General features: G+C 43.1%; 39 protein-coding genes, 3 tRNA genes and 1 pseudogene. 16 read left to right on the top strand and 27 right to left on the bottom strand.

Translation table 11 applies throughout. The features are described 5' to 3' along the window. Nucleotides 1-146: 146 nt before the first annotated feature. The 10 genes from I3257_RS08925 to I3257_RS08880 form a co-directional block, all read right to left on the bottom strand. A complete protein-coding gene (locus I3257_RS08925; protein WP_025650617.1) occupies nucleotides 147-458 on the bottom strand; it encodes a transposase in 312 nt (103 codons plus the stop codon). 52 nt (nucleotides 459-510) lie between these two features. Continuing rightward, a complete protein-coding gene (locus I3257_RS08920; protein ID WP_238049486.1) occupies nucleotides 511-1,857 on the bottom strand; it encodes a hypothetical protein in 1,347 nt (448 codons plus the stop codon). 122 nt (nucleotides 1,858-1,979) lie between these two features. Beyond that, nucleotides 1,980-2,798, bottom strand: a complete 819-nt coding sequence (locus tag I3257_RS08915) for a pilus assembly PilX N-terminal domain-containing protein (protein ID WP_238049484.1) — start codon at nucleotides 2,796-2,798, stop codon at nucleotides 1,980-1,982. Between the two features lie 77 nt (nucleotides 2,799-2,875). Next, nucleotides 2,876-3,916, bottom strand: coding sequence for a PilW family protein (locus tag I3257_RS08910; RefSeq protein WP_238049483.1), 1,041 nt, complete (start codon nucleotides 3,914-3,916; stop codon nucleotides 2,876-2,878). Next, nucleotides 3,916-4,422, bottom strand: coding sequence for a type IV pilus modification protein PilV (pilV, locus tag I3257_RS08905; protein WP_238049481.1), 507 nt, complete (start codon nucleotides 4,420-4,422; stop codon nucleotides 3,916-3,918). Before pilV ends, I3257_RS08910 begins: the two co-directional genes overlap by 1 nt. After that, nucleotides 4,422-4,904: a GspH/FimT family pseudopilin gene (locus I3257_RS08900; protein WP_238049479.1), complete on the bottom strand. Its 483-nt coding sequence runs from the start codon at nucleotides 4,902-4,904 to the stop codon at nucleotides 4,422-4,424. Before I3257_RS08900 ends, pilV begins: the two co-directional genes overlap by 1 nt. Nucleotides 4,905-5,272: 368 nt before the next feature. Next, the gene (locus I3257_RS08895) at nucleotides 5,273-6,124 is read right to left on the bottom strand and encodes a ComF family protein (RefSeq protein ID WP_238049478.1); all 852 of its coding nucleotides are present in this window, start codon (nucleotides 6,122-6,124) and stop codon (nucleotides 5,273-5,275) included. 33 nt (nucleotides 6,125-6,157) lie between these two features. Next, complete coding sequence (locus I3257_RS08890; protein WP_238049477.1) at nucleotides 6,158-7,585, bottom strand: phospholipase A; 1,428 nt, start codon at nucleotides 7,583-7,585, stop codon at nucleotides 6,158-6,160. Between the two features lie 359 nt (nucleotides 7,586-7,944). Next, complete coding sequence (locus I3257_RS08885; RefSeq protein ID WP_238049476.1) at nucleotides 7,945-10,077, bottom strand: protein-disulfide reductase DsbD domain-containing protein; 2,133 nt, start codon at nucleotides 10,075-10,077, stop codon at nucleotides 7,945-7,947. 67 nt (nucleotides 10,078-10,144) lie between these two features. After that, nucleotides 10,145-10,708: a protein-disulfide reductase DsbD domain-containing protein gene (locus I3257_RS08880; protein ID WP_238049475.1), complete on the bottom strand. Its 564-nt coding sequence runs from the start codon at nucleotides 10,706-10,708 to the stop codon at nucleotides 10,145-10,147. Between I3257_RS08880 and I3257_RS08875 the strand changes: the two genes are divergently transcribed. Beyond that, complete coding sequence (locus I3257_RS08875) at nucleotides 10,707-10,883, top strand: hypothetical protein (protein ID WP_238049474.1); 177 nt, start codon at nucleotides 10,707-10,709, stop codon at nucleotides 10,881-10,883. The genes I3257_RS08880 and I3257_RS08875 overlap by 2 nt on opposite strands. Before the next feature lie 88 nt (nucleotides 10,884-10,971). Here the strand turns inward: I3257_RS08875 and gspG are convergent, their stop codons facing one another. From gspG to I3257_RS08830, 9 genes are all read right to left on the bottom strand, one after another. After that, the gene (gene gspG / locus I3257_RS08870; RefSeq protein WP_045443801.1) at nucleotides 10,972-11,391 is read right to left on the bottom strand and encodes a type II secretion system major pseudopilin GspG; all 420 of its coding nucleotides are present in this window, start codon (nucleotides 11,389-11,391) and stop codon (nucleotides 10,972-10,974) included. Between the two features lie 683 nt (nucleotides 11,392-12,074). Then, on the bottom strand, nucleotides 12,075-13,277 hold the full coding sequence (gene gspF, locus I3257_RS08865) for a type II secretion system inner membrane protein GspF (protein ID WP_238049473.1): 1,203 nt from the start codon (nucleotides 13,275-13,277) through the stop codon (nucleotides 12,075-12,077). An 81-nt stretch (nucleotides 13,278-13,358) separates the two neighbouring features. After that, on the bottom strand, nucleotides 13,359-14,426 hold the full coding sequence (locus tag I3257_RS08860) for a hypothetical protein (RefSeq protein WP_238049472.1): 1,068 nt from the start codon (nucleotides 14,424-14,426) through the stop codon (nucleotides 13,359-13,361). A 291-nt stretch (nucleotides 14,427-14,717) separates the two neighbouring features. After that, nucleotides 14,718-15,653 (bottom strand): AraC family transcriptional regulator, encoded by a 936-nt coding sequence (locus tag I3257_RS08855; protein WP_045452534.1) that lies wholly within the window; start codon nucleotides 15,651-15,653, stop codon nucleotides 14,718-14,720. Between the two features lie 532 nt (nucleotides 15,654-16,185). Then, nucleotides 16,186-16,261: transfer RNA gene (locus tag I3257_RS08850), tRNA-His, on the bottom strand. A 39-nt stretch (nucleotides 16,262-16,300) separates the two neighbouring features. After that, nucleotides 16,301-16,377, bottom strand: a tRNA-Arg gene (locus tag I3257_RS08845). Nucleotides 16,378-16,473: 96 nt separating this feature from the next. Beyond that, nucleotides 16,474-16,550, bottom strand: a tRNA-Pro gene (locus I3257_RS08840). 243 nt (nucleotides 16,551-16,793) lie between these two features. Then, nucleotides 16,794-18,389: an McrC family protein gene (locus tag I3257_RS08835; RefSeq protein ID WP_238049471.1), complete on the bottom strand. Its 1,596-nt coding sequence runs from the start codon at nucleotides 18,387-18,389 to the stop codon at nucleotides 16,794-16,796. Between the two features lie 12 nt (nucleotides 18,390-18,401). Beyond that, nucleotides 18,402-19,862, bottom strand: coding sequence for an AAA family ATPase (locus tag I3257_RS08830; RefSeq protein WP_087814576.1), 1,461 nt, complete (start codon nucleotides 19,860-19,862; stop codon nucleotides 18,402-18,404). Nucleotides 19,863-20,209: 347 nt separating this feature from the next. Here I3257_RS08830 and I3257_RS08825 point away from each other — a divergent pair, with 347 nt between their 5' ends. Then, a complete protein-coding gene (locus I3257_RS08825) occupies nucleotides 20,210-20,911 on the top strand; it encodes a DUF4442 domain-containing protein (RefSeq protein WP_238049470.1) in 702 nt (233 codons plus the stop codon). A 118-nt stretch (nucleotides 20,912-21,029) separates the two neighbouring features. Then, complete coding sequence (locus I3257_RS08820) at nucleotides 21,030-21,518, top strand: RidA family protein (protein ID WP_060490333.1); 489 nt, start codon at nucleotides 21,030-21,032, stop codon at nucleotides 21,516-21,518. Nucleotides 21,519-21,694: 176 nt separating this feature from the next. Here I3257_RS08820 and gspE read toward each other — a convergent pair whose 3' ends face one another. After that, entirely contained in the window at nucleotides 21,695-23,248 is a 1,554-nt protein-coding gene (gene gspE / locus I3257_RS08815; RefSeq protein ID WP_238049468.1) for a type II secretion system ATPase GspE, read from the bottom strand. Nucleotides 23,249-23,409: 161 nt separating this feature from the next. Between gspE and I3257_RS08810 the strand changes: the two genes are divergently transcribed. Both I3257_RS08810 and I3257_RS08805 read left to right on the top strand, forming a co-directional pair. Beyond that, nucleotides 23,410-24,234, top strand: coding sequence for a thiazole synthase (locus I3257_RS08810; protein ID WP_087814573.1), 825 nt, complete (start codon nucleotides 23,410-23,412; stop codon nucleotides 24,232-24,234). A 113-nt stretch (nucleotides 24,235-24,347) separates the two neighbouring features. Further along, a complete protein-coding gene (locus tag I3257_RS08805) occupies nucleotides 24,348-25,787 on the top strand; it encodes a wax ester/triacylglycerol synthase family O-acyltransferase (protein ID WP_045452543.1) in 1,440 nt (479 codons plus the stop codon). 53 nt (nucleotides 25,788-25,840) lie between these two features. On the opposite strand, the gene I3257_RS08800 is transcribed toward I3257_RS08805, so the two are convergent. Together I3257_RS08800 and dxs are read right to left on the bottom strand one after the other, a co-directional pair. After that, nucleotides 25,841-26,668 carry an inositol monophosphatase family protein gene (locus I3257_RS08800; protein ID WP_045452546.1) on the bottom strand — a complete coding sequence of 276 codons (828 nt, stop codon included), beginning with the start codon at nucleotides 26,666-26,668 and terminating at the stop codon, nucleotides 25,841-25,843. A gap of 346 nt (nucleotides 26,669-27,014) precedes the next feature. Then, a complete protein-coding gene (dxs, locus tag I3257_RS08795; RefSeq protein ID WP_087814571.1) occupies nucleotides 27,015-29,072 on the bottom strand; it encodes a 1-deoxy-D-xylulose-5-phosphate synthase in 2,058 nt (685 codons plus the stop codon). Between the two features lie 560 nt (nucleotides 29,073-29,632). Between dxs and ribA the strand changes: the two genes are divergently transcribed. The 3 genes from ribA (at nucleotide 29,633) to I3257_RS08780 (ending at nucleotide 32,242) form a co-directional block, all read left to right on the top strand. Further along, nucleotides 29,633-30,304: a GTP cyclohydrolase II gene (ribA, locus tag I3257_RS08790; RefSeq protein ID WP_238049467.1), complete on the top strand. Its 672-nt coding sequence runs from the start codon at nucleotides 29,633-29,635 to the stop codon at nucleotides 30,302-30,304. Nucleotides 30,305-30,334: 30 nt separating this feature from the next. After that, nucleotides 30,335-31,342 carry an oxygen-dependent coproporphyrinogen oxidase gene (hemF, locus tag I3257_RS08785; protein ID WP_238049466.1) on the top strand — a complete coding sequence of 336 codons (1,008 nt, stop codon included), beginning with the start codon at nucleotides 30,335-30,337 and terminating at the stop codon, nucleotides 31,340-31,342. Between the two features lie 429 nt (nucleotides 31,343-31,771). Further along, nucleotides 31,772-32,242, top strand: coding sequence for a cytochrome c (locus I3257_RS08780; RefSeq protein ID WP_045443409.1), 471 nt, complete (start codon nucleotides 31,772-31,774; stop codon nucleotides 32,240-32,242). A 112-nt stretch (nucleotides 32,243-32,354) separates the two neighbouring features. Here I3257_RS08780 and I3257_RS08775 read toward each other — a convergent pair whose 3' ends face one another. The 3 genes from I3257_RS08775 to I3257_RS08765 all read right to left on the bottom strand — a co-directional run bounded on the left by I3257_RS08775 (nucleotide 32,355) and on the right by I3257_RS08765 (nucleotide 34,829). Continuing rightward, nucleotides 32,355-33,341, bottom strand: a complete 987-nt coding sequence (locus I3257_RS08775; RefSeq protein ID WP_238049465.1) for a mechanosensitive ion channel domain-containing protein — start codon at nucleotides 33,339-33,341, stop codon at nucleotides 32,355-32,357. Between the two features lie 115 nt (nucleotides 33,342-33,456). Further along, entirely contained in the window at nucleotides 33,457-34,038 is a 582-nt protein-coding gene (gene gloA, locus I3257_RS08770; protein WP_087814567.1) for a lactoylglutathione lyase, read from the bottom strand. A 152-nt stretch (nucleotides 34,039-34,190) separates the two neighbouring features. Beyond that, nucleotides 34,191-34,829, bottom strand: coding sequence for a carbonic anhydrase (locus I3257_RS08765; RefSeq protein ID WP_045443399.1), 639 nt, complete (start codon nucleotides 34,827-34,829; stop codon nucleotides 34,191-34,193). A 704-nt stretch (nucleotides 34,830-35,533) separates the two neighbouring features. Between I3257_RS08765 and potA the strand changes: the two genes are divergently transcribed. The 8 genes and pseudogenes from potA to I3257_RS08725 form a co-directional block, all read left to right on the top strand. Further along, a complete protein-coding gene (gene potA / locus I3257_RS08760) occupies nucleotides 35,534-36,796 on the top strand; it encodes a spermidine/putrescine ABC transporter ATP-binding protein PotA (protein WP_346014812.1) in 1,263 nt (420 codons plus the stop codon). Beyond that, nucleotides 36,796-37,674, top strand: a complete 879-nt coding sequence (potB, locus tag I3257_RS08755) for a spermidine/putrescine ABC transporter permease PotB (protein WP_238049464.1) — start codon at nucleotides 36,796-36,798, stop codon at nucleotides 37,672-37,674. The genes potA and potB overlap by 1 nt, the downstream gene beginning before the upstream one ends. Continuing rightward, nucleotides 37,674-38,504: a spermidine/putrescine ABC transporter permease PotC gene (gene potC, locus I3257_RS08750; RefSeq protein WP_238049463.1), complete on the top strand. Its 831-nt coding sequence runs from the start codon at nucleotides 37,674-37,676 to the stop codon at nucleotides 38,502-38,504. Before potB ends, potC begins: the two co-directional genes overlap by 1 nt. 107 nt (nucleotides 38,505-38,611) lie before the next feature. Then, complete coding sequence (locus I3257_RS08745; RefSeq protein ID WP_238049462.1) at nucleotides 38,612-39,502, top strand: LysR family transcriptional regulator; 891 nt, start codon at nucleotides 38,612-38,614, stop codon at nucleotides 39,500-39,502. Between the two features lie 102 nt (nucleotides 39,503-39,604). Then, nucleotides 39,605-40,165 carry a hypothetical protein gene (locus I3257_RS08740; protein WP_238049461.1) on the top strand — a complete coding sequence of 187 codons (561 nt, stop codon included), beginning with the start codon at nucleotides 39,605-39,607 and terminating at the stop codon, nucleotides 40,163-40,165. A 1-nt stretch (nucleotide 40,166) separates the two neighbouring features. Next, complete coding sequence (locus I3257_RS08735; RefSeq protein WP_238049460.1) at nucleotides 40,167-40,784, top strand: hypothetical protein; 618 nt, start codon at nucleotides 40,167-40,169, stop codon at nucleotides 40,782-40,784. Between the two features lie 166 nt (nucleotides 40,785-40,950). Further along, nucleotides 40,951-41,307 (top strand): tetratricopeptide repeat protein, encoded by a 357-nt coding sequence (locus tag I3257_RS14210; protein WP_275950088.1) that lies wholly within the window; start codon nucleotides 40,951-40,953, stop codon nucleotides 41,305-41,307. 102 nt (nucleotides 41,308-41,409) lie between these two features. Beyond that, a pseudogene (locus tag I3257_RS08725) lies at nucleotides 41,410-41,526 on the top strand (lytic transglycosylase domain-containing protein); the annotation flags it as partial. 393 nt (nucleotides 41,527-41,919) lie between these two features. On the opposite strand, the gene I3257_RS08720 reads toward I3257_RS08725, so the two are convergent. Then, nucleotides 41,920-42,291 carry a CrcB family protein gene (locus I3257_RS08720; RefSeq protein ID WP_201577751.1) on the bottom strand — a complete coding sequence of 124 codons (372 nt, stop codon included), beginning with the start codon at nucleotides 42,289-42,291 and terminating at the stop codon, nucleotides 41,920-41,922. Between the two features lie 60 nt (nucleotides 42,292-42,351). Continuing rightward, nucleotides 42,352-43,410, bottom strand: a complete 1,059-nt coding sequence (gene tsaD, locus I3257_RS08715) for a tRNA (adenosine(37)-N6)-threonylcarbamoyltransferase complex transferase subunit TsaD (protein ID WP_238049458.1) — start codon at nucleotides 43,408-43,410, stop codon at nucleotides 42,352-42,354. Between the last annotated feature and the right edge of the window lie 187 nt (nucleotides 43,411-43,597).

Raw genomic sequence — 43,597 nt, 5'->3', positions numbered from 1 at the left:
TTGACGTATCAAGGCTTTGAGTTTGACACGTTCAATATCGATAGGCTTAGTCTGTGTGCCATAGTAGTAGCTGCTTTTAATGATGCCAAATAAGTCACATAGTCGGCGTTTACTGACGCTTTTGTCTTGCTCTGCAAGCTTGCTTATCAGCGATAGCCGTTCAGGCTGTCCAAGGCCAGCAGAGCAGAAGCCTTTTTTAATATGTCGCGCTCCATAGTGAGTCGCTTAACCTGCTTACGCAATTCTTGTAGCTCGCGTTGTTCATCCGTTAAAGCGTTGCCGACTTTAGGTGCTTGGCCATTCGTTTCTTGTCGATACTGACTCAGCCATTTCTGCAGGGTGGATTTGCCAATGCCAAGTGAGCTTGCTACATCAGGTATTTTACGCTTATGCTCAGTCACTAAGCTGATGGCTTCAAGCTTGAATTCTCGGGTATATTGATTGCGATTGTTGGTCATACTAGTTTCCTTCTTTGGGTTATTATAACCTCTTAGAAGCTGTCCAATTTTATTATGCCACTACAATGTCTAAGGGTTCTTGAGAGACCTTCATCCAGCCACCATAGCGCCAACCAACCGGTAACTTACTATACGTTTCCCATAAGTTATTCATGGTTACATTAGAGCCTGTAAGTGTCTTTAACTGCGCCTTAAACTCGGTTTGATTGGGTATCTTTATCCAACCTCCTGTAACAGCATCAGGACGAAAAACACCATTATTACTATTATTGTTATTGAAATTTCCCGCCGCAGTAGTTTTTTGCCCACTATCATAACCCGGCCAATTATTAGCACATTGTTTGACTGTAGCACCGATAGCGACGGCGTCCTGTGTGGTACCTAATTCCACACAAACGAAATATACTTGTTCATCATTGTTGACTGATTTTTGCTTAACCATGTAGCCATCGTAAACAATTTTTATATTCGATATACCGCTTAGGCTGCTATCGACCCCAGTACCTGTACCCAACATATAAGCACCGGCTTCTGCATAGGCATGAGCAGTAGGGGTACCACTCGATACTTTAGTAATATCTGTAGGATAGGTACTACTTGAGAGCTTTAGATCAGGGTTTGAAGTACCATCTTCATTGGTTATGGTATCAAGTGATTTAAACTGAATTAAGGCACGAGCAATTTTTTTGCGTTGCTCAATAGTGAGCGGCGCAGCCGGTACTAGGATACGACCAGAGTGGCCATCAACTAGCTTATTAGTTGCCGTGCCAATATTAAGATCAGTTTTAGATGAGAAGTGTCCAAGCCCCATATATACCGTATTGCTGATCTGATCACTTGCCAATAGTGGCAATAATGCATCTTTTAAGCGAGATAATCGGTCAAGTTGTTGAACTTCACCTTTTTTACAACCGCGTACGTAATAAGGGAAAGGCTCACCGCCGATAGTAACGCTTTTAAGAATTGAGGTTTTACCACCAGTCGAGGCATCAGTAAGGTTGTAAGCCCATTCATAGATCTTATTTTTAGTTCTTCTATCAGCCGCAAATTCATCTACGCCAACACGAGAGCACAAAGGGCTATCAACATCACCAGGACTACCGTAGGGATTCACTTTCGGTAATACTAAGGAGCTGATACCCATAGATCCTGAAGTATCAATCATCATCATGAGATTGGTACGAGCAGTCGCTGCTGGCTGATAAATGCTCAAATCACCAATACGACTGACCTCTCCCTGTTGATTGACTGCTGCTTGCGCTATGCTCATGCACATGACACCTAATACTGCTGCACTCAAACTTGAAGTACGCAACCATAATTTTTTGGCTTTTTGAATATCAAATTTATTAGCTATCACCACTGGACTATTATCACAATTGGGAGTCTTAAGTTTCACGATGTTATCTCCTGAGCACGGCCATAATAGACGTGTGGGTATAAATATAGTATTTAGCATCAGCTATCAATTTCAATAGCTACAGTTGAGCCATACAAGCTTTAATGACGCTTATGTTGCTATCAGCTGTCTCTACATAATGGGTTGGCGCTACCTGTTTTGGTACTATTACCATAATAGGTACAATAATCACTGCTTTGGATATTGGCTACATCGACTTGTTCTACTAACATTTTACTAGGAATGTTATTATCGGTCATGCATTTCGTAACATCATCCACACTATCTGAAGCATTTTTTCCAAAACATTCTTTTACTTTGTCGTCTTTAGCATTCCCGTATGCAGGTAATACTGAAGTCGAATAAATATCAAAAGTATACATTTTTGAAGTTTCTTCTTTGGAATCTGAACCCAAAGTCATGTGCTCAAAAGCGCCATTATTAGCAGTGGCGCTAACGTTTTTTATCATCACTTGCGTCATCGTAGTATTACGATTGTTGGTATAGTCTGTAGCATTAGTCGGATCACAGTAGCCTGTTGTATTGTTCACTATTTTGCCTGCACCACGGCGTATAACGGCATTATCAATATTAAAGAAAGCAGAACGTGGTCGATAACAAAAATCAATAATATCATCGTCGTTATTGCCTAAGAAATAATAGCCAAATATGCCAGTAATACCCATAATTTGCTTATACTGTTCATCAGTTGGAAGCCCATTGACAGACATCTCAATCTTGTTATTAACACTATCAGAAGACTGCAGTAGCACCGTATTGATCTGATCGCTATTGGCGAGCTTTAAGTCAGTACTGCTATTACGTACTGCGATCGCACCAACAAGTATGATCAACGTCAAAAACAGTAACACCACAATCAATACTGCGCCACGCTGATCGGATGCTATTGAAGGATAAGCGTGAGATCTATTGATATTCATGGCTAACGCCCTTTATTAATATGAATCAGCAAAAACAAGCAGGTTTGGTGATATTTACTTTATTGATGAGACTCTGCCTACGGAGCACTGCTACTATCAATGGTACGTATCACACGTGCATTACGAAGTAAGATATTTGACTCATAAACTCGTCTTAGATGTTTAGGCGCATCCGCCTGTGGCTTGAGCGTCTGATTTTCCCCAAATATAACAAAAGTCTCAGCACTGTCATTGGGACTATTGGCATTACTACGAGCCAATATAGCCAGCCTAACATTAGTAATATTAGGCTTTGTACCGCTCAGTGCCATGTAGTCTTTAACCGTCATATCAGCATATTGATAGCTCAATGCACCACCTGTAACAACAGACTTTTGAATACCTAGACGAATATTAAACTGGTCGATATTTTCAATAATAGTTACACCAGTACCGTTGCGTCCGAAATCTCTAATTCTTTCATTTATCACACGTCCAGACTCACAGTTGAGATTAAGATTCTCTCTATCTTTGCGAGTTTTAATAGTACCTTTTGTTATGAAATAACGAGCAACTACATGTTCGCCTGGATCAATGTCCTTACCTTCACAGTCATAAAGCCTTCGCCCAGTGGTGTTGGTATATTGAATGGTCAATTGATCGCTATTCACGTCTGTATTGGTCAGTGAACCATCCCATCTAGCATTTCTATTTCCCTTAGCTTGCATATCATGACTCCTAGTCAAGTAACCATTTTTCAAGTTATTTTTCAACATGATATTGGCATTACTTGAGGCATCATCATCATCATCATCATCATCATCATCATCGCCACCAGAGATTTTTCCAACAGTAAGCACGATACCACCCATAGCAGTGGTGTCAGTGATAGGCGCACCATTATTACCTAAATTGGCCAGTCGTATCTGTGGCTCAATAGACTGTAATCCAAATACTGCTTTGTCCTGAACCTCAGAGCCAGCAGTCTGCATCCGATCAACGCGCTGACTAATAATAAATACTTGTATAACAGCCGCTGATATCAATAGGCCTAAGACCAGTGATATCATTAGCTCAATAAGCGTAAAGCCTTGTTGCTCTTTGCAGTATTTGCTCTGTTGCGGCAAGTTATCATTCATTAATATGTCTCCACAATAACGCAAGTACTGCCACTTTTATAAATGCCAGCAGCATTGGCACAGGCTTTGAGATTGTCATCAGAAAGTTCAGCTACTGTATCTCCCCAAGCCGCTATAACGCATTTGACTTCAGAGAAGTTAGCGGTTCCTGGACAAGTCACCATTTTTACAGCAATGCCAGAGTTTTTTAAGTTATTGAAGGCGACTTTTGACTCATTAATAGCGATCTGTTCAGCAGTACATTTATCATCAGTACAAACTACAGTTGTTGCAGCTGCATCATTGATTGTTGATTGATAAGTATCAATCTGTGGTGAATTCGCGCGCATGTTCTCTGCTAATCCTCGAATGGTGCTCAGCGCTTGAGTACGTATCAAACTCTCATCAGTGGCACTAATAGCTTGGAGTTGTAGAGCGCTAAAACCTAGTACTGCAACTGACAACAGTAAAACAGCAACCATTACTTCTATCAGACCAACGCCCTTCTGTTGACTAAACCGACTCATTAGCATGACCCTCCAAGCTGAGTGTTAACATTGCCTAGCTTACTAACTGTAATTTCTCTTGGACTAGCCGCTTCATTGCTATCACAAATGGTATAAGTTTCATCATCAGCAGTTTTATTAGGTTTAAACTTGATATCATCGTCGCCATCAATGATACTTTTTGCATTATATTGGTAGGTAGCGATTTCATCTTCGTTACTACCATTGTCAACTTTAATCATAATAGTATGAGATTCATCATCATAAGACACCTCTATTTCTTGTCGACGTATAACGCTTTCAACTCTGGCTTCTTTTAACGCATTAGCAAGTGTAGCCGTTGTCGATTTGACTCGCTGATTGGCAAGCTGAGTATTAATACTCGGCGCTGCAATACCGACAATAATGGCCAATACTGCAATCGTTACCATCAGTTCAATCAGGGTAAATCCTGAGTTGGTTATTCGTAACGTAAGTGGTAGATTGTTTGTAGATGCGTTCACATCAAATCCCTATTTATAACGGCAATTTTATAATAACTATTGTTTGTCTAATACCAATACTGGACTATAAACATCAACAATGAACTCATATTTTCATATCATTTTTGCCAGTCTTTTTATTGTTATTAAATCAAAATACTGCAATTTTTGTTCCATAATATTTGACAAAAGTTTTGCATAGAAATAACAATAGCCATAGCAGTTATGCAAGCTATTTAGAAAACATCATTTTATAAGCAATACTATTGAGTGATAAGCACAGTATTTTGGAATATCAATAACAAATAAACATATATTATTTTAATAATATAGCGTTAAGGCAACATATTAGCAACATATTAGTGATTATCAATAGAGAGGAACAGATTTTAAGACTGATTTCCATGCGCTAAAGCATAGGCAGAAAGATGGTATTTACGATTGGCTTGAATATCTGACATGGTGACTGTTTCAGACGGGATAAGCAGTGTACGCCCCAATGCTTGTAAACTAGCACCCGTGGTCGCAACATCATCAAACAATAATAAGCGTTTCACAGAAGGCTTTTCGATTAAAACAAAAGCATTGTCTAGATTACTCAGGCGCTCAGCACGTGTAAGCCCTTGCTGACTGACAGTGTCGTCAATACGCTTTACACCATGCCATAAAGGTATCTGCCAATGCTTAGACAATTGTGCGGATAAAATACTGACAGGATCGAAGCCACGTTTGACCAGTCGTTGCTCGGTTGTTGGCATAGCGACAATCACGCTATTATCATGATGACAACCATGAGGACGTGGTAGCTGACGTATAGCATGTAACAATAACGGCAATTTGGTCATGTCTTCATGGTGCTTAAAAGCTCTGATCGCTTGACGCAGCGGATACTCATAATAAGTCGCCGTTTGGATAGATAAAACAGTATCAGAAGCAATATCAACATTGAAGGGTTTTGGCAACCACGCGATACTGTCATGACAATGCGAGCAAAGTAGTCCGCTGTTAAAACGGTGGTTAAATTGCTGGCGCAAATTAGCAAAAAACGAAGGATCATTTGGCAGAGGTTTTAGGGAGTGCGGTATAGAATCAGAGGTTGGCAAGCTACTAATATTTGATAAGAGGTAATTTTGAGATAGCTGAGATTGTGGCGTGCTGCGATAAACACGGCACAACTGGCAGCGTATATCGAGATACTCTGCCAGCCATAGTCCAGTTTGATAAGGCGCTAAGTGACGCATAGAATATCGTCAAAATGCGTATGCATAGTTATATCAGAAACCTTTCCAATCATTCAGTACGATACCAAAACCAATAGAGGTATTTTCGTGGTTATAATCGATGATGGATTCGCCATAGCCTTGGAAAACCTGCACAAAGCCATTAACATTCTCTGATAATGGATAAATATAATCGACTTGCGCCGCCCCTTTATTGGTGCTTGGATTGTAGCGGAATGTACCGCTCAGACTCTGTTGATCAGGCAAGTCATATAAGAATTTGATATCACCGTAACCCATGTAGTCCTCGATATCTGGATTATCTTCACTGCTGCTGCTTTCACTATTCACTCGAGCCCACAGGCGCGGTACGATTGATAGCTTACCCCACTCTGCCCCTGCCATGAGATAAGCACGGTTCCATGAGCGTGATAATGGATCATCTTGTCCATTAGAATGATGAATGGCACCAGCACCAAGCATACGAAGACGACCACCAAAAGGTAAATCTGCTGTCACTGGCTGAGTCAAAAATATTTCAGGCTGATAGTCGGTGGCACGGAATGGTCGCGAGTTGTCTTCGTTATAAACTTGCCAATGTGACTCTTGGGTATAACCAAACCACAAATCAGCACTGGTATCGAATAAGTCTTCGGCAACTTTGGTCTTCAAAGACAACTGAAATTTTAGTTCAGTATTGCGTATGTCATTAGAAGAAAAGGACTCAGTTTCCTGTGACGGCGTGCTTGGATCTAGGTTAGGGTCAAAGGTATAAAATACTGGCAATACATAGGTTGGTCGGTACGGCCTTACCGTCCAAGTTCCACGCTCACTGTTTTTATCGAGATCATAGGATAAACTAAGCGGTGTATATTTTTCGATATCTGTTTGAGTGACACCAACATTTTCTAAAACTTGTGCTTCTCTTTGCGTTAGCCCAACGGTGTCTAAACCTTCATTAGTAGCAGGTGCGCGCGCAACTGAGTCAGTAGCGGCATTATTAGCACCAGCAATGGTAGACTTTTCTTCTACAAAGACAACTTGCGGATTACCTGAAAGCGTACTTTGAAAGGTTTTTGCCAAATCTACTGGCTGCTTAGTTGTGGTGTAGCTCGGTGTTTTACCTTCTTCGGCTACTTTGTCAAAGCAAGCCAAACGTGCGGCACTGGTCTGTACTTGGGTACATTCAAAAAACAATTTTGCTTGCTGAGCGATAAATTCTTTACTGACTACTTGGCGATCTTGCGCAGCTGTATTGGCATCCTGTGACACCTGATAATCTTCAAACTCAAACGCTGCCTCCGGTACTGGTAACTCATTATCGCTCTGAGTTTTATCGGCAGCTTGGACTTGCACGGTCAAGCAGGTTAACGCTAGACCAACAGCAATATTCAAATAATGCTTTCTTGTCTGAAATAAAGTGTTTTTGCGCGCGGTAATAAGAGGCATAGGGCGGCGCTGTGCGGTGATATGGGAAAACATAAGTGTCCTTTATCTAACTGACATTATCGCCAGCAGAGTATATAAGATAATGAGTATGACCATTAGCGTCATCGCTAAAATAAACCCAATGACATTCAGACATAGAAGTCAGCAATTACAACGAGTAATGCGCCTTCAGCATTGTTGCTTTATTGTAATGAAAATGTGTGTACTATACTAGTCTTATCGCTGCCCTATACCAATGTAAATATCAATAATCAACGCTAAACCAAATGCTTAGCGTCAGGATGATAAGTAACCATTGGTAAAAATAGAAGAGCCAACGTACTGTATGAATAGTACATTGGCTCTTTTGTATTGTTAAGCCTTTAGAAAAGACTTATTCATTTTATTAAGTATCAGTTATTAAGCATCGTCAACGTTTGCTCAAATTCTGGACGATCAATCTCACCTACTTGTTGATTGGTCAACTGACCGTCTTGATAATACAGCAATGCTGGCGGGCCAAACAATTTATAGCGCGCTAAGATTGCTTTAGAATCGTCAGTGGTTTCTGTTATATCCAGTCTCACCAACTGCCAATCCTGCATCTGCGCTGGACGATTATGAAATAAGTTTTTATCCATAATACGGCACTCGATACACCATTCAGCAGTGACATCGACAAGCACTTTAGGGTTGGCGGCGATAATGGCATCTAACTCAGTCAGCGTTGTGACGGTTTTATCTGTTGTATTACTCATGGCTGGCTGACCAGTCGTCTGCATCATCGGAGCAGCACTTAAAGATGCCAGCGGATGCAAACTATCATCGTTACCCAACGCCGCGCCAATGATTAAACATGTTGCCCAAATGCCAGCGATTAACCCCAATGCTTGGGTCAGCATACGACCTTTACCCAACCAACTCCATGCCCACATCGCTACAACCATAAACCATAACGCCCATACCATTAGCATCACGGGTGAGATAAAAACGCGCTCAATTAATAATAAAGCAACGGCAAAGAGCAATAAGGCAAAACCTTGCTTGACCCAGTTCATCCACGCGCCCGCTTTCGGCATAATTTTACCTTGGGTGGCACCAATTAAGATAAGCGGTGCGGATAAACCAAAACCCAGCATAAATAAAGCCGCAAAACCCAGTAATGGACTACCAATCGTCGATACGGCAAGCAGTGCCCCAAACAATGGCGCAGAAACACAAGGCGATACGACGAGCGCAGATAAGAAACCCGCGATTAAACTACCGCCCGTACTACCCAGCTTACTATCCCCCGCTTGACTCAAGCCTTGCATTTTATTACTAATAAGTCTCGGTAAGCGGATACTAAACACACCCAGCATATATAGTGCAAGTAGGACAAAAACAATCGCAAAACCAATCAGGATAATGGGGTTTTGTAGCCAGCCGATAATGCCTAATGATTCACCAAACACGGCGATAACTGCGCCCAAAATACCATAAGCTGTTGCCACGCCAATAGCGTAACTGGTGGTGAGAATAACACCGCGTTTCACCGTTGGGTTTTCCTCACGGGCAACGATATTGGCAACGATTGGCAACATTGGTAGTACGCATGGTGTCAATGCCAAACCCAGCCCTGCTAAAAACAATAATACCAATGCCAACCAAGGATGAGAAGCCAGACCAAAAGGATCGCTATCAGTGGCATTATCTCCAGCAACAGTATTGTTGGTTGTCGCAGAAACCTCACTTGTCGCAGTGCCATCGACGCCTTGTTCATCTGCGCCAGAAATCGTATTGGTAGCGCCAAGCTCTCCCTCTAAAGCCTCATCATCCAACAAGGCGTAATCAATCACCCCATCATCAGTCAGCGCTTGCTCTGCTGCAAGACTATCGGCAACCGTCGCACTTGACTCGGCGGTGTTGTCATTATCTGTCAGACTATTATTAGCAGCCTCTTGAGTAGAAGTACTGGCGCTATTTTCTGCAATTTGTGACGTTGTAGCAGCGATATCAATCGTCGTTTTAATTTTTTCAGGTGGATAGCATAGCCCTGCTTTGGCACAGCCTTGCCAGCCAATCACCACGGCGGCATCGTTGACGCTTTTACCACTACTACTGCTCAAGGTCGTCGTAGCCACCATATTCGCTTGGTCAAACACCAGTACTTTTCCGAATGTTGGATCATCGATTGAAACTGGCTTTTGACTAAAGGTAAAAGGCGCAGCGGTCACGCCAGCTGGCAACGTCAGTTTGATTTGGTCTTTATAAACATAATGCTCAGGCGTAATGTCAAAATTAATGGCTAAGCGCGTGCCATTATTGGTAGCTTTACTGCTATCGCTGACTTGGAAGGCTTTGTCGACTGGTAAAAACTTCGTCTGTGCCGCATTTTTATCACTGCTAAATAAATCACCCAGCCCTGCCGCATGAGTCATCATGGGCATCGCAGCCAGTCCTGTAAACAACGAGCTACTAGAGACCGCAAATGCTAGTAGATAAGATTTTTTGGACGAGCGATGTACCGTTAGCGATGGTTTTTTTTCTATTGTCTTGATGGACATGAAGAGCTACCTATTTATTACCTAATATGCTATTTATTACCAATATTTGAGTCGATCGGCTTATGGTCTATTTGCGTGTCACGGCGATATCTACCGTGGTTTTGATTTTCTCTGGCGGATAGCACAGCCCAGCTTTCGCACAGCCTTGCCAGCCAATGACAATCGGTGCATTTTTTGCGCCTTTACCATTGTTAGTAGTCAGAGTCGTGGTTGCTACCATGTTTTTTTGAGTAAAAACGGGAACCTTACCAAAGGTTGGGTCGTCAATGGAGACCGGCGACTGACTAAAAGTAAAAGGGGTTGCACTCACGCCCTTAGGAAAACTGAGAGTAAGCTGATCTTTATAGACATAATGACCTGGCGTAATATCAAAATTAATAGATAAGCGCGTGCCCTTAGACGTGGCTTTGGTGCTGCTAATAACTTGAAACGCTTTATCGACAGGCAAAAACTTCGATTTTGCGGCACCATTATTAGCAAACAACTCGCCCAAACCTGCAGCTTGAGCGCTCATAGATGTCATCGACAACCCTACCATCAATGAAGTACTCATAATTGCAAGTGCGTGAGGCAACTTAGAGACTCGTTTATTTGTAATGACGGCTTGTGAATTGAGTTTGTTGGTAAACATGAGTAATGACCTCTACTGGCTGATTTTAATGACAAATGAGCGGGGCGATATGACTGGTATCAAACGTATAGCTTATTGGAAAAATGGATGGTTTGACATTATCTATGGAATGCCACGCCATTTATTTACTGATATAAAAATATCAACCAATAAGGTCTTATTGGTTGATATTTAAGAGCATTAGAGCGACCGTCACCAATAAACATACTATTGAGTAAGGGATCGTTAGCTACCCATATTTTAATTACCCGTCAAGCTAGTGCTTATAATTGGGCATAAAGATCAGCATCTTGACCTTCGCCGCCTTGCTGGCCATCTGCACCCAGCGAGAATAAATCATAAGGACGACCTTCACTGCCTGGGGCGACATATTGCATCTCGTTTTCCCAGCCATCTGTTGGATAGCCGCCTTTGATATAACCACCATCTGGGTAGTTTTTGGCCTCTGCTGGCGGTGTGGTTAATGCTTCTAGACCTTGTGCGGTAGTCGGATAGCGCGAATTATCAACCTTATACATATCAAGGGCGTTGGATACTGTAGCAAGCGCTGTTTCAGTGGTCTTGACACGAGCTTTATCACTTTGTCCCACCACTTTCGGGACAACTAAGCCCGCAAGAATTGCCAAGATTACAATCACGACCATGATCTCGATCAGAGTAAATCCAGACTGGTTATTACGCATAGGCAGTGGCTGACGTGCTCTTGTAGGAGCTGGCTTGTTGGCACTCATGGCACTTATTGGCATAGTAGTTACTTGAATTTTGTCAATTATAGTCATCGCTTTTGTCATCGCTTTTGTCATCGCTTTTGGCATCAAGGTGATGTGAATAGGAAAAGTGGCGTTCAAGTAACATTAATAATCGGCAATGATCGGCGTATTAATGAGCACTGAAACGATTATCACTATAAACCATGATTTTATTTTTATCTAGGGCGTGTCCGCAATTCAATCGTTTACTTTCTAAATGGGCTAAAAATAGCTAAATTTTGCCAAACATCGTCAAATAGCTTGTTAATATCTCGATATTATTTGCGCTACTTTCCTTGTTTGACGGTAATTTATCTCATTTTTATCACCATTTTTAAAATAAGGACACGTCCTAGCACCGCAAGTAGATTGTTATGAACACTGACTTTTATAAGCATCAATACTGAAGCACAGCATGATGAGTAATATTTATAAGGATAACTTTTGATTGACGCTTACTATAGCTTGATGGCTGGCTTTACCCTAATAAAAACGTGACTCAGTCAACAATCTACAACAGTAAGCAAATCTTAAGAAAGCTAGCGTAATATTTAGTAAGATGGCTACAATAGAAATGTGAGCGGGAGGCACACAAGCTCAGAAGATTTGAGTATTTATTATCCTGCTAGATCATTCATATTTACAATCGGCAGCATCACTGCCATCACGATAATCATGACTACCACGCCCATCAGCACTAGCATCAACGGCTCAAGTAACGACAACAAGGTACTGATAAAGTTAGTGGCTTCCGCTTCCTGCATATTGGCGGCGCGGCTGAGCATGTTTTCAAGCTCGCCTGAGTTTTCGCCACTTTTAATCATTTGCACCATCATCGGCGGAAAGTAACTGGACTTTTCTAATTGACTCGATAAACTTGAGCCTTCCGTCACCCTATCAGCCGCAGTGATGATGGTTTTTTGAATGTGTAAATTGGTCGTCACCGCCGCACCAATATGCAATGCCTCAATTAACGGCACCCCTGAGCGTACCAATATCGCCAATGTACTGGCAAAACGTGCTGCATTCAGCCCTTTTGATAACCGCGCCAATATCGGTAGTCTTAGCACGATGCTGTCTATCGCTAACTTACCCGCTTGCGTCTGCGCAAAACGATAAAACAAAAATGCCGTTCCTGACAATACTAGCAGCATCAGCCACCACCACTGAGTAATAAGGTTAGATAGGCTAAGAACAATTTGGGTAATGAGCGGTAGCGCTTGCTCAGATTGCTCAAACACTTTGACAATTTTGGGCACCACAAAACTCATCAAGCCCATAATCACGCCGACTGCCATCACCATCAGCACAATCGGATAAACCATCGCGCCTTGGATTTTCTTTTGCAATGCAAAGCGGTTTTCGGTGTAATCTGCCAACTGGTTCAAGATTAAATCCAAGTGACCTGACTTTTCCCCTGCCGCAATGGTCGCGATATATAGTGGTGGAAAACTGGCGGCTTGCTGCAATGCTCGCGCCAAGCTCAAACCTTCTAACACATGCGAGCGCACGGCAAGCATGAGAGATTTAATATGGGTTTTTGGTGATTGTTTGACGACGGCGGCAAGCGTTTCCTCTAACGGAATACCCGCTGCCAATAATACCGACAATTGACGGGTCAGCAATGCCAGCTCGTAAGCAGACGGTTTTTTATAGCGGTTTTTATTCTGGTTTTGTCTGTCATTGACGGCACTGACTTCAACGGGCGTCCATTGTTTATCACGCAGCTGCTGGCGAACTTGCCGCGCAGAATCGCCTTCGAGCAAGCCTTTTTGCACACTGCCATGGTCATCTAACGCTTTATAATGATAAGCGGGCATAGCAGCGAATATCCTAAAGTGGTCAACAAGAAAAAGTAATAAACAAGGACTTGTAAAGGCGGTCTATCGAGATTTAATGGCTTAAAAAAGCGGCGTAGAATCGCTACTGTCTGGCATCAAACCTTGCAATAACAAAACATCTAAGTGCTGCTGCTGCAGTTTTTTATCGAAGTCGTTGACCTCAGCAATGAGCATTCTCTCGATACGCTTGTCACTGGCAAAGACACTCAATCGCGCACAGATAACTGCCAATTGATAAATACGTTTTTTACAGTAGCCATCCAGCCCTTGTAGCAGTCTAACCATGTATGGCGTCTCAAGACTGGCGTAATCGTAATCAGCTATAACCTGCGGACCAAGTGCCGTAACACCATAGCTAATAGATAGATGGGCACAAAAATAACAGCTGAATAAGTAGCCAACGACATGTCCAATATAATAGCCGCGATCATAGGTAAAACTACTCACGCCGAAGTGCCCAAGCACATAGCTATTTAGACTGCCTTGATCACGAATAGGCTTACTGTTCTTTAATTTGCCAACGGTGGCAAAGCATAGCGGATTTCGCCCATCCTGAGTGGTCAATTGCCAACCTGCTGGCTGCTGAGCTGGCATATGACGGACAATATCAGCGATGATGTCATCGACCACATGCAGCTGCTGCCAAAGACGCTCTAATCCATCGGTATCCATCAAGCCGCGTTTATCAAGCTGCTGTGCCAACAAGTATTGCTGATGTTCTACGAATTGTGATTTGAGCGTTTGTACCAAATAAGTAGGTCGCGTGGCAGCGGATGCCATATATAATAATCGCGTACGCTCATGCTGGGTACGATACAGTGCCACACGCTGCTCGGCAATATTCATCTCGCTAGCAGCAGGCTGTTGCACCGTGCTATGGGTATTAGACAACTCATCAGCTGCGCCTTTAACGACCTCTTTAACGACTGTCTCTTTAACAACTGCCTCTTCAATATCTGGCAGCGTAAACAGTGCCAATAACATGGCTTTGTCAAGTGTCGCACCCGCCTTGTCTTTTCGACCACGCTTGACGTTGCTTGGATTCATATCGCTTTGTTTTTTAGCGGACACAGCTGAGCCTTGTTGGCTATTGGCTCCTGCGCGTGGCTTTGCGGTCGGTTCAGTCATAACATACCATCAGCAGCAAAAATAAATATCATTTAGAACAAACGATCTGACCACCATACAGTGACATATCTTACGCTAAAAACAAGCGTTTGCGCCTAGATGACTCATTATTCCATAGTACCTGAACACAAGCACATTGTCAGCTGTCCATCGTCAAAATACTCCGTGTCGACACCTGTCAACCATAGACGAAATATCTCCATAAAAGTCTCATACTTCACCATGAGAAAACAAAAAAGCGTTAAGGGCCTAATGGCAACCTTAACGCTTTTATGGTGTATTAACGATACGTTATGCGATGTTTTCTTGTTGATATTGTTGGCGATAGGCTTTTGGTGATACCCCATAAACGCGCTTGAATGCTTGACTAAAGGTCGAGTCTGACGCATAGCCAACCAACTCACTGATACGGCCAATACTGTTTTGCTGCAAGCGTAGATAACGGGCCGCCAAGCGCAAGCGATAATCAATGAGATAGGTCAACGGCGGCATACCAACTGTATCTTTAAAGCGCTGCGCAAAGCTTGAGCGTGACATTCCTGCGACTTCAGCCAGCTTATGAATAGTCCAGTTTTGATTGGGCGCTTGATGCATCGCTGCTAACGCCTTGGTCAAAAACGGGTCTTTCATGGCTTTTAGCCAATTTTCTGTGGCCTCAGGCAAACTTTCAATATAAACCCGCAAACATTCAATCATCATAATACTTGCCCAATGATTGATGATTGCAGTCTTGCCCATGCGCTCACGCTCGGCTTCTAAGGTCAGCAGCTTAATCTCGACATCAATGACCTCAAACCTACCGTCAGACTCATCGTTGATTTCAGGCAAAATCGCAGGCAGCACAGACAACAAAGGACGTATCATTTCTTTATCATACTTGCATTCAATCAATATCAAAGACGAGTTAGGATCACCGTTGCCATCGATATCAAGGGTGTTTTCCTTACAATGAGTCAGCAACTCATCTAGCGGTAGCGCATCGTCACCATTATGATCTAAGGCATAGCTCACATGCTTATGAGCACTGGGAATCATAATCATATCGCCTGCGTGCGCCTGTCGCAAACCATTGCCGACATCGATGCAAAAGCTCCCAGACATCACTAAATAAAACAAAATCGTATCTTGTCTAGTGATGGAATAAGACCAATTACCAGTCCCATTCAAACGATAATACTTGGTTTCAAACAAATGCACGTTTTGTAGCAATACGCTCAATGCGTCCATCAATCACTTCCTCAATAATATAAGATCCATAGCAGCGCATCTCAGACAAGCACTCACATCCCTACTACGGTCTTAGGCTTACTTAATCTATTCAATATATTTTTTAACTGACCTTTGGTTTTCTTAACACTCGTATCATCTTCAATGAATCACTTCTTAATGGATGACCTAATATATCAACGGGCTTTAAGACCTTATCATGATGCATCACTAAAAGCGTTGCCTTTGTTATTCTATATTTTGCTATTCTATATAAAGGCGGTTAAAGAATAACAAAGCAGGTTTAAGGCACGTACAGAGATAGCGAGCGTCTCAAAAGAGAACCCATAATAAAAATAAATGAGACAAAAGGCCAGTAAATCAATAGACAATCAAAGGGCTGATGAGTCTATAAATTTTAATCGCAGGGGGTAAGATAGGTTAAAACCAATCATACAGGCACAAAAAAAAGCCAAACATGGCAAGTATTATTATTTAGAATAAGGTTTTTATAATGAGGTAGAACAAGAAGAGGATAATGCAGAATAAAATATGGGGCGACTGATGGGACTCGAACCCACGACAACCGAGATCACAACCCGGGGCTCTACCAACTGAGCTACAACCGCCATAACTATTGCCTAATGAGGCAAGATTTGCAGGCTAAATGGTGCGCCTGGCAGGATTCGAACCTGCGGCCACCTCCTTAGAAGGGAGATGCTCTATCCAGCTGAGCTACAGGCGCTCTTAGAGGACTTTTATATACTAAAGCAAGTTTTAAATATATCAGAAACTAAACCATTATACATAAAAAAAAGCCTGTAAGGCTCTTAAAAATAGATGGTCGGAGTGATAGGATTCGAACCTACGACCCTCTGGTCCCAAACCAGATGCGCTACCAAACTGCGCCACACTCCGAAATTTCTATTATCACGATAGTTTGTTGATTAACTCGTTGTTGGCAATGCCACTAACTTGTTAACGTTCCTTGCTATCGAGGTGCACATATTAAGGGGAAAAGCCGATGGTGTCAACACCTATTTTTAATTAATTTAAAAAAACTGCTAAATTACTTAAAAAACGCTCATTTATCATAAAAACCACTATGACAAATCCTTTTCTCCACGATGCTAAGTGCTACTTACTCATCGACAGCGCTCATTATACTCTATTCCAATCAGGAAGCAAGCTACCGTTTATCGTACCAGTCAGAACATTGAATGGTACGAGCCACAATGGCGCAGGACTCACTTTTTCATCAGTAACATTATGGCTATTATCATGGTTGTTAGGGCCATCAGTTTTTTTATAATCATGCACTTGTTGGCTGAGCACAACTGGTAACCGCTCATTATCTTGTACTGGATAAACCAGCCACACCTGCCCTGCTTGATAGGCCTGAGCGTAACTCATCAGTTGATAAGCATCGCTGGCACTAATGCTGGCTGTCTGCGATAAATGCTTCCATTTAATATCGATGACATGGCTATAGTGACCTTTTTCTCTAGCTTCAATAACCGCAGTGCTACTCTGATTTTGACAATTATCATTAGCATCAGTTTTATATATGAGCAAATCAGGCCGTATGGACAGACATGCGCGCCCTTCTGCATCGGTTAGCCAGATACTTTGCATTTGATATAACGGCTGATATTGTTGACTCACTTGCTGAAACATCGAGGCAATGCGCAGGCTTGCCCATTGCTCAAAGGCTTGATTCATATCAATCAGCAAGCATAAACGCGGAGACGACAGATTTTGCTTGAATGGTTTATTTGGCGCAATACCATTACCTGTTGCCACATTGGACTGCCTTAGTAACCAATAAGCCATATCTAACAACTGCTGAGCAGCCTGTAGTTGCGGTGCTCGAAGCGGTTGCACGGCTAACTGACGCTTTGCTTGCTTGTATATCGACTCTAACTGTGTCAGCTCTTGATAACTCAACGCCGCTACTCGCTGCCAAGCCTGCAAAAATTTAGGCGCATCTGCTTTCGATAGCGTTGATTGAAAAAATAAAGGCGTTAGCAAAATCAACGTGCTCTTAATCAGCCGATTACCTAGCATGTCTTGGCTCAGTATACTGCTCTCACAGACAAACTTATGCGGCTGCATGCTGTTGTGGCGCATTTGTTCTTTGATGAGCAGTCGACCTTGTAGCGATGCTTGATTATCGACCTGCGTCTGATAGTGTTTGCTTGGTCGATAATGAGCCAGCCGCTGCAAAAACTGCGTGATAAGCCAATCTGATAATGGCAGTACGTCTATCGATAGCGGCGACAATTGACTGCTAAATTGACCTAGATTTTTTGTATTGGGTAACTTGTTTTTGGCATGACTGCTATTGGTCAAATCCGATAGCATGTCCTGCACCCATTGGCGAGTTTGCCTGATATCGAGGCGATGACTGGCATGGCGATGACTAGCATTCTGTGAAAGGTATGATTGCTGCGCGACTTGAGCCCTAGAAGTTTTTGCCGCGAGTTTGGGTAATATCTCAAGCGTCATGCCGCTGGGCAGCAAAATAACCCCTATATAATGTCCGACTTTTAACTGCCATTGTCCCTGTCTGCGCTTAATGCTAAAGACCGCAAACTCTTGCGCCATCAACCAATGGAAATCAGATATCCGTAAGAAGTCATGCGCTGTTAAACGCTGGTGTTCAAAAACAGTGATGGTATTTACATCAAATGCATTAACGTTGGCACTATCAATATTATTGGCTATGACTTTATGACTAAAACTATTATTTATCAACGCTGAGCACCTTTATGGATATAAACGTTGATAGACAGTAGGTTTGGCAAAATCGCCTACCCCCGTAATGAGGTCGGCATTTATCTTATAGCCAGCAGTGCTTATAGACTGACCGAAAAATGCATTTTGACCAGTAAACAGCGGATTTTGATTACTCGAATTTACTTGGTCACTCACACTGTTATTGCTCGATGCATGACTATCATGAATAAACTGTGCTTGCAGTGACTGCTGCTCATCTCTAAAGATATATTGCAAAGTACCCTCTTGCCCACCCGTCGCTTGCATTAACTGCGGAATGATTTGTTCGACCAACACGGCTTGCAATTGTCCAAGATTCGTCACTGACCATAAAAAAGCATGACCTAATTGCGCTTCCATTCCCACTGTTTGCGTGATGCGATTATTCAAACCAGCTAATAGCTTTGCCAAATCTACCATCGCCGCTGGACTGTCAGTTTCTGAGTTTTGGGGCACATGAATGATGGGTAATAATTCTGGTTGCGGTGGACATTCAATAAAACGAAAGCGCCGACGTAATGCCATATCAAGTGGTGCTAACGAGTGATCTTGGATGTTCATCGTGGCATAAATATCGATGTTGGCAGGGATGCTAAAAGCCCGTCCAGAATAGGCCAAATGAACGGTCATCGCGTTTGCCATGCCAGCCCGTTTGTCTGGCTCAATTAGACTGAGTAGCTCGCCAAATACTCGTGACACGTTGGCGCGATTGATCTCATCAATTAAGATGGCATAACGCTGCTCTGGATCACTTGCTGCCCGTTGACACAGTTTTAAGAATGCACCATCTTGAATGGCGTAATTCATTTGAGATGAGCTATCCATTGTATGATTAGACGCTGCCATGACAGGACGAATGCCTTCGACAAACTCTTCATAGCCATACGCTTGATGGAAGCTAACCATGGTAAAACGCTGCTGGCTAAAACCTTGATTTGGGTTAGCTTGGCTTTGGTTGACACTGTTATCACGCTGCGCTTGCTGAAATTCGGCAAGTTGCTGCGATAGCTCTGTTAATAACTCAAAGCTTTCTGGCAGCAAATACCACGCACCGCCCTCATCTTTATCAAAATAGGCTTGGCTGGCACGATTATCGAAACTCACTGTCTTAGAGTCAGCAGGACTGTGTCTACGTAGCGCTAACCATGCGGTGCTATTTAAGTTTTTTTCGCGTGCATTCTGCGCCGCTTTCGCGACAAAGAACGCATGATTGACGATTTCAGGCACTTTTACCAAGTCTTGGTGTTTAGACTGAAAATCCAAAAGCACCAAGCATACGATTTCACGCCAGCTAAGCTCTTGTAATAGTTGCCCCAACAAATCTGCCTCATCGGCTCTCGGCAGATAATCGGTATATCGCTTAGCAATTTGTAACAGTCGATAGGTTTTCCCCGTACCAGCAACGCCTGTATAAATGATATTGGTCGGCGCATGAATTGACGTGTCAGGCATAGCTTCATCCAGCATAGAAAAAAGGAAATAAGAAAAATAATCAATAAGATACGCTAAAATGTCATCATTATAGCGTGGCTGTCTTTATGGCATCCAGCAGCACTGTTTATGAAAGCATCTGAGTGATACGATATTGCTTTGAGCGATAGTATTCCTAGCATCTAGAGTATCATTACGTTAGCCCTATTTTATAAGCGCAGCAGTTCATGCTAATAATAGTAGGCAGACGGCGGTTAATGTACCATAGTAAGCATGGCAGCTTGCACAATAGGCATCCTATCAGCTGCTATGATGAAATATGTAACACTCAAAGCGTCATTTAATCTATCTACATTAAGGAATTTTGTATGTCAGGATTATTAAAAAAACTCCCTAGCAAGCTAACCAATAAATTGCCTGCCAAAACCTCTGACAGCACAAGATCGCCCGTCGAAAAACCCAACAGCACGCTCAAGCCCATCAGCAATCAATTTACCAAACTGTTATCTGTTACCAAATACTTACCTGCCAGCGCACGCTCGAGCATCTTATCCAAAGCCTTTGGTAAAGTGGTGCCATACGTAGGCACAACGGGCGTCTATTATGAAACGGTCGAACCCAACCAAGTCGTCGTGAGCTTAAACAACACCAAAGCGGTGCAAAATCATATTGGTTCTATTCATGCGGTCGCCATTACCTTACTTGCCGAAACAGCGACTGGTTTTATTTTGGGTTTAAACCTACCCTCTGACCGCGTACTATTGATTAAATCATACTCGGTTAATTTTTATCGCCCGATTAAAAAAGGCCAAATTGCAGCAGTGGCGTCTTTATCGGATGAGCAGCGCTTAGATATCCTAAATACACCAAAAGGCGAAATGGTAATTCCGTGCGTCATTCATGACCGTGAGTCTGACAGTGATCGTGACCCTATCGTGGTTAAGATGACATGGGCTTGGATACCTAAGTCTGAGTTAGAAGCCCGCCGTCAAGGCAACACCAGCGAAAAGCCGCTAGAAGCTGACACTGAATCTAAAACAGAAGTCGAAGCTGAGCAAAACGACCAATAACTGGTTAAGCATAAGTAAGACATAATGTGTCATCTAGTGTGATGAGACATTATGTTTGTTAAACTTGTATAGTGAATTTAAAAAAATTGTGAAAAAAACGTATAATAAGGAGACAGCGATGTCCAAGATTACCCATAAATTGACTGCCCATTTAACTAAGGCGTTGCTCGTGGGCGCGTGCTCACTAGGCCTTGCTATGACAGCGAATGCGGCGCCAATGGCAAATACCGCAAGTGTGACTAAATCTAGCCCTGTGTTTCTTGGTGATGGCGGTAATTATCCTTTTTCAGAAGCAGTACGGGTGGGCGATACGCTATACATGTCTGGACAAATTGGTTTTAAAGATGGCAAATTAGTCAAAGGTGGTGTCAAAGCCGAAGCCAAGCAAGCATTGGATAATATCAATGAAACCTTGTTAAAATATGGCTATCAAAAATCAGACATCGTCAAATGTATGGCGATGCTGACAGACATGGATGACTTTGACGATTTTAATAAAGTCTATAAAGCGGAATTGGCCAAACCTTATCCGGTACGTTCAGCCTTTGGCGTCGCTGAATTGGCGGCAGGTGCCAGCGTTGAAGTTGAATGTATCGCTGCAAAATAATAGCGATGTCACACGTTAAATTATTAAAAGCACTGAAGTATTCAAAATACTAAAGTATTCAAAGCAGTAAATAATGACCATCAAATAACTGGCTACCATAGCCAGTTATCTTTTATCTGCTATACAAACCCTTTGGCTGAGGTACGTTGAACAATCACCAACACACCTTAAGTATTTTATACAAGTATCGTGTCATCAGCTAAGGCACTCTCTTTTGTCACTCGTAGCAATTCCTCTAACGTCGTACGACCTGCAATGACTTTATGCAACCCATCCGCACGAATCGACGGTGTCTGCTGACGTGCGTACTCCTCTAGCTCATATTCGGCAGTATTACTATGAATCATACGGCGCAAGGTATCATCAACGGGCACCACTTCATAAATCGCCGTCCGTCCTTTAAACCCTGATTGATTGCATTTGTCGCAGCCAACTGGTCTGGGTAGATTGATAGGTGTAGTTGTTAAAGCGTCAGCACCATTCTCTGAGACTGGCACAATACCAATTTCAGTAAATAATTTGGCTTGCTCACTATCAGCAGCCTGCCAACCATGACAATGCGGGCATAACGTACGCACCAAGCGCTGGGCGACGACACCAATCAGCGATGACGATAATAAGAATGGCTCAACACCCATATCTTGCAGACGCGTGACGGCACCAATGGCGGTGTTGGTGTGTAAAGTTGATAACACCAAATGTCCAGTAAGCGACGCTTGTACGGCAATCTCTGCCGTTTCTAAATCGCGAATCTCACCAACCATGACCACGTCCGGATCTTGGCGTAACATCGCACGTAAACTTTTGGCAAAAGTCATATCGACTTTATTATTAACCTGCGTTTGCCCAATGCCATCGAGCTGAAACTCAATCGGATCTTCAGCGGTCAAGATATTGCGGGTTTGGTCATTGAGATCGGTCAGTGCTGAATATAGCGTCGTGGTTTTCCCTGAACCTGTCGGCCCTGTCACCAAAATAATGCCGTGTGGGCGATGGATCAAGCGTTTTAGCTCGCTATAATCATTATCAGACAGCCCTAAATACGTCATATTCAAGCGACCTGCTTGCTTATCTAATAGACGCATGACCACGCGTTCACCAAAGCTCGATGGCAATGTCGATACCCGCACATCAACCTCACGCCCTGCCAGCCGTAAGCTGATACGTCCATCTTGTGGCACACGCTTTTCGGCGATATCGAGCTTGGCCATGACCTTAATACGCGATACCAATAATGGCGCTAATTGGCGTTTTGGCGTAATAATTTCTTTTAATTCACCGTCGACGCGAAAGCGAACGACAAGGCGTTTTTCAAAGGTTTCAATATGGATATCTGAGGCATTTAAACGTATGGCTTCGGACAACAATGCATTGATGAGACGAATAATAGGCGCATCATCTTGTTGATCCATCAAATCTTCAGTTTCAGGGACACTATCTGCCAAACTATCAAGATCAGGATGGTCTTCGAGTCCAGCGGCAATATGTTGCGACTCACCAGTATTGCCTGCATAAGCGGCGTTCATGCGCTTTTCAAAGTCATCGGCGCTGATGCTTTCATAAGTGGGCACACCGCGTACCCCTTGCTGCTGTAAAAATCGCACTGCCTCATTAATCGCTGATAATGGCGTGGCTTTGGTCAGCACCAAAGTCGCTGGCAGCTCAGGATCAATGGCAAGTACGGCCAAAATTTGATGGCGTTTCGCAAAACTGTACGGCAGTTGCATCATAAAAGCGACCTGATAGATAAAGATAAACTCAGAAAGAAACTCGTGTCAAAGCGTGGCAAACGTATTATGCTTAACTGGCTAAACCAAAAAAGACTGCAAGTAAGATTGCATGATTTTGTTATAATAGCATTTTGTTTTACTCGCCATTAGGATTTTCAGTTATGTCAGAGAACACAAGCACTGCTACTCATCCGACGCCCCTTTTACAAGACACTTTTACGGTCGGGAGTCGTACTTTTTCTTCTCGCCTGTTGGTCGGTACGGGCAAGTATAAAGATATGACTGAAACGGGCGCCGCCATTGGCGCGTCGGCAGCAGAGATTGTCACCGTTGCTATTCGTCGTACTAATATTGGGCAAAACAGCAATGAGCCAAATCTACTTGATGTGATTTCCCCCGATAAATACACCATTTTACCCAACACTGCTGGTTGTTTCGATGCCGAGACTGCCATTCGTACCTGTAAGCTTGCTCGCGAGCTGTTAGGCGGGCATAATCTGGTTAAGCTTGAAGTATTGGGCGATGAAAAAACCCTTTATCCGAATGTGATGGAAACGCTAAAAGCTGCTAAAGTATTGATTGATGACGGCTTTGAAGTGATGGTTTATACCTCAGACGACCCTATCGTCGCTCAAGAATTAGAAAGTATGGGCTGTGTGGCAATTATGCCACTTGGTAGCTTGATTGGTTCAGGTCTTGGTTTGCTGAATCGTCACACCCTCAGTCTTATTATCGAGAATGCCAAAGTACCGGTATTGGTCGATGCAGGCGTTGGCACGGCCTCTGATGCAGCGCTGGCCATGGAGCTTGGCTGTGATGGCGTCCTGATGAATTCGGCGATTGCCAATGCGCAAAACCCAGTCATGATGGCTCATGCCATGAAGCATGCCATCTGGGCAGGGCGCGCGGCGTTCTTGGCGGGTCGTATGCCAATGCGCAAAATGGCGACTGCCAGCTCACCGCAAACAGGATACTTTTTTCAATAGCTTTTAAACTTAATGACCATTATTAAATTCATAGTATTTAATAAAAAGTCAGCTATAAAATAATAATAAAAGAAGTAACTCTTACTCAACTTATCGTCATAAAAGGATTTATTATGCGGCTTCTCACAGCAGTCGACCAGTTGTTTTTACTTCTTGAGTCGCGTAAACAGCCCATGCATGTTGGAGGTCTATTCCTATTCGAATTGCCAGAGAATGCGGGTAGCGGTTTTGTTTGCCAATTGGTCAAACAAATGCAAGATTCTGATGTGTCGCCTACCTTTCCTTTCAACCAAGTGCTTGAGCATTTGGCTTTTTGGAAAAAGGACAAGCATTTTGATGTTGAGCATCACTTGCATCATGTTGCCTTACCAAAGCCTGCACGGGTTCGCGAGTTATTGATGTATGTTTCAAGAGAACATGGTCGGCTGTTGGATCGTGCCATGCCATTGTGGGAATGTCACGTGATTGAAGGTATTCAACCAGAAAATGAAGGCGACCCTGAGCGTTTTGCTCTATATTTCAAAATTCACCATTCGTTGGTTGATGGCATTGCTGCCATGCGCCTTGTCAAAAAATCATTATCACAATCGCCCACTGAGCCAGTAACGCTACCGATTTGGTCATTAATGGCACGCCATCGCAATCAAGTCGATGCGATTTTACCCAAAGAGCGCTCCGCATTACGCATCATTAAAGAGCAAATATCTACCATTAAGCCTGTTTTTACCGAATTACTGGATAATTTGAAAAATTACGGTGATGACAGCTATGTCGGTACTTTTGATGCACCGATGAGTGTGCTTAATAAACGTATCTCAGCATCACGGCGTATAGCCGCGCAGTCTTATGATATTCAGCGTTTTAACGATATTGCTGAGCGACTAAATATCAGTAAAAACGATGTGGTGCTGGCGGTATGTGCGGGTGCCATTCGTCGTTATCTCATATCCATGGATGCGCTGCCTAGCAAGCCGCTCATTGCTTTTGTACCGATGTCGCTACGTACGGATGACAGTGTGGCAGGCAATCAATTATCCTTTGTACTGGCCAATTTGGGCACGCATTTAGATGATCCTCTGAGCCGAATCAAACTGATTCATCGCAGTATGAATAACGGCAAACGCCGCTTTCGACGTATGAATCAAGCCCAAGTGATTAACTACAGCGTGATTGCCTATGCTTGGGAAGGTATCAACTTAGCGACCAGTCTATTTCCCAAAAAGCAGGCGTTTAACCTGATTATCTCTAATGTGCCTGGTTCTGAAAAACCACTATATTGGAATGGTGCACGCTTGCAATCGTTGTACCCTGCGTCTATTGTCTTCAATGGTCAAGCAATGAATATCACCCTTGCTAGTTATCTAGATAAGATTGAATTTGGGATTACGGCTTGTAGTAAAGCACTGCCGCATGTGCAAGAAATGCTGACGCTTATTGAAGAAGAGTTGCAACTGTTGGAAACCACCAGTAAAGCGCTTAAGTTCCAAGGCATTACGGTTGAAGACAAAAGTAGCTATAAAGGTAATGGTAAAACTAAAAAGCTGGCTCCATAATGGAACCAGCTTTTTAGTTTTAAGTTGTCTTAATAATTATGCTTAAGTGGTGCTTAAAATGCGTCACCCCACGTTGGAACAACCACTTGCATCAATGGCTTCAATAACTTAATGTTACAGGCGAAAATAGAGCCTGAAGTCATTGAGTTGTGTGCACCTGTATGGTCAACCACCACGCCACGTGCTTCGGTCACGATAAGCTCACCTGCCGCGATATCCCACGGCTTAATAGACATCTCAAAATAACCATCAAAACGACCAGCAGCGACATAACATAAATCAAGCGCAGCAGAGCCTAAACGACGAACTTGACCGCCCGCTTCAGAGATTTTTTGCAAGCTTTCAAAATGCTGCTTGGCATAAGAGATGACTTCGCCATTGCGTTTACGCTCAAGCGGATGACCAGTCGTAAATAGACCACCATCAATCGTTTTGCGCTCGCTCACTTGCATGCGGCGATTGTTCAAGCGCGCGCCTTTACCACGGCTAGCAGAGAACATCTCATCACGGACAGGGTCATAGATCACGCCATGTTGGGTCACGCCTTTATGCTGTACTGCGATAGACACACAAAACTGCGGCACACCATGTACGAAGTTTTTGGTACCATCTAGCGGATCAATAATCCAGCACCAGTCCGCATCTTCACCGCGACCTTCTTGCATACCAAACTCTTCACCCAAGTACGAGTGATTTGGATAGCTGGCTTTTAGGGTTTCAATCGTCAGCTCTTCGCTAAAACGATCAATACGCGTAACCAATCCATCAAGCCCTTTTGACTCAATATCCAACTCGATTTTATGGCGGTTTTGATGCGCATATAAAATCTCTTTACCAACTTTTTCAGCAGTACGTGCTGCGATGACGACCATGGGTTCCATAAATAACCTATTTGCTTGATGAATGAATGTCAAAAATAAGACGAACTCTGTGCCCACAACATGCCAATCAGCCGCTGCATCACACTGTATTTATACGATTAAAAAAATGCGCCATTTAAAAGCGATGATCGCATTATACTAAAATTGTTCGATAAAAAACGAAAAAAACCATGACGTTCGCCAAACCAACCCAAATTTTGGTGGTCATCACAAACTGCGTAAGTTGTAAAAAAGTCAGCACCTACGACTAAGTAGGCGTTCGCTCTATCGATCGAGCTTTTATCTATTTAACCAATACTCTGTCCAAATGACAGTTTAAAAACTTAAAAACGTTCAAAGGTATAACTTACGACAGAAGCTTTTCAAGCTGCCTTACCACACCATTAACATCTAAACCACAATCAGCCATTTGCTCTGCTTGTGAGCCATGGGCGACAAAGCGATCTGGAATGCCGATATTAATAACGGCAGGATGGTTGTTTTTAAAGGCTGGCGATTCGTTAAGCAAATACTCATTTACCGCACTGCCCGCGCCGCCCATAATCATGTGCTCTTCCAAAGTCGCAATGTGTGTAATACCTTGCTCTAATAACTTTTCTAATAATGCCGTGTCTAAAGGTTTTACCCAGCGCATATTAATGACATGTACCTGACAGTCTGATGCTATATCATTGTCAATTAGGCTTTCTGCCGCTTGCTGAGCCGTCGCAACCATGGTGCCAAATGCGAGTAGCGCCAGCTTTTTAGGCGCATCCTCACTACCTAATACCGACTCTATCACTGCCTCGCCAACGTTATAAGTCTGTGCTGGCGATGCGATAACTGCGCCAGTACCGACACCGCGCGGATAGCGTACTGCCGTGCAGCCTTGATATTCATAGCACGTATTAAGCAAATGGTAGCATTCGTTTTCGTCTTTTGGCGCGGCGATCAGCATATTGGGCACGCAGCGTAAAAAGGCAAAATCGAATACGCCTGCATGCGTTGCACCGTCTTCACCGACTAAACCTGCTCGATCAATAGCGAACGTGACGTCTAAATTTTGCAAAGCCACATCATGAATCAGCTGATCATAGCCACGTTGCAAAAACGTCGAATAAATTGCCACGATTGGTTTTACGCCTTGGGTTGCCATACCAGCAGCCAGTGTGACTGCATGTTGCTCAGCAATCGCCACATCAAAAAACCGCTCCGGAAATTGACGGGCAAAATCAATCATCCCCGAGCCTTCTTCCATAGCAGGTGTGACGGCAAGCAGCTTATCGTCATCAGCAGCCTTATCACATAAAAATTGCCCAAATACTTGCGAGTATTTTAACGCAGGTTTGGTGTTGGGCAGTGATTTTTCTGTGGCGACAGCCTGAGTATCATTCTTGATTTCGACAGGGAGCTTGCTGATAGCATGATAGCCGACGGGATCTAACTCAGCTGGGGCAAAACCTTTGCCTTTGGTGGTATAAATATGGATTAAAACAGGCCCTGTTATCTGCTTGGCAAGTGACAATACCCGCAGTAGCTCAGGGATATTGTGTCCATCAAACGGACCAAAGTAGGTAAAACCAATCGCTTTAAATAAATTGTCTTCTAACTGCGGCACATCACGCATCTCTTTGTGACGCTTACGGCGATCAAAGCCTTGCATATCAGGGCGTTGGCATAGTACTGGCTCGCCTGCATCAGAGATATCAACCTGATATCCTGACTCCCATAGCATCGCTAAATGCCGTGAAAAACCACCGATAGAACAAGAGATCGACATGTCATTGTCATTTAAAATGACCAATAAATCCGCATCTTGTTGCACCGCATCATTCATCGCTTCAAACGCCATACCACCGGTCATTGCACCATCACCAATGATACAAGCAACGGTTTGCGCGCGACCTTGATAACGCAGTGCTAAGCTCATGCCTAGACCAGCTGAGATTGACGTCGATGAATGACCAACGCCAAAGGTATCGTAAACGGATTCTGCACGCTCAGGAAAAGCAGTCAAACCATCTTTTGAGCGAATCGTCGCCAACTGATCACGGCGACCCGTCAATACTTTATGAGCATAGGCTTGATGACCCACGTCCCAAACGATTTGATCTTGCGGCGTATCTAGTAGGTAATGCAGCGCAATGGTCAATTCAACCACGCCCAAATTAGCACCAAAATGCCCACCGCTTTGACCTGCTGAATACAATAGAAATAGCCGCAGCTCATCAGCCAACGTGATAAGTTGAGCAGTTGTCAGAGTATTAAGATCAGCTGGCGCTGCAATGCTATCCAGCAAAGGCGTATCAGGACGGACGCGTGGAATCACAGTATAAGTCTGCTGTAAATTCGACAGCTGGGCAGCAGAATCGACAGCTGGCATAGATACGGACTGAGACTGTGGGGAATGAGGTGACTGCTGCATAAACCGTACGATACCTACCAATCTGCTGACAAGACAGCCTCTTAGTGCATAATGCTACCTAAGTGACGTCAATAATATCTACACCATTATTGGTGTAATCGACCATATAACTGTTCATAAATTTATTCAGGCAGCCTCTATGTCTTTATATAAACATATAAAGAGCGGCGCTGCACCGAATAGCACATACGCTGCCGTCATAGACAGCGATGGAGCTTTGCTTTGGCGCTTTCATAACAAGGGATAATATTATGCCTTATTATTGTGCATCAATATCGGATGTTAGTGACGACATAGTAATGTAAGGGCAAAGACTTGTCACTGTATCCGTCAAAATAGTATGGCATAATAGCATTTATTTTTAATTGTCGCTTTAATCATCGTGCGTCGTTTGTGAACTTTGTGTGTTTTTATAATAAAGACAATCAGCATGCACTCTTTACGAATGAATTATACTGGCATTATCCTACTTTCATCATGCAGCTAGGATGTCATCGCTGTTTTAATATGGTTAAAAAAGACCCTCTACCGCCACGCTTATCGGCTTATGCAGGACATTAATGTCATATCAATTTATTACCAGTGCCAAACTACCTACTCGTCACGGCGAGTTTGATATTCATATCTTTGAAAACGACGAAGGTCAAGAGCATGTGATGCTGACTGTCGGTCTGCCTGTCGTCAATCAACATACGGCGGACAACTCACCGAGTCAAACGGACGCCACGCGAGCAGAAAAAACCATTCCATTGATTCGCATTCATTCAGAATGCTTGACGGGCGATGCTTTTAGCTCATTAAAATGTGACTGTGGACCGCAGCTCAACACGGCGATGCAAGCAATACAAGAGACTGGCTGCGGGGCGATATTATACTTGCGCCAAGAAGGTCGCGGTATTGGTCTGACCAATAAGATTCGCGCTTACGCCCTGCAAGACCAAGGTCATGATACTTTAGATGCCAACCTCATGTTGGGCTTACCCGCTGATGCACGTATTTATGATATGTGCGGGCCGATGCTCGCTCATATCGGTGTTGACGCCGTCAGACTCATCACCAATAATCCAGACAAAGTGGCTTATCTAACCGAGCACGGTATTAATGTCGTGGAACGCGTGCCTTTATTGGTTGGGGTAAATGATATGAATGCTGAATATTTGGCGACCAAGCGCGACCGCATGGGTCATTTATTAGATAAAGATTTCAATACCGCGTTACATCTTAATAAATAGACATCAATACACTAAATAAATAGATATTTTATGAGTATTCCAAATAGTGATAACCTTCCAAATCTGCCAGCGGCAAACTTAACAGTGCCAGCCAATAACGACATCATGCGTGTGCGTGAATTTTTGGTCGATTTGCAGGCTCGTATCTGTCAAGCCTTAGAAGCGCAAGAGCGCGATGGCAGCAGTGATAGCCAAACGTCGGCGGTCTTTATTCCTGATGACTGGGAACGTCCTGAAGGCGGCGGCGGTCGCTCGTGTGTCCTAGCAGATGGTGAGGTGATTGAAAAAGCAGGTGTGATGTTCAGTCATATTCACGTGCATAACTTGCCTGCTTCAGCCACTGCACGCCATCCCCATATCGCTGGTCGTAAAGCCCAAGCTATGGGTGTCTCATTGGTTGTCCATCCCAAAAACCCGAACGTCCCAACCAGCCATGCCAATGTGCGTTTGTTCGTTGCTGAAGCTGAGGGCGAAGACCCTATCTGGTGGTTTGGTGGTGGTTTTGATTTGACGCCGTTTTATCCTGTACTCGCTGATTGCGTGCATTGGCATCAAGTCTGTCATGATCTGTGCGCGCCTTTTGGCGACAGCGTCTACCCTGATTTCAAGCAATGGTGTGATGAGTATTTTCACCTGCGTCATCGTGATGAGCAGCGCGGTATCGGTGGCTTATTTTATGATGATGTCAATACAGAAAGTCGCGGCTGGGACTTTGAAACCTGTTTTAATTTTATGAAGGCGGTCGGCAACGGTTATCTTGACGGTATCATGCCCATCTTTGAACAGCGTAAAGATACCCCTTATACCGAGGCACAGCGCGAATTTCAACTTTATCGCCGTGGTCGCTATGTTGAGTACAACCTTGTTTATGACCGCGGCACGCTATTTGGACTACAAAGCAATGGTCGTATCGAGTCTATCTTAGTCAGTATGCCGCCGCTTGCCAGCTGGCATTATCGCTTTGAGCCGACTGAAGGCTCGCCTGAGTTTGCATTGACCGATTTTTATCTAAAACCACGCGATTGGTTGACTCTATAGTTTGTGTGAATATAATAAAGGCTAAGGTATTTATTAGCTTGTCTTTAGAGAGTATCAAGAAGGTCAGCTATCCACGCTGACCTTTTTATATGAGCGCGAATTTATATGGGCGCAAATTTATATGACCGAAAATCACTGACTCAAAAATTACGATGATATAACAACTAAATTTACGTTCACTGCACAGATAACCGTTACAATGAAAACTATTGTTGGAAAAATCCTTTAGAAGCGAATGCGTTTCCAAAAGATGATGAGGTAATTTTTATAACAATACGCTTTATTTAAAAGCAGTATTTAAAAGAAACCTTTTAATTTAGAAGAAGTTTTTTTATAAGAAATCTTTAAGGGCAGATACTTAAAAACAGTATGTAAAGCCAGCGTTTATAAGCGCGCCTACTACTAACCAATTTTACAGGAGTAATTCACATGGCACAGGTTCATACCAACCAATCATTAAAATCTATCTTTGGTATCACATTGATGGCAGCCGCCCTAGGTCTAACAGCGTGTAGCACTGCCACTGACCCTGATGTAAAAGCCCGCCAAGATAGCATGAAAAGCTATGGTGATGCGATGGGTGTCATGGGTGATATGATGAAAGCACCTGACACCTTTGATGCCGCCGTATTCAAAGAGCAAGCCGCATTTTTAGCAGAAGACGCTGCTACGCCTTGGAGTCATTTTGAAAATAAAGAAGCCGTTGGCAATGCGACTGATGCCGTTTGGTCAAATGCCGATGGTTTTCGCGCAGAAGCAGAAAACTTTCAAAAAGTCACTGCTGAGCTGAACGCTGCTGCACAAACAGCCACTAGCATCGATGATGTCAAACCAGCCTTTGGTGAAGTCGGCGCCAGCTGTAAATCATGTCATACCGATTTTAAAGTCAAAACTGACTAAATTCTCATAAATTGATATCGTAAAAAAATCCGTCATGTCATTTGATATGGCGGATTTTTATTTCGAAAATATTGTGTAAAAAGCCGTTCTTTAAAATAACGTGCTAAACAAATTACTCTGCCACAGCTTTATTAACACCGTTATTAACATCGATCGCCTTTTGCTCATGCAATTTATTCACAATCGATGTCACTGATGGATCACTCAAATCTATCGTGCGTATCGGGAATGGAATATTGACACCTGCTGCATCGAGTGCGCTCTTAATCTCTACGATCACTTGATGAATCGAGGTCACTTTGTTGGCTTGGGTGCCATCTTCGATAAACCAACGTACCATCAAATCAATCGTTGAATCACCAAAACCCGTGGCAATCACACTTGGCTGCGCTTTCTTCGATACGCTTTCGACTTTATCTAACGCTTGCAGAATCTCAGCTTTTGCTGCTTCGATGTCATCTTCATAGCCAATACCAACAGCCACTTGCAAACGGCGCTGCTTATAGGCGGTATTGACAGTCAATGCTGAGGTATACAAATCAGAGTTGGGAATAACCACTTGCCGACCGTCATACGTCTTGATAGTCGTGGCGCGTATCTTAATATCCTCAACCGTCCCTTCATAGTCGCCTGAGACAATCTGATCACCGATGCGAAACGGCTCTGAGATCAGCAGCAAAATACCAGAGAGCAAGTTTTGAAAAATATCTTTAAAGGCAAAACCAATAGCGACGGAACCAATACCGAGTGCGCCAATCAGCTTAGCAGGGGTAAATCCTGGCACGGCAATCACCATAGCAATCATAAAACCGATAAAAATGATGAGTGCGCCGCCTACTCGCTGAAACACTTTAACCAAGTTCTGATGCCGACTGCGACTGCCTAAAAGTTTGTATACCACTTTTTTGAAGACAATCGATAGAAACCAAAAAATCAGAATAACAATAATTGATGCGACAAAATAGGGAATGCGTTCAACAAAGCCAACCACTATCTCATTTGCTGAATCAATGATGCTTTGATATGTCAGCATATCTGTTGTCACTGGTTCAGCCGCTATATTGGTATTTACTGTCGTTTCTGCCTCAGAGGTAGGCATCTAGACGTCACTCCTTTGATTGGTTGGCTTTATGCTTCCATTCACTCGACTAATTGATTGTTTGACTGGGGCATGTCCTAGATTAACTGACGTATTGACATACCAGCCTGTCAAGCTAGCCCATTAAATCTGCTTGTACAATTTCAATCCAGTAACCATCAACATCTTTGATAAAGGCAATGTTTTTCATACTGCCATCTTCTGGACGTTTTTTGAATTCGACATTATTTTTATCAAACCAAGCAACCGCTTCATCGAGACTAGGTACGCTAAAGCAGATATGTCCAAAACCTTGTGGCTCACCATTACCATCATGATAACTAAAGTCAGCTTTCGTTTCGGTACCATAATTATGGGTCAATTCTAAAATGCCGCGTTGACGGAAGGCAAAGATTTCCAAATCATCACCCGCGGGCAAATTGTCGCGCTCGCTTTCGGTTAACTTGGCTAAAAAATATAAATCAAAACCCATATCAGGGAATTTTTTGACCGCCAGTAAAGTCATACCAAGGACACCGGTATAAAACGCCAACGACTTGGCAGGATCTTTGACACGTAGCATGGTGTGGTTAAAAGTAAAACCTGTCGTCTGTACTGAGATAGGCTGCACACCATCGGTATTGACGCTGCTCGTTGGCTGGGCGATAAGTGATTCGTTATTATTATCAGTGGCTGAGCCAGTATTTGCTGTAGACATAGTCATCCTAATATTGACAAAATAGAGAGTTTAAAAGCAAGCGCGTGAATATTTTTTACGCGCTTGACCCTTTTATCATAATAAAAAATCGCGAAAGCATTGAGTGGGTTTTGTAAGAGCGCACATTTGATGCTACTCATTTAACCGATTAATTAGCTGTCTAAGAAACGTACTTTTCCTGTCTCTAAATCATACTCTGCACCAACGACCAGCAATTGACCACTATTGGTTAAGTCCTCTAATGCCCGCGAGCCATGTTTGAGCTGGCTAACTGACATACGGACGTTGGCGCGGATAGAGCGATCGACCAACTCGTCTGCGTCGACATCTTGACCATTGGCAGTGGCAAGCTCATGCAAGTTATAAACGCTTGGGCGAATGCGATCGACAATCGACTGCAAGTTGGGCGAATAGTTTTTCTCAGGATTGATCAGTGTCTCAACACAAGCCGTGACAGCGCCGCAATGTGAGTGCCCAAGCACGACCACCAATTTTGTACCGAACTTTTCGGCCGCAAACTCAATCGAGCCAATCTGTGAAGGCGCGACGACATTACCGGCGACTCGAATAACGAACAAATCACCCAAGCCTTGATCAAATACAATCTCAACTGGTACTCGTGCATCCGAGCAACCCAAAATAATGGCCAATGGATCTTGATCTTTAACCAGTTCAGGTCGTCTTTGCATTGTTGGATCAGTAGTGGTCAAACTATCTATGTAGCGCATATTGCCTTCTTTTAAAAGCGCAAGAGCTTCTTGACCGGTTTTCGGGCGTGTATCGTTAGGCATAAGACATCCTTTATCATTAATAATATTAGCGTTATAAACAGCTTTCCACACATGTATTCAAACATAGATTTGCGAATGGCTACTAACCTATCAGGCGCATTATGTTTGTCTGCCATACCGTGATTGTATAGGAATAAAAACCAAAAAATGATAAAAAATTTTGTTTAAATATCGTCATAGAATGGCAGTTATTGCTAGGGCGTGTCCTCATTTTAAAAATGGTGATAAAAATGAGATAAATTGCCGTCAAACAAGGAAAATAGCGCACATAATATCAAGATATTAAGAAGCTATTTGACGATGTTTGGCAAAATTTAGCTATTTTTAGCCCATTTAGAAAGTAATCGATTGAATTGAGGACACGCCCTAATCATACAGAATTATAAAGTTGGAAGTGAAACTGAAAAACAGAAATGCGTTAGCCAAAACCGAGCATCAAACAGACAACATCGAACTATCAAGCATCAACAGCCATTGACAGCCATTGACAGCCATTGACAGCCATTGACAGCCATTGACAGCATAACCGTGTTGCTCGCAGAACTTATAACGAACTTGCACTGATTTATATCAAGGGTTTGTTATAATACGCGGCGACCAAATCGGGTTTACACCCATCGCTTATATCCATATCAAATCACCTTGACCACAGTGTCCTAAATAAATAGCTGTACTGCGATGTCGGACACGTAGGAATAAATATTATGACCAATTCACCGCCAAATATGCACAGAGCCTCTGCATCACCTCAAGATGACAAAGTACTACTGCAACTGACTGGTCTAAAAAAAACCTATGATCAAACTGAAGTATTAAAAGACATCAATCTTGATATCAAGCACGGTGAATTTTTGACGCTGCTTGGTCCATCAGGCTGCGGTAAAACAACCTTACTGCGCTTAATCGCTGGTTTTGAGCAGCCAAATGCTGGGGCAATTTATCTAGACGGCGTGCAGATGGCAGGCTTGCCAGCGGATAAACGTCCCGTGAACACAGTATTTCAGCAGTACGCGTTGTTTCCACATATGAGTGTCGCGCAAAACGTTGCTTACGGGCTTAAGCTCAAAAAAATACCAAAAGATGAGATCCAAACCCGCGTGCGCGAGATGCTCGCCATGGTACAGCTGGAGCATTTAGCCAATCGCAGACCACAAGACTTGTCTGGTGGTCAGCAGCAGCGTGTCGCCATTGCACGAGCCGTCATCAATCGTCCTAAACTGTTGCTACTTGATGAGCCCCTATCTGCGCTCGATCATAAACTGCGTTTGCAAATGCAATCTGAGCTTAAACGGCTGCAACGAGAGCTTGGCATCACTTTTGTATTTGTCACCCACGATCAAGAAGAAGCGCTATCGATGTCAGATCGTATCGCCGTGATGAAAGATGGCACTTTTCAGCAAATCGGCACGCCTATTGAGATTTATGAAACGCCGGCGAATTTATTTACCGCCAAGTTTATCGGTGAGACCAACTTGTTTAAAGCGGAAGTCAGAGGCGTTTATCCTGAGCAACCAGATCGCGACGGTCGCGTGACCAATGGCCGTATCGAAGTCGAAGTTTGTGAAGCACAAGCACAAGACGGTCCGACCACCTTACGCAATTTACGCCGTCCTGATTTTGCTAACGATGTACAAGTGGGCGATATCGTTAATTTATTGCTACGTCCTGAAGATTTGCGAATTTATGACCCCAATGATAAAGAACATGGTGGCTTACTCGGGCGAGTGATTGAAAGCAACTATAAAGGTAGCACCTTAGATTCGATTATTGAATTAGCAAACGGTCACATTATTAAGGCTTCTGAATTCTTTGATGAGGATGATCCAAGCTTTGATTACAAGTTATATGAAGGTGTCAAAGTATCATGGGTCGATGGCTGGGAGTGGGTACTACCAGAAGACGGTACGCTTGATGATGAAGCCAATCATCAAGCTACCAGCTTAGCTGCTCAAAAGGATATTAGCTGATGGCAGGTCATAGCTTAGGCAGCAAAAGTCCTTTTCGTACCGTAACGCTCTGGCTGATTTGGGGTTGGTTATTGATATTTGCCCTATTGCCAAATATCTTAGTCATCGCTGTCAGTTTTTTGACCCGCGATAGCAGTGCTTTTATTAGCTTGCCTGTCAGCATCGACAGCTATATACGCATGATTGATCCGCTATATTTTGGCGTATTTATTCATTCATTATGGATGGCAGGCATCACAACCATCATCTGCTTGTTACTTGGCTACCCTTTTGCATGGCTGATAGCCAAAGCCAAAACCCGTTGGCAGCCGCTACTCATGATGCTGTTAATCCTACCATTTTGGACCAACTCGCTTGTGCGTACTTATGCACTCAAGTTACTGTTTGCCAATAATGGTTTGATTAATAAATCGCTGCTGGCAATCGGTCTCATCGATGCCCCGATTGATATTTTATACACGCAAGTGGCGGTGATTGCTGGTTTGACGTACTTATTGTTCCCATTTATGGTGTTGCCGTTATACGCAGTATTTACCGATTTGCGCAATGACATGCTACTCGCTTCACAGGATTTGGGCGCATCAAAGACCCAGACTTTTTGGCATATCATATTACCATTGACGACGCCTGGCATTATCTCAGGGGTATTATTGGTGCTGCTGCCTGCGATGGGTATGTTTTATGTGGCAGATATTTTGGGTGGTTCACGCAATTTATTGGTCGGCAATATCATCAAAAACCAATTCTTGGATGCGCGTGACTGGCCATTTGGCGCAGCTGCCAGCGTGTTATTAACACTAGCAATGGCAGTACTATTACTCGCCTACCGTGCCAGTAGTCGCCGCATTGGCAAGACCGACTTTAATGAGGTGGCCTAATGTCTGATAGTTCACTGAATCATCAACTGAATAGCTCGGCAACTAAAAAAAGATCGTCTATTAAGATTGGCAGTATCGCGGCTAAAGGCTATCTTAGCCTCATTTATACCATGCTGTATTTGCCAATTATCGTCTTAGTCGTCATGTCCTTTAATAAGTCAAAAGTTGGCTATAACTGGGGCGGCTTTAGCTTAAAGTGGTATGAGTCGCTGTTGAATAACCAAGCGATGCTCGATGCTTTTTGGCATTCTATTGTATTAGGATTGGTCGCAGCCACCGTCTCAACTTTGATAGGAACATTGACCGCCCTCGCGCTACATCGATATAACTTTCGCGGTAAAGGCTTATTAAATGGGTTGTTATTTGTATTGATGATGTCGCCTGAAATTGTACTCGCTATTTCATTATTGGCATTATTCTTATTAATAGGGTTGCAATTAGGGTTCGTCTCGCTGTTACTCGCGCACATTACTTTTTGCTTACCGTTTGTAGTCATCACGGTGTTTGCACGATTGAGCAGTCTGGATGAACGCTTGATGGAAGCCGCACGCGACTTGGGCGCCAATGAATCAACGATGGTGCGTACCGTGCTCATTCCTGTCATTCTGCCCGCAGTGATGGCAGGTTGGTTGCTCGCCTTTACCTTATCACTCGATGATGTGGTGGTTTCTACCTTTGTCACGGGGCCTAGTTATGAGATTTTACCACTACGAATTTATTCAATGGTACGAGTAGGACTTAAGCCGGAAGTCAACGCCATTGGTACGTTATTGCTAGTCGCTTCTTTGGTATTGGTCGTTATCTCGCAGCTGCTATTACGTCGGCGCTAGTTATTAACAATCTATTAATAAGAAACTTTTAATAATAGCATTTGAGTGGAATTCACTGCTACATTAGTTATAATGAATTTTTCTCACCTCAGTGATCAGGTTGTCTTATGTTAGAGCTTCGTCATCTCAACACTTTAACGGCATTACGAGCGCATGGCTCATTGGCTGCGGCTGCCGATGAGCTGCACGTCACCGCCTCTGCAGTGTCGCATCAGCTAAAAGAGCTAGAGAATTACTACGATATTAGCTTGGTCAATCGCCGCACACGTCCCCTCACCTTTACCCCAGCTGGCAAGACAGTACTGGCATTGGCAGACAGCATCATGCCGCAAGTCACCCGTACCAAATCTAATCTTAAACGCTTAGCTCATGGTCAAGCAGGCAGATTACGCCTAGCCTCTGAATGTCATAGTTGCTTTGATTGGCTGATGCCGATACTCAATCATTACCGCCGTGAATGGTCGGATGTTGAGCTGGATTTTGCAACGGGTTTTGAGCCTGAGCCACATCATTTATTGATGGAAGGTGATATTGATTTGTTGATTACCACCAGTGACTTACCGATAGACGGTATCAGCTATCAGCCCCTATTCGAGTATGAGAGTCGCTTGGTGTTATCGCCAACGCATGATTTAGCCGCGCAAGAGTTTATTGAGCCCAGTGATTTGACTGATGAAACCTTGATTGCTTATCCGGTGGAAGCTAAGCGTCTCGACATTATCGCCAACTTTATGACGCCTGCAGAGGTAAGTTTTGCGAGTATTCGTACGACTGAATTGACAGCAATGCTGATTCAATTGGTCGCCAGTGAGCGCGGCGTAGCGGCATTACCTGATTGGGTGGTCGCTGAATATGAGAAAAAGGGCTGGGTGGTCTCGCGTCCGTTAGGTAGTGGCGTACATTGTCAGCTGTATGCAGCGACGCGTACCTCAAGTCAAGATACCGCGTATATGCAAGGGTTTGCGAGTTTGTTGGAAGGGATTGTGAAGCCGTTGTAGGGATAGGTGTAGGCTGGGTTAATGTTGATTAAACTTCCGAGAGTTAGTGTAGGTTGGGTGGTGATACTTTTTTAATCAGTTGCACATATAAGGACTTCATAGATGAATTTTGGTAGTTGTGATTGGGGAGCTATTGCGCCCTTCTTCACAGGATTAATTGCTTTATTTATATCTTTCCAATGGAGAAGTCAAAAACGTAGTGAAATAATGTCGAATGAGGCCGCAAAAATATTAATTCTTTTAGGGGAATATAGGGATAATCTTTCTCATCTAGATAGTGAGATGATGAAACCAACAGAAAACGATAACACGGCTAAGTTGGAAGAACTTAAATTGGTTACTCGTCAACTTTGCAGAAGTGCCATATCGTTTAGTGGATTAGCTAGCAACGAAAGAACTATAGCGTTACAAATTAAGGATATCGCTGCTAAATTCTATAATGAAGCTAAGAGATTAGATTTAGATAAGAAAAGCTTCCTAGAAATTAGGAAAGATCCAAATAGTCCTATATTAGTCTCAGAATTTAATAATGCGATTGAAAAACCAGAATCTATCATAATTAATTATTTTAAATATCAGGGTTTTAGATTGATTTTAAAAAGATGGGTTAGAACAACTACTACTAAATACTCAAAATTAAAAAAACAATGTCCACGAGGTTGATTTGAATCAAAAACAGTATATTCGGTTATCAATAGTATTAGCTATTCCAACTTTAGCTTTTAGTCTTTACCTAGGACAAGAAGGTATTTTTCATCGGAAAGGGCAATTTGTGCAATGTAGTGTGAGTGAGGATTTTTGCTCTCCAATGGTAAACTCTTCCTATCATCCATCTGACCGTTACTTAAGATATCATGTTGGTTCTTTTGACAAATTTTTAGGGTTGTATAATATCAATTACCCAATAAAGGTTTATTTGCAGCATATTAGCGGTGATATGATAGACGTAAGTAATGTAGTAGACGGTAAAATATTAGAATCAATGGACTGTCTTATTTTCCCCGACAAGAGCATAAGCTGTGATGGCGACAAAGTTCGGTCTGACACTCTGACAGAGGGGAGCATAGAATTTATTAATTTAGAAGATGAGTTGGCATTCAATAATATAGCGGTGGAGGGTAAGTCGTATTTTAAGAATTATACTTTCATTCGTATTATTGATGGTTTCGGATTATTCTTAATATTTGCTGCTCCATATCTAATATTTTCATGGTTAGTACACTTCATCATTTATGGAGCTAAGATAGGTTCTCAGAAAAGAGACTCTATTAATAAACTATAAGAGATTGAGTAGCTACTTACTACATACAGACCATGTTTTCTATATTGATCATTTTAGATGACCTAGGATATTGCCCCATTTTACTAGTAGAATAAATATCAGCATGTAGATACTATGACATTAACGCAAAAACATCGTACTAAAGAGAACTTACTAGAGATAAGCCATGTCACTGTTTAAAAGCTCATTCATAAGCAAGACAACGATTTTTCTGGTAGCAGCGATGTTTTCTGTGTCAGCGATAGCTATGAACTTTAGACAAAACTTAAGATTAGCTAATCAAGGCAATGCTTCTGCTCAATATAACCTTGCAGTAATGTACTATAAGGGTAAAGGCGTCCAAAAGAATAATGCTAAGGCAGTTGAATGGTTTAAACAGGCAGCTAAACAAGGCCATATTAAGTCCCAATACAATCTTGAGGTTATGTACAGTAATGGTGAAAGTGCGCATCCATATAAGATCGCATCAAAAGGAATATCTGAGTCTGTACCAGTATTTGTTCATTCGCCAGCAACAGCCTAAGCTATAGCTCAAGCTGAGGCAGATATAAAAGAAGCTCAAGCTGCAGGAGATATGAAAATTGCTCAAGATGATTTAGATGATGCCGATCGCTTAAAACGTACTTCAGGGAATATGTATGTTTACAAGGACCGAGGTGGACAAGTCTTACTCACAAACGTTACACCTAGTAGTAATTTTGATAAGTTCACTAAAAAAACAAAAGTAACTTATTATAAAGATATAGAGAGAGAATGGGAGCGCCAGTTAAATAAGAAACCAGTCGCCAGAATTGGTATGTCTCATAAACAAGTTTTGAGTGATACCAACTGGGGTAGACCTAAAGATGTAAGGACAACTATTGACGCGTCAGGAACGTTAGAACGATGGATGTATAGCAGCACTCACTCCCTCTACTTTAAAGGCGGCAAGTTAATTAAGATAGAAAAGTAAACCTTGATACTTTCACAAATTCTGTGTAACTAGAGATCATTCAATCTATGAAGACCTCTATATGTATACCCCCAAACGAACCAGTTACTTTGCCATTAAAGCCTATTAATAGACCACCTAAAACAGACTGCAATAAAGGAACTACTTATATCAGACCATTAAACGATTAATATCTATCAACGGCTACAAAACCAACTTAAAGAAGTAAAATCCGATAGCCGTTGCTAGTAACGTCAGTCCCAGATGTAGTCCGACCAATCCCAAACCTGCTAATAATTTACCAGCGTTGATAAAGGTAAAAACTTCTGCACTAAAAGTACTAAAGGTGGTCAATCCGCCCAAAAATCCAGTAATCACAAATAGTCGGATATTGGGCGATAAACTGCTGCCCACGCGCTCAAACCACACCAGTGCCAACCCTATTAATAGTCCACCCAATACATTGGCACCAAGCGTCCCAAGGGGTATCCAGTGGTGCAGCGGATTAAAGCGAGCCAACCATGCCCGCAGGCAAGCCCCAATGGCAGCCCCTAGTCCAATAGCAAGCCACTGCATAGTTTATCCTTAGGTTAATAAAGGTTAACGGAGATAGTATTAGTATTGAGCAAAGCCGTCTTACAATGCTGGTAGCTCAGTCATCGGCCAACGCGGCACACAGCTCACCGCTAAATCATCAGACTGCCCTGCCTGCAAGCGCTCATAACCAGCATAAGCAATCATCGCCCCATTATCAGTACATAATGCAGGCGGCGCATAATGCACAGTGGCATTTATCTTAGCAAGCTCGCTCTCCAAAGTTTCACGCAAATGAGTGTTGGCACTGACACCGCCCGCAATCACCAATCGACTCATCTCTACTTGCTTAAGTGCTTTCACGCACTTTCTCACCAGCGTATCGACGACTGCATGCTGAAAGCTGGCGGCGATATCGGCGCGAACTTGCGGATCGCTATCCGCATTATTCCCTGAGCCACCTGAACCATCGGTGTCTTTAATCAGGTTATGCACGGCGGTTTTCATACCGCTAAAAGAAAAATCTAATCCGCGATGTAGCATCGGTCTTGGCAAATTGTAAGCAGTTGGGTTGCCTGTTTCAGCCAATTTGGCAATATTAGGGCCACCCGGATACGGCAAGCCTAGCATTTTGGCAGCTTTATCAAAGCATTCACCTGCGGCATCATCGATCGACTCACCCAATATCTCATATTGCCCAACCCCACGTGCAGCAATAAGCAATGTATGTCCACCCGAAACTAGTAATGAAACAAACGGAAAGGCGGGTGGACTAGCACCCATCAGCGGTGCGAGCAAATGCCCTTCCATATGATGGATACCAATCGCTGGTATATCCAAACCATACGCCAAACTGCGCCCAAATAATGCGCCCGTCATCAGAGCGCCAATGAGTCCAGGTCCCTTAGTATAAGCAATGGCATCAATCTCATTTTTCTTTACATTGCACTGCTCTAACAACTCATTAAGCAAAGGCACCAACTTACGAATATGATCGCGGCTGGCAAGCTCAGGCACAACGCCGCCATATAGTGCGTGCAGCTCTATTTGTGAATACAGAACTTGTCCAACCAGCCCTTGATTGTCACTATTCATCTGCTCACTGTCAAAAATCGCCAGACCTGTCTCATCACAAGAAGTCTCTAAACCCAATACTTTCATATTTTTGCCTTTATCATACTTTGGTCTGCGTATTATTTTTACAACGTTGCTATCTTTTAGGTCGTGTCGTCTTTTTAAAAATGGTGATAAAAATGAGATAAATTGCCGTCAAACAAGGAAAGCAGCGTAAATAATATCGAGATATTAATAAGCTATTTGACAATGTTTGGCGATGTTTGACAAAATT

Source organism: Psychrobacter sp. Ps7, from assembly GCF_022129225.1.
In the GTDB taxonomy this organism is placed as follows: Bacteria; Pseudomonadota; Gammaproteobacteria; order Pseudomonadales; family Moraxellaceae; genus Psychrobacter; species Psychrobacter immobilis_A.
The sequence above is the reverse complement of the archived record's forward strand: the minus strand, read 5'-3'. Positions and strand labels throughout refer to the sequence as shown.

What these genes read in the sequence shown, in the direction of transcription:
- I3257_RS08890 (WP_238049477.1), bottom strand. Translation starts at nt 7,585, where the DNA reads ATGTTTTCCCATATCACCGCACAGCGCCGCCCTATGCCTCTTATTACC.
- I3257_RS08885 (WP_238049476.1), bottom strand. Translation starts at nt 10,077, where the DNA reads ATGTCCATCAAGACAATAGAAAAAAAACCATCGCTAACGGTACATCGC.
- gspE (WP_238049468.1), bottom strand. Translation starts at nt 23,248, where the DNA reads ATGATGCAACTGCCGTACAGTTTTGCGAAACGCCATCAAATTTTGGCC.
- I3257_RS08780 (WP_045443409.1), top strand. Translation starts at nt 31,772, where the DNA reads ATGGCACAGGTTCATACCAACCAATCATTAAAATCTATCTTTGGTATC.
- I3257_RS08810 (WP_087814573.1), top strand. Translation starts at nt 23,410, where the DNA reads ATGTCAGAGAACACAAGCACTGCTACTCATCCGACGCCCCTTTTACAA.
- potA (WP_346014812.1), top strand. Translation starts at nt 35,534, where the DNA reads ATGACCAATTCACCGCCAAATATGCACAGAGCCTCTGCATCACCTCAA.
- I3257_RS08830 (WP_087814576.1), bottom strand. Translation starts at nt 19,862, where the DNA reads ATGCCTGACACGTCAATTCATGCGCCGACCAATATCATTTATACAGGC.
- dxs (WP_087814571.1), bottom strand. Translation starts at nt 29,072, where the DNA reads ATGCAGCAGTCACCTCATTCCCCACAGTCTCAGTCCGTATCTATGCCA.
- I3257_RS08910 (WP_238049483.1), bottom strand. Translation starts at nt 3,916, where the DNA reads ATGAATGATAACTTGCCGCAACAGAGCAAATACTGCAAAGAGCAACAA.
- gspF (WP_238049473.1), bottom strand. Translation starts at nt 13,277, where the DNA reads ATGCCCGCTTATCATTATAAAGCGTTAGATGACCATGGCAGTGTGCAA.
- ribA (WP_238049467.1), top strand. Translation starts at nt 29,633, where the DNA reads ATGTCATATCAATTTATTACCAGTGCCAAACTACCTACTCGTCACGGC.
- I3257_RS08720 (WP_201577751.1), bottom strand. Translation starts at nt 42,291, where the DNA reads ATGCAGTGGCTTGCTATTGGACTAGGGGCTGCCATTGGGGCTTGCCTG.
- tsaD (WP_238049458.1), bottom strand. Translation starts at nt 43,410, where the DNA reads ATGAAAGTATTGGGTTTAGAGACTTCTTGTGATGAGACAGGTCTGGCG.
- I3257_RS08820 (WP_060490333.1), top strand. Translation starts at nt 21,030, where the DNA reads ATGTCCAAGATTACCCATAAATTGACTGCCCATTTAACTAAGGCGTTG.
- hemF (WP_238049466.1), top strand. Translation starts at nt 30,335, where the DNA reads ATGAGTATTCCAAATAGTGATAACCTTCCAAATCTGCCAGCGGCAAAC.
- I3257_RS08765 (WP_045443399.1), bottom strand. Translation starts at nt 34,829, where the DNA reads ATGCCTAACGATACACGCCCGAAAACCGGTCAAGAAGCTCTTGCGCTT.
- I3257_RS08805 (WP_045452543.1), top strand. Translation starts at nt 24,348, where the DNA reads ATGCGGCTTCTCACAGCAGTCGACCAGTTGTTTTTACTTCTTGAGTCG.
- I3257_RS08745 (WP_238049462.1), top strand. Translation starts at nt 38,612, where the DNA reads ATGTTAGAGCTTCGTCATCTCAACACTTTAACGGCATTACGAGCGCAT.
- I3257_RS08895 (WP_238049478.1), bottom strand. Translation starts at nt 6,124, where the DNA reads ATGCGTCACTTAGCGCCTTATCAAACTGGACTATGGCTGGCAGAGTAT.
- potB (WP_238049464.1), top strand. Translation starts at nt 36,796, where the DNA reads ATGGCAGGTCATAGCTTAGGCAGCAAAAGTCCTTTTCGTACCGTAACG.
- gspG (WP_045443801.1), bottom strand. Translation starts at nt 11,391, where the DNA reads ATGCGTAATAACCAGTCTGGATTTACTCTGATCGAGATCATGGTCGTG.
- I3257_RS08880 (WP_238049475.1), bottom strand. Translation starts at nt 10,708, where the DNA reads ATGTTTACCAACAAACTCAATTCACAAGCCGTCATTACAAATAAACGA.
- gloA (WP_087814567.1), bottom strand. Translation starts at nt 34,038, where the DNA reads ATGTCTACAGCAAATACTGGCTCAGCCACTGATAATAATAACGAATCA.
- potC (WP_238049463.1), top strand. Translation starts at nt 37,674, where the DNA reads ATGTCTGATAGTTCACTGAATCATCAACTGAATAGCTCGGCAACTAAA.
- I3257_RS08825 (WP_238049470.1), top strand. Translation starts at nt 20,210, where the DNA reads ATGTCAGGATTATTAAAAAAACTCCCTAGCAAGCTAACCAATAAATTG.
- I3257_RS08925 (WP_025650617.1), bottom strand. Translation starts at nt 458, where the DNA reads ATGACCAACAATCGCAATCAATATACCCGAGAATTCAAGCTTGAAGCC.
- I3257_RS14210 (WP_275950088.1), top strand. Translation starts at nt 40,951, where the DNA reads ATGTCACTGTTTAAAAGCTCATTCATAAGCAAGACAACGATTTTTCTG.
- I3257_RS08740 (WP_238049461.1), top strand. Translation starts at nt 39,605, where the DNA reads ATGAATTTTGGTAGTTGTGATTGGGGAGCTATTGCGCCCTTCTTCACA.
- I3257_RS08800 (WP_045452546.1), bottom strand. Translation starts at nt 26,668, where the DNA reads ATGGAACCCATGGTCGTCATCGCAGCACGTACTGCTGAAAAAGTTGGT.
- I3257_RS08855 (WP_045452534.1), bottom strand. Translation starts at nt 15,653, where the DNA reads ATGGACGCATTGAGCGTATTGCTACAAAACGTGCATTTGTTTGAAACC.
- I3257_RS08775 (WP_238049465.1), bottom strand. Translation starts at nt 33,341, where the DNA reads ATGCCTACCTCTGAGGCAGAAACGACAGTAAATACCAATATAGCGGCT.
- pilV (WP_238049481.1), bottom strand. Translation starts at nt 4,422, where the DNA reads ATGAGTCGGTTTAGTCAACAGAAGGGCGTTGGTCTGATAGAAGTAATG.
- I3257_RS08915 (WP_238049484.1), bottom strand. Translation starts at nt 2,798, where the DNA reads ATGAATATCAATAGATCTCACGCTTATCCTTCAATAGCATCCGATCAG.
- I3257_RS08875 (WP_238049474.1), top strand. Translation starts at nt 10,707, where the DNA reads ATGAGTAATGACCTCTACTGGCTGATTTTAATGACAAATGAGCGGGGC.
- I3257_RS08860 (WP_238049472.1), bottom strand. Translation starts at nt 14,426, where the DNA reads ATGACTGAACCGACCGCAAAGCCACGCGCAGGAGCCAATAGCCAACAA.